52 protein-coding genes and 2 pseudogenes (2 of these 54 running past the window's edge) are annotated in these 57,671 nt (G+C 54.2%); 13 read left to right on the top strand and 41 right to left on the bottom strand.

Annotated elements, in window-relative coordinates:
- Both KQ659_RS05545 and bshA read left to right on the top strand, forming a co-directional pair.
- On the top strand, nucleotides 1-185 hold the final stretch of the coding sequence (locus KQ659_RS05545) for a glycoside hydrolase family 3 N-terminal domain-containing protein (protein ID WP_226929852.1). Its footprint begins 2,839 nt before the window's first position; only the last 185 of its 3,024 coding nucleotides appear in the window; its start codon lies beyond the left edge, outside the window; it ends in the stop codon at nucleotides 183-185.
- Between the two features lie 1,148 nt (nucleotides 186-1,333).
- The gene (gene bshA, locus KQ659_RS05540) at nucleotides 1,334-2,470 is read left to right on the top strand and encodes an N-acetyl-alpha-D-glucosaminyl L-malate synthase BshA (protein WP_216689889.1); all 1,137 of its coding nucleotides are present in this window, start codon (nucleotides 1,334-1,336) and stop codon (nucleotides 2,468-2,470) included.
- Nucleotides 2,471-2,540: 70 nt separating this feature from the next.
- Here bshA and KQ659_RS05535 read toward each other — a convergent pair whose 3' ends face one another.
- The gene (locus KQ659_RS05535; protein ID WP_216689891.1) at nucleotides 2,541-3,077 is read right to left on the bottom strand and encodes a DUF7935 family protein; all 537 of its coding nucleotides are present in this window, start codon (nucleotides 3,075-3,077) and stop codon (nucleotides 2,541-2,543) included.
- Nucleotides 3,078-3,338: 261 nt separating this feature from the next.
- Here KQ659_RS05535 and KQ659_RS05530 point away from each other — a divergent pair, with 261 nt between their 5' ends.
- Nucleotides 3,339-3,686, top strand: a complete 348-nt coding sequence (locus KQ659_RS05530; RefSeq protein ID WP_168675019.1) for a HesB/IscA family protein — start codon at nucleotides 3,339-3,341, stop codon at nucleotides 3,684-3,686.
- 294 nt (nucleotides 3,687-3,980) lie between these two features.
- On the opposite strand, the gene KQ659_RS05525 is transcribed toward KQ659_RS05530, so the two are convergent.
- Entirely contained in the window at nucleotides 3,981-4,505 is a 525-nt protein-coding gene (locus tag KQ659_RS05525) for a DUF421 domain-containing protein (RefSeq protein WP_216689893.1), read from the bottom strand.
- 190 nt (nucleotides 4,506-4,695) lie between these two features.
- Here KQ659_RS05525 and KQ659_RS05520 point away from each other — a divergent pair, with 190 nt between their 5' ends.
- Nucleotides 4,696-6,894, top strand: a complete 2,199-nt coding sequence (locus KQ659_RS05520) for a penicillin acylase family protein (protein WP_216690750.1) — start codon at nucleotides 4,696-4,698, stop codon at nucleotides 6,892-6,894.
- A gap of 84 nt (nucleotides 6,895-6,978) precedes the next feature.
- Complete coding sequence (locus tag KQ659_RS05515; RefSeq protein WP_216689895.1) at nucleotides 6,979-7,167, top strand: hypothetical protein; 189 nt, start codon at nucleotides 6,979-6,981, stop codon at nucleotides 7,165-7,167.
- A 69-nt stretch (nucleotides 7,168-7,236) separates the two neighbouring features.
- On the opposite strand, the gene KQ659_RS05510 is transcribed toward KQ659_RS05515, so the two are convergent.
- From KQ659_RS05510 to KQ659_RS05475, 8 genes are all read right to left on the bottom strand, one after another.
- On the bottom strand, nucleotides 7,237-7,743 hold the full coding sequence (locus tag KQ659_RS05510) for a cupin domain-containing protein (RefSeq protein WP_216689897.1): 507 nt from the start codon (nucleotides 7,741-7,743) through the stop codon (nucleotides 7,237-7,239).
- A 65-nt stretch (nucleotides 7,744-7,808) separates the two neighbouring features.
- The gene (locus tag KQ659_RS05505) at nucleotides 7,809-8,693 is read right to left on the bottom strand and encodes a ChaN family lipoprotein (protein ID WP_226915640.1); all 885 of its coding nucleotides are present in this window, start codon (nucleotides 8,691-8,693) and stop codon (nucleotides 7,809-7,811) included.
- 124 nt (nucleotides 8,694-8,817) lie between these two features.
- Entirely contained in the window at nucleotides 8,818-10,212 is a 1,395-nt protein-coding gene (locus KQ659_RS05500; protein ID WP_216689899.1) for an ABC transporter permease, read from the bottom strand.
- Nucleotides 10,213-10,221: 9 nt separating this feature from the next.
- The gene (locus KQ659_RS05495) at nucleotides 10,222-11,175 is read right to left on the bottom strand and encodes an ABC transporter ATP-binding protein (RefSeq protein ID WP_216689901.1); all 954 of its coding nucleotides are present in this window, start codon (nucleotides 11,173-11,175) and stop codon (nucleotides 10,222-10,224) included.
- Nucleotides 11,176-11,325: 150 nt separating this feature from the next.
- Nucleotides 11,326-11,967, bottom strand: a complete 642-nt coding sequence (locus KQ659_RS05490; RefSeq protein ID WP_216689903.1) for a hypothetical protein — start codon at nucleotides 11,965-11,967, stop codon at nucleotides 11,326-11,328.
- Between the two features lie 21 nt (nucleotides 11,968-11,988).
- Complete coding sequence (locus tag KQ659_RS05485) at nucleotides 11,989-12,495, bottom strand: RNA polymerase sigma factor (RefSeq protein WP_216689905.1); 507 nt, start codon at nucleotides 12,493-12,495, stop codon at nucleotides 11,989-11,991.
- A gap of 357 nt (nucleotides 12,496-12,852) precedes the next feature.
- Nucleotides 12,853-13,998, bottom strand: coding sequence for a molecular chaperone DnaJ (dnaJ, locus tag KQ659_RS05480; RefSeq protein ID WP_216689907.1), 1,146 nt, complete (start codon nucleotides 13,996-13,998; stop codon nucleotides 12,853-12,855).
- 146 nt (nucleotides 13,999-14,144) lie between these two features.
- Nucleotides 14,145-14,717 carry a nucleotide exchange factor GrpE gene (locus KQ659_RS05475; RefSeq protein ID WP_216689909.1) on the bottom strand — a complete coding sequence of 191 codons (573 nt, stop codon included), beginning with the start codon at nucleotides 14,715-14,717 and terminating at the stop codon, nucleotides 14,145-14,147.
- A 203-nt stretch (nucleotides 14,718-14,920) separates the two neighbouring features.
- On the opposite strand from KQ659_RS05475, the gene KQ659_RS05470 reads away from it, so the two are divergent.
- The gene (locus KQ659_RS05470; RefSeq protein ID WP_216689911.1) at nucleotides 14,921-15,550 is read left to right on the top strand and encodes a GIY-YIG nuclease family protein; all 630 of its coding nucleotides are present in this window, start codon (nucleotides 14,921-14,923) and stop codon (nucleotides 15,548-15,550) included.
- A gap of 6 nt (nucleotides 15,551-15,556) precedes the next feature.
- Here the strand turns inward: KQ659_RS05470 and obgE are convergent, their stop codons facing one another.
- From obgE to rffA, 6 genes are all read right to left on the bottom strand, one after another.
- Entirely contained in the window at nucleotides 15,557-16,546 is a 990-nt protein-coding gene (gene obgE, locus KQ659_RS05465; RefSeq protein WP_216689913.1) for a GTPase ObgE, read from the bottom strand.
- 131 nt (nucleotides 16,547-16,677) lie between these two features.
- Entirely contained in the window at nucleotides 16,678-17,301 is a 624-nt protein-coding gene (locus KQ659_RS05460) for an adenylate kinase (RefSeq protein WP_216689915.1), read from the bottom strand.
- Between the two features lie 75 nt (nucleotides 17,302-17,376).
- Complete coding sequence (locus KQ659_RS05455) at nucleotides 17,377-17,916, bottom strand: phosphoribosyltransferase (protein WP_216689916.1); 540 nt, start codon at nucleotides 17,914-17,916, stop codon at nucleotides 17,377-17,379.
- Between the two features lie 158 nt (nucleotides 17,917-18,074).
- Entirely contained in the window at nucleotides 18,075-20,339 is a 2,265-nt protein-coding gene (locus tag KQ659_RS05450) for a sodium-translocating pyrophosphatase (RefSeq protein WP_216689918.1), read from the bottom strand.
- Nucleotides 20,340-21,237: 898 nt separating this feature from the next.
- Entirely contained in the window at nucleotides 21,238-22,653 is a 1,416-nt protein-coding gene (locus KQ659_RS05445; protein ID WP_216689919.1) for a glycosyltransferase family 39 protein, read from the bottom strand.
- 131 nt (nucleotides 22,654-22,784) lie between these two features.
- Nucleotides 22,785-23,927 carry a dTDP-4-amino-4,6-dideoxygalactose transaminase gene (gene rffA, locus KQ659_RS05440; RefSeq protein WP_216689921.1) on the bottom strand — a complete coding sequence of 381 codons (1,143 nt, stop codon included), beginning with the start codon at nucleotides 23,925-23,927 and terminating at the stop codon, nucleotides 22,785-22,787.
- Nucleotides 23,928-24,096: 169 nt separating this feature from the next.
- Between rffA and KQ659_RS05435 the strand changes: the two genes are divergently transcribed.
- Nucleotides 24,097-25,209, top strand: a complete 1,113-nt coding sequence (locus tag KQ659_RS05435; RefSeq protein ID WP_216689923.1) for an IS4 family transposase — start codon at nucleotides 24,097-24,099, stop codon at nucleotides 25,207-25,209.
- Here KQ659_RS05435 and KQ659_RS05430 read toward each other — a convergent pair.
- From KQ659_RS05430 to KQ659_RS05410, 5 genes are all read right to left on the bottom strand, one after another.
- On the bottom strand, nucleotides 25,189-26,073 hold the full coding sequence (locus tag KQ659_RS05430; RefSeq protein ID WP_216689925.1) for an IS3 family transposase: 885 nt from the start codon (nucleotides 26,071-26,073) through the stop codon (nucleotides 25,189-25,191). The two genes, KQ659_RS05435 and KQ659_RS05430, sit on opposite strands and share 21 nt — an antisense overlap.
- Nucleotides 26,070-26,354 (bottom strand): transposase, encoded by a 285-nt coding sequence (locus tag KQ659_RS05425; protein WP_216689926.1) that lies wholly within the window; start codon nucleotides 26,352-26,354, stop codon nucleotides 26,070-26,072. Before KQ659_RS05425 ends, KQ659_RS05430 begins: the two co-directional genes overlap by 4 nt.
- Nucleotides 26,355-26,473: 119 nt before the next feature.
- Entirely contained in the window at nucleotides 26,474-27,196 is a 723-nt protein-coding gene (locus tag KQ659_RS05420; RefSeq protein WP_216689928.1) for a GNAT family N-acetyltransferase, read from the bottom strand.
- Entirely contained in the window at nucleotides 27,193-28,149 is a 957-nt protein-coding gene (locus tag KQ659_RS05415; RefSeq protein ID WP_216689929.1) for a glycosyltransferase family 2 protein, read from the bottom strand. Before KQ659_RS05415 ends, KQ659_RS05420 begins: the two co-directional genes overlap by 4 nt.
- Nucleotides 28,150-28,421: 272 nt before the next feature.
- Entirely contained in the window at nucleotides 28,422-29,336 is a 915-nt protein-coding gene (locus KQ659_RS05410; RefSeq protein WP_216689931.1) for an aminopeptidase, read from the bottom strand.
- A gap of 216 nt (nucleotides 29,337-29,552) precedes the next feature.
- Between KQ659_RS05410 and KQ659_RS05405 the strand changes: the two genes are divergently transcribed.
- Nucleotides 29,553-30,710: a tetratricopeptide repeat protein gene (locus tag KQ659_RS05405; RefSeq protein ID WP_226929850.1), complete on the top strand. Its 1,158-nt coding sequence runs from the start codon at nucleotides 29,553-29,555 to the stop codon at nucleotides 30,708-30,710.
- Nucleotides 30,711-30,720: 10 nt separating this feature from the next.
- Nucleotides 30,721-32,082: a hypothetical protein gene (locus KQ659_RS05400; protein ID WP_216689935.1), complete on the top strand. Its 1,362-nt coding sequence runs from the start codon at nucleotides 30,721-30,723 to the stop codon at nucleotides 32,080-32,082.
- A gap of 8 nt (nucleotides 32,083-32,090) precedes the next feature.
- Here the strand turns inward: KQ659_RS05400 and KQ659_RS05395 are convergent, their stop codons facing one another.
- The 5 genes from KQ659_RS05395 to KQ659_RS05375 all read right to left on the bottom strand — a co-directional run bounded on the left by KQ659_RS05395 (nucleotide 32,091) and on the right by KQ659_RS05375 (nucleotide 37,303).
- Nucleotides 32,091-33,161, bottom strand: coding sequence for a glycosyltransferase family 4 protein (locus tag KQ659_RS05395; protein ID WP_216689937.1), 1,071 nt, complete (start codon nucleotides 33,159-33,161; stop codon nucleotides 32,091-32,093).
- Nucleotides 33,162-33,178: 17 nt separating this feature from the next.
- A complete protein-coding gene (locus tag KQ659_RS05390) occupies nucleotides 33,179-34,219 on the bottom strand; it encodes an IS630 family transposase (RefSeq protein WP_216689938.1) in 1,041 nt (346 codons plus the stop codon).
- A gap of 98 nt (nucleotides 34,220-34,317) precedes the next feature.
- The gene (locus KQ659_RS05385; protein WP_216689940.1) at nucleotides 34,318-35,466 is read right to left on the bottom strand and encodes a glycosyltransferase family 4 protein; all 1,149 of its coding nucleotides are present in this window, start codon (nucleotides 35,464-35,466) and stop codon (nucleotides 34,318-34,320) included.
- On the bottom strand, nucleotides 35,459-36,712 hold the full coding sequence (locus KQ659_RS05380; RefSeq protein WP_216689942.1) for a glycosyltransferase: 1,254 nt from the start codon (nucleotides 36,710-36,712) through the stop codon (nucleotides 35,459-35,461). Before KQ659_RS05380 ends, KQ659_RS05385 begins: the two co-directional genes overlap by 8 nt.
- Nucleotides 36,713-36,730: 18 nt before the next feature.
- Nucleotides 36,731-37,303: a glycosyltransferase family 61 protein gene (locus KQ659_RS05375; RefSeq protein WP_226929849.1), complete on the bottom strand. Its 573-nt coding sequence runs from the start codon at nucleotides 37,301-37,303 to the stop codon at nucleotides 36,731-36,733.
- Here KQ659_RS05375 and KQ659_RS05370 point away from each other — a divergent pair.
- Nucleotides 37,278-38,478 (top strand): annotated as a pseudogene (locus KQ659_RS05370) (ISLre2-like element ISRsl1 family transposase). The gene KQ659_RS05375 and the pseudogene KQ659_RS05370 overlap by 26 nt on opposite strands.
- 12 nt (nucleotides 38,479-38,490) lie before the next feature.
- Nucleotides 38,491-38,655 carry a transposase family protein gene (locus tag KQ659_RS22045; protein WP_226929848.1) on the top strand — a complete coding sequence of 55 codons (165 nt, stop codon included), beginning with the start codon at nucleotides 38,491-38,493 and terminating at the stop codon, nucleotides 38,653-38,655.
- Between the two features lie 78 nt (nucleotides 38,656-38,733).
- Here the strand turns inward: KQ659_RS22045 and KQ659_RS05360 are convergent, their stop codons facing one another.
- The 6 genes from KQ659_RS05360 to KQ659_RS05335 form a co-directional block, all read right to left on the bottom strand.
- Nucleotides 38,734-39,975: a glycosyltransferase family 61 protein gene (locus tag KQ659_RS05360; protein WP_216689948.1), complete on the bottom strand. Its 1,242-nt coding sequence runs from the start codon at nucleotides 39,973-39,975 to the stop codon at nucleotides 38,734-38,736.
- A 285-nt stretch (nucleotides 39,976-40,260) separates the two neighbouring features.
- Nucleotides 40,261-41,118, bottom strand: coding sequence for a glycosyltransferase family 2 protein (locus KQ659_RS05355; RefSeq protein WP_216689950.1), 858 nt, complete (start codon nucleotides 41,116-41,118; stop codon nucleotides 40,261-40,263).
- A 132-nt stretch (nucleotides 41,119-41,250) separates the two neighbouring features.
- Nucleotides 41,251-42,150 (bottom strand): glycosyltransferase family 2 protein, encoded by a 900-nt coding sequence (locus KQ659_RS05350; protein WP_216689952.1) that lies wholly within the window; start codon nucleotides 42,148-42,150, stop codon nucleotides 41,251-41,253.
- Nucleotides 42,151-42,156: 6 nt separating this feature from the next.
- Nucleotides 42,157-43,443 carry a glycosyltransferase gene (locus KQ659_RS05345; protein ID WP_216689954.1) on the bottom strand — a complete coding sequence of 429 codons (1,287 nt, stop codon included), beginning with the start codon at nucleotides 43,441-43,443 and terminating at the stop codon, nucleotides 42,157-42,159.
- 23 nt (nucleotides 43,444-43,466) lie between these two features.
- Nucleotides 43,467-44,666, bottom strand: a complete 1,200-nt coding sequence (locus KQ659_RS05340; RefSeq protein WP_216689956.1) for a glycosyltransferase family 4 protein — start codon at nucleotides 44,664-44,666, stop codon at nucleotides 43,467-43,469.
- A gap of 102 nt (nucleotides 44,667-44,768) precedes the next feature.
- Nucleotides 44,769-46,541 (bottom strand): ABC transporter ATP-binding protein, encoded by a 1,773-nt coding sequence (locus KQ659_RS05335; protein WP_216689958.1) that lies wholly within the window; start codon nucleotides 46,539-46,541, stop codon nucleotides 44,769-44,771.
- A gap of 340 nt (nucleotides 46,542-46,881) precedes the next feature.
- On the opposite strand from KQ659_RS05335, the gene KQ659_RS05330 reads away from it, so the two are divergent.
- Nucleotides 46,882-47,292 carry a DDE-type integrase/transposase/recombinase gene (locus KQ659_RS05330; RefSeq protein WP_332875080.1) on the top strand — a complete coding sequence of 137 codons (411 nt, stop codon included), beginning with the start codon at nucleotides 46,882-46,884 and terminating at the stop codon, nucleotides 47,290-47,292.
- Between the two features lie 58 nt (nucleotides 47,293-47,350).
- Here the strand turns inward: KQ659_RS05330 and KQ659_RS05325 are convergent, their stop codons facing one another.
- From KQ659_RS05325 to KQ659_RS05305, 5 genes are all read right to left on the bottom strand, one after another.
- Nucleotides 47,351-48,271 (bottom strand): glycosyltransferase, encoded by a 921-nt coding sequence (locus KQ659_RS05325; RefSeq protein WP_216689962.1) that lies wholly within the window; start codon nucleotides 48,269-48,271, stop codon nucleotides 47,351-47,353.
- A 30-nt stretch (nucleotides 48,272-48,301) separates the two neighbouring features.
- Nucleotides 48,302-48,877 (bottom strand): acyltransferase, encoded by a 576-nt coding sequence (locus KQ659_RS05320; RefSeq protein ID WP_216689964.1) that lies wholly within the window; start codon nucleotides 48,875-48,877, stop codon nucleotides 48,302-48,304.
- Nucleotides 48,878-48,921: 44 nt separating this feature from the next.
- Nucleotides 48,922-49,332, bottom strand: coding sequence for a sugar 3,4-ketoisomerase (locus tag KQ659_RS05315; RefSeq protein ID WP_216689965.1), 411 nt, complete (start codon nucleotides 49,330-49,332; stop codon nucleotides 48,922-48,924).
- Nucleotides 49,333-49,876: 544 nt separating this feature from the next.
- The gene (locus KQ659_RS05310; RefSeq protein WP_216689966.1) at nucleotides 49,877-50,977 is read right to left on the bottom strand and encodes a DegT/DnrJ/EryC1/StrS family aminotransferase; all 1,101 of its coding nucleotides are present in this window, start codon (nucleotides 50,975-50,977) and stop codon (nucleotides 49,877-49,879) included.
- Between the two features lie 90 nt (nucleotides 50,978-51,067).
- Complete coding sequence (locus KQ659_RS05305; protein WP_216689967.1) at nucleotides 51,068-52,027, bottom strand: glycosyltransferase family 8 protein; 960 nt, start codon at nucleotides 52,025-52,027, stop codon at nucleotides 51,068-51,070.
- A 412-nt stretch (nucleotides 52,028-52,439) separates the two neighbouring features.
- On the opposite strand from KQ659_RS05305, the pseudogene KQ659_RS05300 reads away from it, so the two are divergent.
- Nucleotides 52,440-53,638 (top strand): annotated as a pseudogene (locus KQ659_RS05300) (ISLre2-like element ISRsl1 family transposase).
- Nucleotides 53,639-53,662: 24 nt separating this feature from the next.
- Here KQ659_RS05300 and KQ659_RS05295 read toward each other — a convergent pair.
- The 4 genes from KQ659_RS05295 to KQ659_RS05280 form a co-directional block, all read right to left on the bottom strand.
- Nucleotides 53,663-54,859: an acyltransferase family protein gene (locus KQ659_RS05295; protein ID WP_216689968.1), complete on the bottom strand. Its 1,197-nt coding sequence runs from the start codon at nucleotides 54,857-54,859 to the stop codon at nucleotides 53,663-53,665.
- A gap of 16 nt (nucleotides 54,860-54,875) precedes the next feature.
- Nucleotides 54,876-55,097, bottom strand: a complete 222-nt coding sequence (locus KQ659_RS05290) for a hypothetical protein (RefSeq protein WP_216689969.1) — start codon at nucleotides 55,095-55,097, stop codon at nucleotides 54,876-54,878.
- 355 nt (nucleotides 55,098-55,452) lie between these two features.
- Nucleotides 55,453-56,904: a hypothetical protein gene (locus tag KQ659_RS05285; protein WP_216689970.1), complete on the bottom strand. Its 1,452-nt coding sequence runs from the start codon at nucleotides 56,902-56,904 to the stop codon at nucleotides 55,453-55,455.
- A 57-nt stretch (nucleotides 56,905-56,961) separates the two neighbouring features.
- Nucleotides 56,962-57,671: the 3' portion of an IS701 family transposase gene (locus KQ659_RS05280; RefSeq protein WP_216689971.1), read on the bottom strand. Its footprint extends 358 nt past the window's final position; 710 of the gene's 1,068 nt are visible here — the last part of the coding sequence; the start codon falls outside the window, past its right edge; the stop codon is at nucleotides 56,962-56,964.

Genomic DNA, 57,671 nt, shown 5'->3' with positions numbered 1-57,671 from the left:
CCTGCGTGTGGATGGACCCGGACAATAACATCCTCTACATCTTCCTCTCCAACCGCGTGTACCCCGACGCGGGCAATAACAAGCTGCGTCAGTACAACATTCGCACTCGCATTCAGGAGGTTATTTATAAGGCTATGGCGGCGGAAAGCGCGAAGAAGCTGCCGGCTACGGCCAGCCAGAAATAAGGGCTTCTGCTCCACTGGAAGCATCAAGGAAATATAGAATTCAGGGAAGCCAATGAATTAGCTAACAGTAGCTCTACGCAGCAGCTTTAAGTTACTTTCCTTTTCGAATGCAGGAGCAGAATCAATATTGGTATTTCCTCATTGGTGGCCAGTCCGATGACATTACCGGAATAGTGGGCAATTTCTAAGCCTATGGCTCACACTGTGGCGAAGTATTAGCTAATGCGCTACAGGCTGCCGCAGAAAATGATTTTCTGAATCCTCAAGCTACGGAAGCGGCTCGGTTGGATAACTTGGAAGATTTCGAAGAGCCGGACAATTTGATTCAGTTGTCTGGCTCGGTAATGACGGGCTCTAAAAATTGTTCTTACCCTATTGACCCAGAAGAGCATGTTTTTATTCCACCCACAGGCATAGAAGCTGTTTAGAGAGTCCCCGAACGGTGATGCTTCGCTGCGCTCTGCATCACCGTTCGGGGACTCTCTAAACAGCTTCTATGATTCGATTCATTCTCAGAATGGAATCATTAGCTTTCTACAGGAAAATCAGGCTAACATTCTTGATGATGGCTTCATCGAATGTGCTGTTTACTTCGAGCAGGGTGAAACGAAACTTACGTTTGATGAACATAAGAAAATACTGCTTTTCACTAAAGATGAGCCAGTGTTTAATGAGTTCGGCAAGAAGATGATGGATTTAGGGTTCACTGATGTTACGCAGCCGGGGTTCAGTCAGACTACCGAACTCCACAACTTTGAGTACGGCTTTTATCATTGGCATTACAGGCCAGCTGACAGTTTGGCAAGCAGCGGATTATGATTGCTGCTACTTGATACAAATTACCAATTCGTCAAAAAATGGGGTGAGGATTACGCGGAATCCTTTATGGATTGACGCACGCGTCAACGTTGCCCCATCATAAACGCACAGCTTCCTACCGCTTCAGTTGCAGCTTGATGGAGCAAACTATACTGTAGGCAGTCAAGCCATCAATTAGCTGGAATGCGCACTCCTACGGATGCATCAGTTTTACCGTATAAGGTAGCCGGAGTAAGTAAAATTACACCCCGTACGTCAATCACCACACCTAGCAGCTGGCGCAACAATGCGCCTCTTATCTGGTTCGCTAAGCGCAACAGCATTATCTCATGAACATCGGCATCGTTTGTTATCCCACCTTTGGCGGCTCCGGCGTAGTGGCCACGGAATTGGGCAAGGCCCTGGCCCAACGCGGCCACCGCGTGCATTTTATTACTTACAGCCAGCCGGTGCGGCTCGACTTCTTCAACGAGAACCTCTTCTACCACGAGGTGTATGTGCCGGCGTACCCGCTGTTCCAGTTTCCGCCCTACGAGCTGGCCCTGACCAGCAAGATGGTTGACATTGTGCAGAACGAGAAGCTGGATGTGCTACACGTCCACTACGCCATTCCGCACGCTTCGGCGGCTTTCATGGCCAAACAGATTCTGCGTGCCCGGGGCATCCAGATTCCGGTAGTGACCACGCTGCACGGCACCGACATTACGCTGGTGGGCAAAGACCCCAGCTTCGAGCCCGTGGTGACGTTCAGCATCAATCAGAGCGACGGGGTGACATCGGTATCGGCCGATTTGCGGCGCGAAACCTACGAGTATTTCGCCGTCGAGAAGGAAATTACCGTCATCCCCAACTTCATCGACCTGCACCGTTTTAAGAAGCAGGAAAAAAGCCACTTCCGGGCCGCCATTGCCCCCGAGGGCGAAAAGCTGCTCATCCACACCAGTAACTTCCGCACCGTGAAGCGCGTCGAGGATGTGCTGCGCATCTTCTGCGGCGTGCGCGCCCAGATACCGGCCAAGCTGCTATTAGTGGGCGACGGCCCCGACCGCAGCCGCATGGAGAAGCTGGCCCGCGACCTCGACTGCCACCGCGACCTGCGCTTCCTCGGCAAGCTAGAAGCCGTGGAGGAAGTGCTGAGCGTGGGCGACCTGTTCCTGATGCCGTCCGAAAACGAGAGCTTCGGCCTGGCCGCTCTCGAGGCGATGGCCTGCGAAGTGCCCGTGGTGAGTACAAATGCCGGCGGCATTCCCGAGTTGAACGTGCACGGCGTAACGGGCATGATTAGCGAAATCGGCGACGTGCCCGACATGGTAAGAAACGCCCTTTTCGTGCTCGATGACACAAACCTGCCCCGCTTCAAAGCCGCCGCCCGCGCCCGCGCCGAGGAGTTCGCTGTCGATAACATCGTGCCGCTGTATGAGGAGTGCTACCGCAAGGCTCTTGAGGAAGTGAGCGTGACAGCGTAGGGCTTGTAGCACGTGCTTTAGCTTGTGCATGGTGGCGCTACCATGCACAAGCTAAAGCACGTGCTACAAGTTAAAACAGCCCGGCCGCCTCGTTCTTCACCACGGCCAGCGCCTGCGCCGTAGGCTCGGCCCCGTCCATCATCAGGCCTTCAAGGATGCGCTTTGCCAGCTCAGTGCCACGGGCTTGGGCCGGGTTCTGAATGCCGTGGAAGGCGCGGTTTACCATTGTGAGCACGTTTTCTTTGGCTTCCTTCACCAGCGTCCAGGCATCGGCCGAGAGATAGAGCTGCTGCGAGAGGTTGTGCTCGTATTCGGCCCGGATTTCCTGCTGCAGCAGCCGGTGAAACTCGGGCGCGGTAATGCCCCCGCTGCTCAGGCGCACGAGGATGTTGTTGGGCGAGATACGCTCCAGAAATAGCACGATGCGCTCGTAGGCCTGCAGGCGCAGCGGCAGCGTGGTTTTGTTGCTTTCGAGGCGAAGCTCGATGAGGCGACGCTGCTGCTCCTTCTCCAGAAACTGCTGAAACAGCATATAAATGACTCCGGCCACGATGATGGCGGGCAGGGTAATCTTGAGGATGTCGAAGAAATAGGTAGTTGAATCCATTGGAATTATTTAAGGTTTTGAACGTCATGCGGAGCTTGTCGAAACATCTCTGCCGCAGTAGTAATCAACGACGATTGCAACGAAGCGGTAGAGATGCTTCGACAAGCTCCGCATGACGTGCTAGGTGCATAAATAGCCCACAAAACTACGCCGTGAACCGCCGGGCCCCAACCGCTGTTTCCCCTGCTGCGGCCGTACCAACGGCAACGCCGGCTCCGGCCGTATCTTTGTTCCCAACTTCCCGCTAAATCAATTTTTATTATGGCTGCTGTTGCCACCCTCGCCCCCATTACCCTCACCGACCGCGCTGTAGTGGAGGTGAAAAACATCATTCAGGAGAAGAATGTGCCCGCCGACTACGGCCTGCGCATCGGCGTGCAGGGCGGCGGCTGCTCGGGCATGAGCTACCTGCTGGGCTTCGACAAAGCCAAAGATGCCGACGAAACCTACGACCTCGACGGCCTGAAGCTCATCATGGATAAAAAGCACGCCATGTACGTGCTGGGCATGGAAGTCGACTTCCAGGATGGCCTCAACGCCCGTGGCTTCGTTTTCAACAACCCTCAGGCCAAAAGCACCTGCGGCTGCGGCTCGTCATTTTCGGCCTAAGCAACCAGCCGGTCCGGTTGAACCCGGGTTGGCTTGCTAACCCAAGGATGCGAGCGATTGAATGTCAATCGCTCGCATCCTTGGGTTATTTTATTTTAGTTATTGAAGCTGATTAGGAAGTACCCGAGAATAGAAAAACGTCATTCCGAGCGCAGCCGAGGAATCTCGCGTGAATAGTTGAACGACACCCAAACAACCCCGAGCGAGATTCCTCGGCTGCGCTCGGAATGACGTTCTGTTATTGCTGAAATCCCTAAGCAGCTTCAGATTACAATCAATTATCTACCCGAAATATTATTGGGGTATACCAGGCACATTGCCCAGCGACGACCCTTCGGCCGATGAGGCTTTGGATAGTGCGTTCAGGGTGCCGTCGTTTTCCAGGACTACGGCGGCGGCATCGGCCAGCGACGCAATGCCGCGCTCGCGCAGACTGGCCAGTACTTCACCTTCCGTAATGCGTTCGGCGCGCATGGCATCGGGCAAGTAGTGGCCGGTGTACACCAGCAGCGTGGGGTCGGATTTTACCAGCCGGCTCACCGCTTTGAAGCGCACCGACAGCCAGGTGATGCCGAACTGCAGGCCAATGAGCAGGGCGAAAGCCAGCAGCCCGTCGGCCAGGGCTACGCCCTTGCTGAGCAGCACCGTGACCAGCGTGGAGCACAGGGCTACGGTCACAATCAGGTCGAAGGCATTCATCTTCGACAGCGGGCGCTTGCCCGAGGCGCGCAGCATCAAAATCAGCCCTACGTATGCCAGCAGACCAATAATGAGCGTGCGGACCAAACTGGTCCAGCTGGTAAAAAACAGGTTTTCCATGGAAAGCTGACGGCGAAAGTAGCTGCCGCGTTAGTTGGCGGGGGGCAGCCATGGGCTTCCCAGTGGGTTGCGGTGCGCGGGCTCTGGTGCCATAACGCGTCGGAGCCGGGCAAATCGCCGTACTTTGACCACTACTGCCCCTGGCTGCCGATGGCCGCAATGGCTTCATCCTTACTTTTTGCTTTCTATGATGCGCTTTCTGTTTGTGCTGAGCCTGTGCGCCGGCCTTTGCTTGCCTGGACTGGCTCAACGCTTTACCCCCGCCGAAGTGGCGCACTGGCAGCAGCAGGCGCGGCAGGTGCGCATCACGCGCGACAGCTACGGTGTGCCGCACATTTACGGCAAGACCGATGCCGACGCGGTTTTCGGCCTGCTTTACGCGCAGTGCGAGGATGATTTTGCCCGCGTCGAAACCAACTACCTCGATGCCATTGGTCGGCTGGCCGAAGTGGAGGGCGAAGCCCAGCTTTACCACGACCTGCGTGCCCGCATGTTTCTTGACAGCACCCAGGCCCTCAGCATCTATAAAAAGAGCCCAGCCGATATGAAGCTGCTGCTCGATGCCTTCGCGGCCGGCACCAACTACTACCTGGCCACCCATCCCACCGTGCGGCCCCGGCTGCTGCGCCGCTTCCAGCCCTGGATGCCGCTCATGTTCAGCGAGGGCAGCATTGGGGGCAATATCAGCGTGGTATCGCTGGAGCGGCTGAAGGCTTTTTACAGCCAGAAGAAATCGAGCTCCTGGATTGATACCGATTTTGGCCGCACCGACCGCGAGCCGGTGGGCTCCAACGGCTTTGCCATTGCGCCCGCCAAAAGCGCCAACGGCCACGCCCTGCTGCTCATCAACCCGCATACCTCGTTTTACTTCCGCTCCGAAGTGCAGATGGTGAGCCAGCAGGGCCTGAACGCCTACGGGGCCGTGACCTGGGGCCAGTTCTTTATTTATCAGGGATTTAATGAGCACTGTGGCTGGATGCACACGTCCAGCCAGGCCGATTCGATGGACGAGTACCTCGAAACGATTGAGGAAAAAGACGGCAAGGCGTTTTACAAATACGATGGCAAGCTGCGCGCCGTGACTGCGCAGAAAGTGGCGCTGCCCTACAAATCGGGTGATAAGATGCTGCGCAAAACTTTCACCATCTTCCGCACCCACCACGGCCCTATTGTGGGGCAGAAATCGGACGGGCAGTGGGTGGCGGTGCGCATGATGAACGCGCCGCTGGCCGCTTTGCAGCAGTCGTACCTGCGCACCAAGGCCACCGATTACGCCAGTTTTCAGCAGGTGATGAAGCTGAACGGGAACGCCTCTAACAACACGGTTTTTGCCGATACCAAGGGCAGTATTGCCTACTGGCACGGCAATTTCATGCCCCGGCGCAACCCGAAATTCGATTGGAGCCAGCCGGTAGACGGCAGCACGTCGGCCACCGAATGGCAGGGCTTCCACCCGGTGAGCGAGCTAGTGCAGGTGCACAACCCGGCCAGCGGCTTCATCCAGAACTGTAATTCCACGCCCTTCACCGTGAGCGGCCCCAGCAGCCCGGCCGCCGCAAAATATCCCAAATACGAAGCCCCCGACGCCGAAAACTACCGCGGCCTGAACGCCGTGCGCGTGCTCAGCAGCAAAGCCGTGGTCAGCCTCGACACGCTCATTACGGCGGCCGACGACCCGCACCTCACCGCTTTCGATGATATGCTGCCGCCACTGCTGGCTGCCTACCAGCCCACTTCGGCCGAAAAAGCCGCCGCGCCCGCCGTGGCCGAAGCCATTGCCACCCTCCGCGCCTGGGACCACAGCTACGCCCAAACTTCAGTGGCCCAAACGGTGGCCATCTACTGGGCCGAGCGGCTGCTGGCCAAAGCCCGCGCCCGCGTACCCGAGGCCCAGCCGCAGCTCGACTACATCAGCTTCGTGCGTTTCGCGCTGGCCAATACTTCGCCATCGGAAAAAATCACGACCCTCTCCGAAACCCTCGACGACCTGACGCGCGATTTCGGCACCTGGAAAATGCCCTGGGGCGAGGTGAACCGCTACCAGCGCCTCACCGGCCGCATCGAGGAAACCTACGACGACCAGCAGCCCAGCCAGCCGGTGGCCTTCACATCGTCGGCCTGGGGCTCACTGGCGGCGTTTGGTGCGCGCACGTATCCTGGTACGAAAAAACGCTACGGCAACGTGGGAAATAGCTTTGTGGCGGTGGTGGAATTTGGCCCGCGCATCACGGCACGCTCAGTGGTGACCGGAGGCCAGAGCAGCCGCCCCGGCACGCCGCACTTTACCGACCAGGCCGATTTATACTGCAACGGCCGTTTTAAAGAGGTGCGCTTCTACCCCGAAGACGTGCAGGCCCACGCCGAAAAAACCTATCGCCCCGGCGAGTAAGCGGCGTTTGTGCCAGGAAAGCGCGTTACGCCTCGACCAACGCAGCCCGACGTTCCGAAAAAATCATTTAACCCCCTACTGATAATGGACATCAAGTATCTCTCCGACGACAAAGGCAAAATCACCGGCGTGTTCATCACCATTGAGGAGTGGGAGCGGCTGCAAAAGCAGTACAACATCAGCGAAACTGCCCCGGCCGACTCCGGCACTAAGCTGCAACAGTCGCTGGCCGAGGCGATGAAAAAGGTGAAACCCAGCGATGATGAAGCGTAGCCAGGCTTTTTCCTGAACAGCAAAAAAGCCCGGCAATACCGAGCTTTTTTGTTGGTACCACAACGGCTTCTAGCGGCCGAAGTCGTCTTGCACGCGCACGATGTCGTATTCGTCCGAAGGATTGTTCGCGTCGGTATGCTGCCAGATTTCGGCTAATACGCCCCAATCCTTCAAGCCCACGAGGCGGTGGCGCTCACCCTGCCGCAGAATAATCCGCTCGCCCACCTGCAGGTTTTTCACTTCGCCCTGCTCATCAGAATCGCTGACGGCCACGCCCACCGGCCCCTGCACCACCTGCCAGATTTCGGCGCGGCGGTGGTGGTACTGCCAGCTCAGCCGCTGGTGCGGGGCCACTACCAGAATTTTGGGACTCAGTCGGCCCGAAATCCGCAAGCTATCCACCAACAAGCCATCGAAATAGGTATTGGCAAATTCCTGCGCCTGGGCCTCGTCAATCACAAAAAAACCACCCCACGGGCGCGTTGGGTCTTCTTTGGCAATAGTGAAGCCTTGCTGCCGAAGCTGCGCGGCCACTTGCTGGAACAGGGCGCTTTTTTGGGTATCGGTATGAGGCATGAGCATTGGCGCTGGAGTGAAAGCAAATATATCTACTTATCCATTACGGTTATGCATTGATTTGCTCAATATGTTTTGCTGGCATCGCCCGGCACCACTACCACGAAATCGGCCACGTTCACCTGCTCTTTATCCAGGGTCTTCAACTCCTCCTGCGTCACTACGCTGATGGTGCGGACGCGCAGCTTGGGCGCATACTGCCTCAACCAGGCCACAATGCCGTCGTGGTGGTCGGAGTGGTAGCTGCCATTGAAGTGAAGCAGGGTTTCGCCGGGCTGGCAGCTGGTTTCGATGAAATGGGCCATTGTCGCATCCTTCAGTGCCTGGGCTTGAATGATATTTTGGGCGCCGCCGCCGTGGGCGCTGCCGGCACCGCCGAACATAGCAGCCATGTTCTTGTAGCCGGGCAGGTCGTAATCCACTTTCAGGGGCAGCGGGGCGAGTAGGGCACGGTCGGCAGCGGGCAGCTTGTCGAGAGCGGTAAGGCTGCGCTGGGCCACGGTTTTGGCGAAGGGGCGCGGGGCGTTGGTGCCAATGACGGCGAGGTGATTCTCGCGGGCAAATTGCAGCAGCGGGCGGTAGTCGGTATCATAGTTGGGCCACGGGCGGGCCTGGCGCTCGAAAGCGGTATCGGCCAGGGTGCCGGCAGCGTACTGGGCCACCAGGGGCTGCACGTCGCGCTCAAACATTTCCATTCCCAGCACCAAATCACCGGGCTTTTTCAGCTTTAGCAAGTCCTTGGCTACTTGCAGTTCCAGCCAATGCGCCAAGGCGTCGTTGTGCTGTTCGCCGAAGAGGACCACATCGGCCTGGGCCAGCTCAGTCAGCATCTGGTCGTAGTCGGCGGGCTGGCCGGCCGCAGTGAAGAGGCGATAGGCCGGCCGGTCACTGGTGAAAGCGACACTGGCGAATGCAAGGCAGAAAAGGATAAACAGGCGGAGGGTCATCATAGTAAAAAGAACGTCATGCTGAGCTTGTCGAAGCATCTCTACTAATAGTAAATGAATTACTCGGGCAGTAGAGACGCTTCGACAAGCTCAGCATGACGTTCAAAGTTCGTCAAACAATGCTGGTTTATCCCTTATAAAACATCCACTTGCCCAACTCTTTGTACGTCACTTTCTTGCCGTACATCAGAATACCCACGCGGTAGATGCGGGCCGCCACCCATACCGTACCGATGAAACCGAGAATGAGCAGGAAGATGGACAGCGCCAGCTGCCACGCCGGCACGCCAAACGGCAGCCGAATCACCATGGCAATGGGCGAAGTCAGCGGGAATATCGACATCCAGAAAGCCACCGGCCCGTCGGGATTGCGCAGAATGACCGACACGCCCACGATATAGCTCAGGATGAGCGGCATCGTAATCGGAAACATGAACTGCTGGGTATCGGTCTGGTCGTCCACGGCCGCGCCCACGGCCCCGAACAACGCCCCATAAAGCAGGTAGCCGCCCAGGAAATAGACGATGAAACCGAAGAGAATAGTACCTAGCGGCAGGTTGGCTATTGTGTTGAAGAAGGCGAAACGGCCGGCCGAATTGGTGGCCTGGTCCTTCTGCTTATCCATCCCCTTGTCGAAAGTTGCCACCGCCGATTCCGGCTCGTCGGCAGCGCTGGCAGCGGCCGCGCCGGGCGCTGTTGGCGCAACGGCTACCTCCGTTTTGGGCTTGTCCTTGCCCATCAGCATGGGAAGCACCACCGAGCTCACGCCGAACGAAAGCACACCCCACAGCAGAAACTGCGTGAGGCCCACCGCCGCGATGCCCACAATCTTACCCATCATCAAATCAAACGGCTTCACCGACGACAGCATCACTTCCATGATGCGGCTCGACTTCTCCTCCCCCACCCCGCGCATAATCTGCACGCCGTAGATGAAGATGAACAGGTAGATGGCCAGCGCCAGCGCATAGGCCATGCCCGAAGTAGCCAGCGCGTTGCTATCGGCCTCCTTCCCGGTTTCGTCCAGACTCACGGCCTGCAACACCACCTTCGAGCGCAGCCGGTCAAGCTGCTCCTGCGAGAGGCCGGATTTCTTCATTTTCAAATCCGAAAATGCCTTATCGAGCGCATTTTTTACAGCAAGCTCCTTCTTGAGGCTGATGTTGCCCTTGCCGAAGAACTGCACGCCGGTGGGATTCTCCACGTCAAGGCCGGCGGGCAGTACCACCAGGCCATCGTGTTTGGCCTTCAGGAAGCCTTTTTTAGCCTCGGCCAGCGTGCCGGTGGCCGTTTCGAAGCGCAGTTGTGGAGTGCTCACCAAGTGGCTGGCGATGTTTAGGCCGCTGTCGTCGCGCACCTCCACCACGTCCGTGGTATCGTTGTCGGAACTGGCTACTTTGGCGATGATGAAACCGAATGCCGCCAGCAGCAGCGGCACAGCCAGCGTGAGAACGATGAAAGACTTTTTGCGAACCCGCGTGAGGTATTCGCGTTGGGCAATGAGGAAAAATTTTGAGGCCATGATGATGGATTAAAGCAGCGCGTTAGCGGTTTCGAGGAGGGTTTCGGGCATGGTTTCGCGCACGCGCCGGATGAATATCTCGTTGATGCTCGGAATTTTCTCCCGGAAAGCGGCTACTTCAATGCCTGCCGAACCGATGAGGTAGCGCAGCAGGTCGTTGGGCCGCACGCCCTCCTGCAGTTGCACTTGCAGGTAGAAATGGTTATTTTCCCGCTTTTTCTGCTCAATCACCCTGAAATCGGGGCTCGACAGCATGGGATGCCCTGTGCCCTCCACCTCGTAGGTATTGGTTTTAAACTGGTTGCGAATCACACCAATCGGCCCGTCCAGCACCTTGCGCGAGCGGTTGATGAGGGCAATGTTGTCGCACATCTCCTCCACCGATTCCATGCGGTGCGTCGAGAAAATAATGGTCGCGCCCTGGTTCCGCAGCTCCAGAATTTCGTCCTTAATCAGGTTGGCGTTAATCGGGTCGAAGCCCGAGAACGGCTCATCGAGAATAATGAGTTTGGGCTCGTGCAGCACCGTGGCAATAAACTGCACCTTCTGCTGCATACCCTTGCTCAGGTCCTCCACGTTCTTCCCGGCCCACTCTTTTATCTCGAACCGATTCAGCCACTGCTTGATGCGTACCGTGGCGTCTTCGCGGCTCAGGCCGCGCAGGCGGGCCAGATAGAGCAGCTGCTCGCCCACTTTCATCTTTTTATACAGGCCGCGCTCCTCGGGCAGGTAGCCAATCTGGGCAATATGGCTCGGGTTCAACCGCTCGCCACGAAAGCGGATTTCGCCCTCATCGGCCCCCGTAATCTGGGTGATGATGCGGATGAGCGAGGTTTTACCCGCTCCGTTGGGACCGAGCAGGCCGAAAATGTTGCCTTCGGAAATTTCAAGGCTCACCCCGTCGAGGGCAACGTGGTTGGCGTAGGCCTTGTGCACGTTGAGGACTTCCAGTATAGGTTTCACAGAAAAAAAGGTTAGTTGGCGGGTTAAATGTAGAAGAATGTAGCTGAGCAAATGTGTTGGCCACCCGGCCCATTTGCCAGCAGTTGGGCGCCAAGCGGGTTCTGGGGCTCCCCAAACGGTGAATAACGGGGATGAACGGGCCGGCCTGGGCTAGCTGGCCGCTTCTATTTCGGCTTCGCTCAACTCATGCAGACTGGCTTCGAGGCGGTCCAGATGCTGGCCATATACCCGTTGCAGGTACCAGCGGATGTACTTTGTCAAGGGCCAATACAACGCCAGACTTACCACAATCTCCAGGCCTAAAGCCAGCATCAGCCGCGACTGCGGAATAGACACCACGCCATTCTTGGGTTCTAGCAGTCCGGCAGTCAGCCCCACCAGCCCCGCCACCGGAATCAGTACCATCGTAAACCGGTAATAGAAGCGCATCAGGCTCCGCAGCCCACTCGTAACGCGCACAAGGTGCGTACGCAAGTCGCCCTCGGGCTTGGTGATACCGCGCAGCAAGCCCATCTTCCGATAAAAGTAGTAGATGCACAGCAGCGCTACCAAAGCCAGCAGGCACCCCATTGTTCGCAGCCAGGCAAATGGGGAAAAGACAATAAACCCCAGCGACACTACCAGAAAACCGGCATTGATTAACAGGTCTTTACGGGCATTATGTTGCAGCTGCCCCAAACTATCCCCCGACCGCTGGGCCAGTAGCCGGGCCACTTCGGCGGCATCGAAAGCAGCCGGTTCGTTGTCCGGCTCAGGCCGCTGCCATTGGCGGCGCAGGTCATCAAGTTCCATAGGATGGTACCGGTTTAATGGTTAGCAGGGGACTAATTGCTGCCGCAGCTTTTCCTGCACGCGGTGCATTTTCACACGCACATTGTTTTGAGTAATGCCAAGAATATCAGCTATTTCATCATAGGACCGGTCTTCAAGGTAGAGCAGCACAAACGCCTTGTCTACTTCGGATAAGCGGCCAATAGCCCGGTAAAGGGCGGCGCGGTCGTCGGCATCGGGCCCGCTATCGGGGGCCTGGGCCACGGCCAGCGCTTCGGCATCGAGGCCCACCGGCGCGGGATGGCGGGTGCGCTGGCGCAGGTTTGAGATGGCCACGTTCAGCGCAATACGGTAGAGCCAGGTGCTGAGCTTGGCATTGGGCTGGGGCACGTAGCGCGGCCACGCCCGCCACAGCTGCAGCACTATTTCCTGAAACAGGTCCTGGCGGTCATCGGTATCCTGGCAGTACAGGCGGGCCACGCGTCGCAGCAAAGGCTGGTACTCGTGCAGCACGGCAACAAAATCAGCAGACGGGGTGGCGGTGGCCATGCGGCGGGTAATGGTTTCAGGAAGTTTATCGCCGGGATAACGGTAGCATTACATCGGGCTAACATTTTTTAGCCCGCAGAAGGCGCAGAGGCTTTCGCAGATAACGCAGAGGCACAATAAACCCTGCCGAAGGTAGTTCGGCAGGGTTTCGGATGACGGCTCTATCTTTAGCCCAAGCGCGTTTGGTATGTCCCCCAGCCAGACCGGGTTTTCTTGAAAAAGAAGAAACCCCGGACTGTTAGCGCAGCCGGGGTTTCAGAAGTGGGGGGGGTATAGGGGACCCTTTACTTCTCTCTAGTTATGAGTAAGGAACGTCATGCCTCGCTACGCTCTGCATGACGTTCAAAAGGCGCGAGATTACGCGAAATACTCCTTTACTTTCTCGAAGAAGCCTTTCTCGTTCTTGCCGGGGTGGGGCGTGAAGTTGTCCGAGTCGCGCAGCTTCTCCAGCAGCTCACGCTCCTGGTTGCTCACGTTTTTAGGCGTCCACACGTTCAGGTGGATAAGCTGGTCGCCGCGGCCGTAGCCGTTCAGGTCTTTGATGCCTTTGCCACGCAGGCGCAGAATTTTGCCCGGCTGGGTGCCGGGGTCCACCTTAATTTTTACCTTGCCCTCGATGGTGGGCACTTCCAGACTCGCGCCCAGCGCCGCATCCACAAACGAGATGTATTGCTCGAACATGATGTTGTTACCATCGCGCTTCAGGAACTCGTGCGGCTCCTCCTCAATCTGAATGAGCAGGTCGCCGGGCACGCCGCCGCGCTCGGGGAAGTTGCCTTTGCCGTTCATGCTCAGCTGCATGTCGTTGGCCACGCCGGCGGGGATATTGATGGGAATCACTTCCTCGTGCAGTTGGCGACCTTCGCCCTTGCACACGTCGCAGGTGCTCACAATGGTTTTGCCTTCGCCGTTGCAGGTGGGGCAGGTGCTGCTGCTCACCATCTGGCCGAGCATGGTGTTCACCACGCGTTTGATCTGGCCCTGGCCCTGGCAGGTAGGGCAGGTTTTCATATCGGTGCCATTTTTGGCCCCGGTGCCGCTGCACGGCTGGCAGGCCACGTAGCGCTTCACCTTGATTTTCTTCTCGACCCCGTTGGCGATTTCCTCTAAATCAAGCTTCAGCTTGATGCGCAGGTTTGAGCCCTTCTTCTGGCGTCGGCCGCCGCCCTGGCGGCCGCCCCCAAAGAAGCCTTCGAAGCCACCGCCACCGCCGAAAATATCGCCGAACTGCGAGAAGATATCCTCCATGTTCTGCGGGCCACCGCCACCGCCGCCGCCCATACCTTGATGGCCATACCGGTCGTAGCGCGCGCGCTTGTCGGCGTTGCTGAGAACTTCGTACGCCTCGGCCGCCTCCTTGAATTTGTCCTCGGCCGTGGGGTCGTCGGGGTTCTTGTCAGGGTGGAATTTGATTGCCATCTTCCGATAAGCCGACTTAATAACGTCGCCTTCCGCCGTTTTGGTAATGCCTAATACCTCGTAATAATCGCGCTTCGTAGCCATCTTTTTTATGTTTGAACGTCATGCAGAGCGCAGCGAAGCATCTTGCTGGCAGTCACCAACTCAATCGTTCAACGAAGCGGGCAAGATGCTTCGCTGCGCTCTGCATGACGTTCTTCTATTTTTTCAACTCAATTCAAACCCTAAAACTACTGCCCAAGCACCACTTTGGCGTGGCGAATAACCTTGTCGCCCAAATAATAGCCTTGCTCCACAACGTCCACGATTTTCCCTTTCAGGTCATCGCTCGGCGCAGGAATCTGGGTGATGGCCTCGTGCAGCTCGGCATCGAAGTCGCCGCCCTGTGCTTCCATGGCGGTCAAACCCTTTTGCTGCAAGGTTTTGTTCAGCTTGCTCTGAATAATTTCGATGCTCTCACGCACGGCATTGGCATCGGTGGTAGCCTGGGTGGCGTTGCGGGCGCGCTCAAAGTCGTCGAGCACGGGCAGCAAGGCCACCATCAACTCCTGATTGGCGGTTTTGAACAGGTCGATGCGCTCCTTGCTGGTGCGGCGCTTGTAGTTCTCAAACTCGGCGGCGAGGCGCAGGTACTTGTCTTTGATTTCGGCCAGCTCAGCGTCGGTGCGGGAGGCCTCGGGCTGGGGCGCGCCGGTGGCGGTCATGTCCGGGTCGGTGCTTTCGCCATCGGCCATTTCGCCAGCTACGTGGGTGGGGTCGGCGGTCAGGTTGTCGTCCTCGGGGAGGTTATGCTCGTTAGCCATTTGCGGAAATATTCGTCGAAAGGGGTTTTTCACGGGGTTAGCCGGTTAGTCAGACTTCGGGCGCAAGGAGTGGGCCAAAGGGGCGCGGGCTGCCATAGTGGCATTAGCAGTAGCTTTACTTTTGCACTTCTAAAGCAGCCAATAATCTAATGAATCAGTTAAGCCAACAGATAATAGCCCACCAATTAAATCAATTCTCCCAAATGACTCCTCAATTGAGCGTCGTTTATGTTTTAACAAACCCAGCAATGCCAGGGATGGTCAAAATTGGACGCACGAGTCATGACGATGCGAAAACTCGCATTGACCAATTATATACAACTGGTGTCCCTGTTCCCTTTAAACTGGAGTTTGTTTGCAAGGTACCGAACTCGGAGGAGGTTGAGAAAGCACTGCATCTAGCTTTTGCTCCTCATCGTGTCAACCCTAAACGAGAGTTTTTTTCCATTGAGGCAACACAGGCCATCGCAATACTGAAATTGCTTCATGTCCATGATTCAACTGCTGAAGTAGAAAGTCAACCTACAATACTCGAAAAATCTGAAGTCGATGCCGGTATTCAACTTAGCAAAAAGAAGAAACCTAATCTAAATTTCGATGAGATGCAGATTGCCATTGGCTCGCTTCTAACATGCAAGTCCAATGAAGCAACCGTAGTTGTAACGACTTCCAAAAAAGTGAACCTGAATGGCGAAGAAATGTCATTAACGGCAGCTACACGCAAAGTTCTTGGAAATCAATACAACGTTGCCCCTTGCCCATATTGGCTTTTTAACGGTGAATCTCTCAGTATTATTTATGATAATACATATGGTGAAGATGACGATGAATAACTAACTCTACTCATGCAGCGCCTTCCAAATCATGTCCTTCAACGGCGTGATATTCTTATTCGTGAGGCTGGAAATGAAGATGGCGGGCACCTCGGCCGGGAGCGTCTGGCGGATTTCGGCCTCCAATTCCTCGTCAATCATGTCGGATTTGGTGATGGCCAGCAGGCGCTTCTTGTCCAGCAGGTCGGGATTGAACTGCTCCAACTCGCCGATTAGCACCTTGTATTCGGCATCGATATCGGGCGAGTCGCAGCTTATCATGAAGAGCAGCATGGAGTTGCGCTCGATGTGGCGCAGGAAGCGTGTGCCAAGGCCCTTGCCCTCGGCCGCGCCCTCGATGATGCCGGGAATGTCGGCCATCACGAACGATTTGTAGTCGCGGTAAGCCACCACGCCCAAATTAGGTACCAGGGTAGTGAAGGCGTAATCAGCAATTTTGGGCTTGGCGGCCGACACTACGGAGAGCAGCGTACTCTTGCCTGCGTTGGGGAAGCCTACGAGGCCCACATCGGCCAGCAGCTTCAGCTCCAGGATGATGATGGCCTCGATGGCCGGCTCACCGGGCTGCGCGTACTCCGGGGCCTGGTTAATGGAGTTCTTGAAGTGGTCGTTGCCCCAGCCGCCGCGCCCGCCGGGCACGAGGACGAGCCGCTGGCCGTGCTCCGTGATTTCCAGCAGTTGGGTGCCGTCGGGGTCGCGGGCCACGGTGCCGAGGGGCACTTGCAGCACGATATCAGCTCCCTGCGCGCCGCTGCGCAGGTTTTCGCCTCCGCCGTCGCCGTCTTTGGCGAATACGTGGCGCTGGTACTGCAGGTGCAGCAGCGTCCAGAGCTGCGAGTTGCCTTCGAGGATGATGTGGCCGCCGCGGCCGCCGTCGCCGCCATCGGGGCCGCCGTTGGGCAGGCCCTTGGCCCGGAAAAAGTGGTGCGAGCCGGCACCGCCTTTGCCCGAACGGCAGATGAGTTTGACGTAGTCGATGAAGTTATTGGAGGCCACTGGATTGAGTTATGGGTTATGGGTTAAAAGTTATGAGTTGGATTTTGGGGTAACGAAATGAGTTATGAACTCCGGGCTATGCGCCCGAAACTCATAACTCATAACTTTTAACTCATAACTGGCGCAGCCTGCTACGCCTTTACTTCTTTAGTCGCTGCCGTCGGGGTTTCGGGGGCAGCCACTTTATTCTTGTCAATCAGCCCGCAGATTTGGCCGAAAATATCGTCAATCGGACCAATGCCGTTCAGGGCGTGGAATTTGTTTTGGGCGGCGTAGTAGCCGGCTACCTGGGCGGTTTCGGTGTTGTACACCGTCACGCGGCGGCGGATTTTGGTTTCGTCCTGGTCGTCGGGGCGGTTGCTGGTTTTGCCGCGTTCCAGCAGGCGCGTCACCAGTTCTTCCTCCTGCACTTCGAGCGCAATCATGCAGCCAATGTGCGTGTTATGCTCGGTCATGAGGCGGTCGAGGCTTTCGGCCTGGGCCACGGTGCGCGGGAAGCCATCGAAGATGAACCCGCCGACCTGCGGATTATTTTTCAACGCACTGCCAATCATCCCGATAACCACAGAATCGGGCACGAGCAGACCTTCGTCCATGAGCTTTTTAGCTTGTAGACCAAGGTCGGTACCCTGCGCAATCTGGGCGCGTAGCAGGTCGCCGGTGCTCAGGTGCACGAGGTTGTAATGGGTGATGAGTTTCTGGCTCTGGGTTCCTTTGCCGGCGCCGGGAGGGCCGAACAGCACGATATTCAACATGTAGAAGACGCGTTGCGCGAGGGAGGTGATTTAGGTGGGTTTGGGCAAGTTACTCAATCGGAGGCAGAAACGTTGCTACACAGCTACGTATACATCGGCCAGATTGCGGCCTAAGCCGTCGTAGTCAAGGCCGTAGCCGACCACAAAGTCGTTGGGGATTTCCTGAGCCACGTAGCGCACCGACAGGTCGTGCCGCAGGCTGGCGGGCTTGAAAAACAGCGCCGCAATCTCGACCGAAGCCGGGCCTTTTTCCAACAGTGTGGGCAGCAGGTGGTGCATGGTAGTGCCCGTGTCCACAATATCCTCCACGATGATGAGGTGGCGGCCCTGCACTTCTTCGCGCAGACCCAGAATTTCCTGCACCACACCGGTACTATCGGTACCCTCATAAGAGGCCACGCGAATGAAGACAATCTCGCATTCGCCCACGAAGCGCTTCAGCAAATCGGAAGCAAACATGAACCCGCCGGTGAGCACGACCACGAATAAGGGCTTTTGCCCGGCATAGTCGGCACTGAGGCGCGCGCCCAGGCCGGCCACGACTTCATCCAACTGAGCAGCCGATAGATACGGCCGAAATTCCTTATTATGGATGGTGATGTGGGAGTGGCCCATGCGGCGCGGGAGGGGTGTAATGAGGATGCAAAGCTACAGCCGGAATCGGCCGCCACGTCAACCTTACCCCCCTCCCGCATTTCCGGAGAGCGCCGTACCCGGCAGGGAACATGCCCCGCAGTGGTTCCGTGAGATTGACGCGGCGGATGAAACCGCCCCTACTCTATTGTCCGCAACGCCGTGTAAATCACGCGGGCCGCAGCTGGCACAAAGGCTTCGGCGTAGCGAACGTGGGGCTGCAGAGTGGCTTCGATACGCTGCTTTTCCATCTGCACGGGGGCCATGCCGCGCTCGCCGCCTTTTTCGGCAATGTGCGGCGCGATAACCAGCGACACGATGCTCATCAGCTTAATGAGGATGTTCATGCTCGGGCCGGAAGTATCCTTGAAGGGGTCGCCCACGGTGTCGCCGGTGACGGAGGCTTTGTGCGCGTCGGAGCCTTTGTATTGCATCACGCCGTCCACCATCACGCCTTTCTCGAAGGATTTTTTGGCGTTGTCCCACGCCCCACCAGCGTTGCTCTGGAACATGGCCATGAGCACGCCGCTCACCGTGACGCCGGCCAGCAGGCCGCCCAGCACCTCGGGCGACGACGCATTTGAGAACAAGCCCCGGCAACCAAACCCCACGATAATGGGCGTGAGCAGGGCGATAGCGCCCGGTAAAATCATCTCCCGGATAGCCGCCTGGGTCGAAATGGCCACGCATTTCTCATACTCTGGCCGGCCGGTGCCTTCCATAATACCCGGAATTTCACGGAACTGGCGGCGCACTTCCTGCACCATGGCCATGGCGGCCCGGCCCACGGCGGCAATGGCCAGCGAGGAAAAAATGAACGGAATCATGGCCCCGATGAACATGCCGGCCAGCACGGGCGCTTTGCTGATATCGATGGACGTAATGTTGGCGGTGCCCATGAAAGCGGCGAACAGGGCCAGCGAAGTAAGCGCGGCCGAGGCAATAGCAAAGCCCTTACCGGTGGCGGCGGTGGTGTTGCCCACGGCATCCAGAATATCGGTACGCTCGCGTACTTCCTTGGGCAGCTCGCACATTTCGGCGATGCCGCCGGCGTTGTCGGCAATGGGGCCGAATGCGTCGATAGCCAGCTGCATGGCGGTGGTGGCCATCATGCCGGCAGCAGCAATGGCCACGCCGTAGAGGCCCGCCGCTTCGTAGCTAAGCACGATGCCGGCCGCCAGTACCAGAATGGGCAGCACCGTTGATTCCATGCCCACGGCCAACCCGCCGATGACGGTAGTGGCGTGGCCCGTGCTACTTTGCTGAATGATGCTATTGACCGGCCGCTTGCCCATGGCCGTGTAATACTCAGTGATGATGCTCATCAGCGTGCCCACCACGAGGCCCACCAGCACGGCGTAAAAGACGTGCATGGCATCGAAGCTGATGCCGCGAATGGTGAAATTACCGGTCGGCAAAATCCACATAATCAAGCCATAGGCACCGGCTGCTGACACGACCACCGAGATGTAGTTACCGGTATTGAGCGCACCCTGCACGTTGCCACCTTCCTTCACCCGCACGCAGAGAATGCCAATGAGCGAGGCGATGATGCCCATGCCCGCAATGGCCATCGGCAGGAAGATGGGCGAGAGGCCACCGAACTGGTCATTGGTCACGGTTACTTCGCGCCCCAGTACCATAGTAGCCAGAATAGTAGCCACGTAGGAGCCAAACAAGTCGGCTCCCATGCCGGCCACGTCGCCCACGTTGTCGCCAACGTTGTCGGCAATGGTGGCGGGGTTGCGGGGGTCGTCCTCCGGAATGCCGGCTTCGACTTTGCCCACGAGGTCGGCGCCCACATCAGCCGCCTTGGTGTAGATGCCGCCGCCCACGCGGGCAAACAGGGCAATGCTTTCGGCCCCGAGCGAGAAGCCGGTGAGAACTTCGAGGGCTTTTTCCATCTCCTGCCCATTAGCCATGCCACTGGGCACAAACATTTTATAGAACACAATAAACAGCGAGCCCAAACCCAGCACGGCCAAGCCGGCTACTCCCATACCCATCACCGAGCCGCCCGAGAACGACACGTTGAGCGCGGTACTGAGGCTGGTTTTGGCCGCCTGCGCCGTACGCACGTTGGCTTTGGTAGCGATTTTCATCCCGATGAAACCGGCCAGTGCCGAGAACACCCCGCCAATTAAAAAAGCAATGACGATGACGGGGCTGGAATTGCCGCTCGTACTACCCAGGTAGAAAAGAAAGGCCCCGGCAATCAGCCCAAATAGGGCCAGCACCTTGTATTCGGCCTTAAGAAAGGCGATGGCCCCATCGGCAATGTAGCCGGCAATGGTGGTCATGCGCGCGTCACCAGCATCTTGTTTCGTCACCCAGCCGGCACGCAGCCAGGTATAGAGCAAGGCAAAAACACCCAATAAGGGCACAGCGTAGAGGAATGGCGTCATAAAAAGCGAATGGGTGGGAAAATGTGATTTGAGCGGTTTTCGGTTCGCAAAATAGCGGAAATACTACCGAATCCAACCTTTTCTAACTGGAGCGGTTTCGAAGTCAGTGTACAATACTTAGCGTGGTCGTGTGGGCTGACACCTGGCCGCGCAGATGGCCACTGAACTCGTGCTCACCGCCCTGGAAAAAGCCTTGACCCTGCGCCAGCCCGTGCCGGGTCTCATTATCCACGCCGACCGGGGCAGCCAGTACGCCAGCACGACCTGCCGTGCACGCATCCCCCAAGCTGGGGCCGTGCTTCAGCCGGACCGGCAATCCCTACGACAACGCCCAAGCCGAAACTGGCTGGATTACTCTGAAAACCGAATTACTACCCGCCAGCAACCCGTTTGCCATCCTCGAGGTGGCCCTAGCTCTTGCGCCTGCCGCCGAGCTAAGGCACGCCGCTGACGCAGTTCGGCCGCCGTCCGTGGTTGGGTCCAGTTCGGCACTGCGGGCAACGGCCACGAGCGTGAGGGCCTCCCTCTGCTACTTGTAGATCAGTTCGGGATTGATATTGAGGGCGCGGGCGGCGGCTTAGTCCAGCGGCTTTGCTCAGCCAAGCGTAATACTTCGGCCTGGAAGGCGGCATCATAACGCAGGCGTTTAACGGGTTGGAGGCTGCCTTTCATAACGTTCGAAAGATAAGCCCTCTATTCTGTCCGGATTTACCCGACCACCTCAGACTATCGCCTGTTCTACCGCTTCCATCACCTGCTCATCCGTTAGGAAAGAAAGTCGCCAACCAAGTAGCTTTCCTCCACTTGGCTTGTGCCAACAACGTCTGGCGACACTCCCCTGTTTTTCGGACAAACTTTACCCAGCAGCCAGCAGCGAAGTCTTCTGCTTCCAGTGGCATCAGGCTATCTTTCCTTTAAGCCGATTGAACAGCCATACGAATGGCGTACCGGCTAAACTCAATATAGCAGCATCAGCCTGAAGCAGGTAGCGCATTTCGAGCTGGCGCAAGCCAATGCAAATAAAAAGGTACATAAAGACGAAAAAGAACATAACAGGCCAGCTATTCCGATTCTGACGCAGAAGAAATGCTCCCCAAATACATAGCAATAAAATAAGTGTCCGGTAGCCAAATAGCAGGCCCACAAGCCGGCTGCTACCAGCATTCATCAGCTGGTTCTTAAAAAACGCTTTTTTCAGGTTTAGCAAAGGTACCTCCGTCCAATACCGCAGCAAGTGTCGCTGCTTATACGAGTTGTTGAGTAACTTAAATCCGCTGGCTAGCTCAGCATTGCAATTCGCAGGGCTGTCATAGCGCTTCATATAGCGCCAATTGTAGAAGCCAGTACCACATTGCCGGGCCCGCGCAAAAAGCTGGTGCGCCTGTTCCCCCTCCGCACTGTCTTTGAAAACCCGTTGTGGAAAGACTGGAAGAGGCGCTTTACCGGCAATGCCATCCAGATAGGCGTCAGCGTCCGGACTCCACCCGTACACCCACGCACGGGCGGTATTCACATCCTCGGCATACCGGTCGTAGCCTGCCGTAGTGGGCTTGAGCAATATGAAACGATGCTGAAAAACATAATTACGGACCGGCCAGCCCACATAAAGCAACAGGAAGCCCATTACGGCCATCGTGCTCAGCCGAATGACGCTCCCCGACCCCTTATTAGCTGAATATATCCAGATAAAGACCGGTACCAACAGTGCCCCCAGGTACTCCCTCACTAGCAGCCCGGCCCCAACCAGCAGACCAGCGATGAGCGCATTACGGGCGCTGACCGGGCGCGTGGCCAACCACCAGAATGTTAGGATAGTTACAAAAGTAGCCAGAGCTTCCGAACCTGAAACCGTAAGCCACACTACCACAAATGGATAGCAAGCGTATAGTGCTGCTGATATCCAGGCTGCCCGAATATCATGCGTCAGTGCACGGGCAGTTGCATAAATCAGGTAGATGGCCACCGTATCGAGCAGGCACTGGCTGAATGCCACCGCCTGATATACGTGCTGCTCCCCAAAAATCAGGTAGTGGCTACCCCAGAAGAAAGGATAGCCCGGCAGGCGCCCAAAGGCAGCTTCCGGATTTAGTTGATTGAAACTATACACCCCGTGCTGCCACAGGTTTAGGAAGCTCCGCGTAAAAGAATCGGTATCGCCGTTAATAAATGGGCTGCTACCTCTGTAATAAATACCTGCCCCAACCCACAGAAATAGTAGTCTTAATACCAGTCCTCCCGTCAGCAACAGCGGTAACACCGCATTAGCGAAGCTAAAAGGGGAACGAACAGAATTCATTTCAGCGCGTGCGGACATAGTAGCAATTAATAAATACTGCTTTAAGAATAGCAACGGCCCAACGTTGGCCTAAAGACTGCTGAAATGGCGCATCTTGACGTCTTCCGCCCCAGCGCTCGCCTGACGACCAAATCCCAAAAAAGATAGATTTATGAGCCCGTCTGCTTATAGAACGATAAAATGGCATCCATAATCCGGGTTTGCTGCGCGGTGCTCAACTCATAGTAAAGCGGCAGGCGAATCAGGCAGTCGGTATAATGGTCTGCCCAGGGCAGCACCCGGCCATCATGATTTTCGAAATAGAATGGGCTGGTATGGAGCGACAAATAATGAAACACCGGATTAATATTCTGTGATTTCATGTATTCGATTAGCGCGGTACGCTCCGCTAAGCTACGGCACACCAAGTAGAACATATGCCCGTTTTTGGTTGCGAAATCCGGTACATAGGGCATTTCTACCCCAATAGCTACCAAGGGCTCCAGTGCACGATAGTAGCGCTCCCAGATTGCTACGCGTTTAGTCTGAATATCGCGCAAATTCTCAAGCTGCGCCCACAGGAATGCTGCGATTATATCCGAAGGCAAAAACGACGAGCCATGGTCAACCCATCCGTATTTGTCTACTTCACCACGAAAAAAAGATGACCGGTTTGTCCCTTTTTCTCTAATTATTTCGGCACGGGCAGCGAACCGCTCGTCATTAATGGCCAGCATTCCTCCCTCGCCCGAAATGATATTTTTGGTTTCATGAAACGAAAAAGCAGCTAAATGGCCAATCGTGCCCAAAGCCTTTCCCTTATAGTAGCTGTCAATCGCCTGGGCGGCATCTTCTACCACAAACAGATTATGCCGATTAGCAATCTCCATTATGGGGTCCATATCACATGCTATGCCAGCATAATGAACGGGTACAATAGCGCGCGTACGAGCAGTAATGAGTGATTCTAATCGGGCAGGGTCCAGATTAGGATTTTCGGCGGTACTATCGGCAAAGACGATGTGTGCCCCCCGCAATACAAAAGCATTGGAAGTCGACACAAACGTGTAAGATGGCATAATCACCTCATCCCCGGGTTTGATGTCGAGCAGCAGAGCTGCCATTTCCAGAGCATCAGTACAGGATGTAGTCAGCAGAACTTTTTTAAAACCCAGCTGCTGCTCAAAAAACTGGTGGCACCGCTTGGTAAACATGCCATCACCAGAAATTTTGCCGGATAGCACAGCCTCTTCGATATAACGGGTTTCGTTGCCTGAGAGGTAAGGTTTGTTAAAGGGAATACTAGAATCCATAGATTAAGGGCTGAGACACAAAGATAGTCGAATTGTACTACTCCCCAAAAACTGGACACTTTAGCGGGGCTTGTTAAGTAATATTGTACTCTACCCTACTAAAAATCGGGCATAAAAACGGGAAGGTTCGACCTTTGTAGTTCCTCAACTGCCAAAAGCACCCCTTCCCGTGAAGCATTGCCTCGTTGCCAAAATTACGACCCTTTTGCATTCGGCCCCGCTGGTGCGGAACCTGGCCCGCAAGAAGTTCATTGCCCGCTTCGTGCTGGGTCTCTTCAAAAGTCGAAACGTACAATTTTGCGAAGTGGCGCAGCATCTCAACGACGGCGCAAAACTGGCCTCGAACGAGACGCGCATCCAGGACTTTTTTCGCGAGGTCGACCTGGATTACCTGGCCCTGGCTGTGCTGCTGGTGGGCCTGCTGCCGGGCACGGGCAAGCTGCGCCTGTGCCTGGACCGCACGGAGTGGGACTTCGGCAAGTGCCAGGTAAACATTCTGCTCGTCACGGTGGGCCGCGGCGACTGCCACTGGCCGCTGTACTGGGAATTACTCGACAACCGCAGCGGTAATTCCAATGCGGCTGACCGCGCCGCGCTGCTGGATTTTTGCCTCCGGGTACTGGGCCCCGACCGGGTGGGGTTGGTGGTGGGCGACCGGGAATTTGTGGGCCATGCGTGGTTCAAGTACCTCAAAGACAAGGGTATTTTCTTCGTCATGCGCCTGCCCAAGCACCACTTGCTCACCGACCGCCACGGCCGCCGTCACGCCGTGGCCGACTGGGGCCTGCACCCGGGCCAGTGCCGCCAACTGGCCGCGTGCCAGGTCGACGGGGTCTGGGGCGGGGCGCAGGTCACGGCCCTGACCGGGGGCGAGTACCTGTTCCTTTTCGGCACGGCCAACGTCGCTTTTTTGGGCCAGTTCTACCGCAAGCGCTGGACCATCGAAGCCTGTTTTCAGAACCTGAAAGGGCGCGGCTTTGCCTTGCGCGGGACGCATTTGCAGTGCCGCGGCAAGCTCAAAAAACTCGTTGGCCTCGTGAGCCTGGCCTACGCGCTGTGTGTCAGCGTGGGCACCTGGCTCCACGAAAAGGTGCAACCCATCAAAACCAAAAACAACGGCTACAAACGCGCCAGTTTCAGCCGCCACGGCCTCAACGCTCTGCGGCAATACACGCGGCCCGGCCGCAGCACTGACCCGGCCTTCATTGCTAACATGAACGCCGTGTTTCGATGGATTATTTGCCAACTAACTCTTTATCAATTAACTAAAATGGTAGGGTAGAGTAGTAATATTGTTATGATTGAATGTTGTGTTGGTTTGGTAGACGTGGGCGGGCGTTTGGCCCCCGAGACTTTGATGGGGTCGGCGATGATTGTAGTAGGCAAAGTACGCGGTTAATTGCTGGTGCAGGTGCTGGCCGTCATCGGCCGGGATAAGATAGATATGTTCCCATTTGACCGTGCGCCAGAGGCGTTCGATGAAGGCATTGTCGGTGGCGCGGCCGCGGCCGTCGCGGCTGATGCGGCAGCCGGCGTCCAGCAAAGCTTGTTCGTAGGCGAGGCTGGTGAACTGGCTGCCCTGGTCGGAGTTGAAGATGTAGGGAGCCGGAGCATGGCGCAACGCATCACCCAGGGCTTGCAGGCAAAAGCCCACGTCGAGCGTGTTGGAGAGCTGCCAGCTGAGCACGTAGCGCGAGTGCCAGTCGAGCACGGCGGCCAGATAGAGAAAGCCCTTGGCCATGGGCACGTACGTGATGTCGGTACTCCATACCTCCTTCGGGGCGGTGGCCGGGCGGTCCCGCAGTAGGTACGGGTAGGGCGTAACGCCTTGACCAGGAATGGACAAGCGCGGTTTGGGATAAATCGGCTCGTGGCCCATCAGGCGCACGAGGCGGCGCACGCGCTTGGCATTGACGGCGTGGCCGGCCAGGCGCAGGTGGTCGCGCAGGCCGAGCACTCCTTTGAAGTTGTGGTCGGTAAACTCCTCATCGAGCAGGCGCATGAGCTCCAGGTTGTAAGCACTTTCTCCGCAGGGCTGGTAGTAGAAGCTGCTGCGGGCCAGGCCTAGGGCCTGGCAGCGAGCGGCGACCGAGCTACCGGCCGGGTCCGAGGCCTGAACCAGGACCCGTTGTTGGGCCGTGCTCATCGGGGTAGCGTTTTTTTTAGCAGCGCGTTTTCCATTTGCAACCGACCGATGGCCGCGTAGAGGGGCTCGACGTCGGGTAAGGGCATGCCGGCCGCAGGCGCTTCGGTGAAAACCTGGGTGGCCTGCTCACGCAGTTGCAGCTTCCAACGGGTGATTTGAGCGGTAGCCAATTGGTAGTGAGCGGCCAGCTCGGCCAATGGCTGGCGCTCGGTGAGGGCGGCTAGCGCCACCTCCGCTTTGAACTCGGCCGTATAGCGACGGCGGGTGCGTTTTGGGGTCATAATCGAGCTAAGCTAGCCCGCTTAACCTGTCCAGCTTTTGGGGAGTACTACAACAGTCTATTATGCGCAGGCGGCATATGGCCTCACTCGTAACTTAAAAGCTTTTTCAAAAAGTACTGCTATGGGAGCCAGATATGGTAAATATGAACTATAGAGTCGGTGCGAAAGCCACAGCGCTCGTAGAAACGACAGGCCCCTGAATTGGTAACCTGAGTTACAACCTGCAAAACCTCAACTCCCCAAGCATGTGAACGCTGATGAGCCGCGTCTATTAGCCGAGTGCCTATCTCTTGCCCTCTTGTCCGCTCATCCACAGCCAAAAGCCCAATATCAGCTCGAGTATTCTTAACGTTTAATGTTATCATGCCCAGTTCTTCGCCGGACCGGTCTGCTCGGTAGACCAATACTTCACGTGCAAGCTTGCCATTAACAGAGTTTTCAATCCAGCGAGTGTAGAGCCTCAAAAACACATCGGGAGCAAATCTAGCGTCATTTTGATAACGTGAGTGGTGACCACTCTGCAAAGCCAGCGATACAAGCTGCGCAGAAAGCTCAACGGCCACTTCAATACCTTGACCTAACTGCTGTGTTACGCCCGCCTTGACAGGCATAGCATAGGTAACCTTTTGGTCAGCCAGATATGCTCCAATAGCAAGGGCAGTATGAGCAGCAGTGACATCTGTTGGGTCTGCTGCCCAATACAAGAGATGGAAGCCTTGTAAGCGAGCTTCCCCAATCAGCTCGTTTACTGTCACTAATGTTGAATCGGTAGGTTGTAGCCGCCCCACCTTATATCCCAGGAATTCCGTATCCCAAGGTAATAACTCTAAAACAGAACTCATACTTCTTGTTGCGCTATAGCATTTCCGATGAAATCGTCGACCACATAAATAGGTCGGTTTTTGACTCCTTCAAACGTTTTACCCAAATACAGGCCAATAATTCCCATAATCAAGATTATTAGCCCTGAAAAAAACCAAATAGACACTATAAGGCTAGCGTAACCAAGCACCTGAATTTTGCCTTCAATAGCCTGCCATAGCATATAGATAGTGCCAATGAATGAGGTGGCCGATATCAGCAGGCCAAATTTCACTGTAAGCCGCAAAGGCTTATCAGAATAAGCCAGTATAATATCCAATGCCAAATTAACTAACCGCTTGATATTATAGCTGCTTGTTCCTTCAGGCCGCTCAGCATGCTCAACATCGAGGGTAGAAACACGAAAGCCTACCCACCGGGCCATAGCAGGGAAATAACGCGTACTTTCGCGCAATTCACAAATGGCATTAATCACTTTTCGATTATAAATACCGAAATTGGCGATGGCGCTATCCTGCGGTGTACCAGTCAAATAGCTTAGTATGTTGTAAAACAGATAAGAAAAAAGCTTTTTGAACGCCCCATCCTGCCTTTCAAATCGGCGCGCCAGCACTATATCGAATCCCTCCTGCGCTTTGGCGAGCAGTGCTGGTATCTCTTCGGGCCGGTCCTGCAGGTCGCAGTCCATTACTATTATCCACTCGCCCTGGCTATAATCAAGGCCGGCTGTAATAGCGCGGTGCTGCCCAAAGTTGCGACTGAGCCGTAACCCTCGCACGCGAGAGTCAAGATGCACTTGTGTTTGTATTTCCTCCCATGATTTATCCGGACTACGGTCATCAACTAATATAATCTCAAAATTAGTTGTGAGAGGTGTTACACTACGAATAATGCGAGCTACCAACTCCGGTATCATGGTATCTGTCCTATATACCGGACTTACTATGGAAAAAATGGGGGGAGGGATGTCCATTTAAAAATTAATTTGAACTATTAAACATGATGCGGAAAAATTGCTTAGATTGTCGCGAGCCGGTCAAAAAACGAACAGAACTCTAACCTCGCTCCAGGCACTTTCTTTGGATTGCTATCGACAGCATATAAGCATTTTTCCCGCATCAGCACTATTAAAGAGTAATAAGCGACAAGCTCAGTAAAACCCTGAAACCATGAAGCTGTTCAGGACGCCTCCAGAATAGCTTCGTATGTACGCAATTTTGGGTAATATGCAACTACTACATCATTTTAAAGCTTATCCATGAGCACCTGATAGAGCGCCAGCATACTTTCGATGTCATTCTTGAATACCAGCTCATCGGGCGAGTGCACATGGTCTTCAGGGGCGCCGACGAAGCACCAGTCCCAGGGCGCAGCGGCGTGTTGCAGTTCCTTGGCATCGGAGCCTCCGCTGCCTTCTACCTCCAGCTGGTGGGGGATGCCCGAATCGGCCGCGATGGCCCGGATACGGTCCACGTACGCCCGGCGCGGAATGAGCGAGTCGCGCAGCGAGATGGCACAGCCCTGACCGGCGTGCACGCCCTCAGTTACCCAGGTGATATCAGAAATCAGGGCCTGGCGCACGCCGTAGGTTTCGTAAATGTATTTGGCGAGATAGGCCACAGAGCCGCCGCCGTGCTCTTCCCAGCACGAAAAGGCAATAATGCCGTGCTCCAGCGTTTCGCACAGGCGCAGGGCGTTCCACACGCCGAGGCGGTTATCGAGGTAGCAGCTTTGCACGGTGGTGGCCGTTTCGCGGAAGTCGCAGTAGAAGGTGAGCTCCGTGCCCCGGTCAATATCGCGGTGGAACGCGTAACCCAGTTCCCCGGTTTCTTCGTCAACGGTTAATGTACAGTCTACTTCTCCTTGCGAATCCTTTCCTACCAGGCGGTAACCTGCTTCGGCCTGCGGGCCTCCAATTCGTACCAATTGCCGGCCGTAGCGCACCGTGAAGCCGATGCTGTCGAGGTGGGCAAAAACGGCCGTACGGGGCTTCCCGAACACCAGCAGAATGCAGTCCTGGAACCGCTCATCGGCGATAATCCGGGGCTGGTGCAACCAGGCAGCCTGCTGCTGCCGGACGTAATCAAGCACAAATTTGGTGAGTGCAGCCTCGTTGCCGGCGGGGGCCGGCAGGCGGCAAAGCGAGTGGAGCAGGTGCATAAGCAAGAGGAAATACGGCCAAAGCTAAGGCAAACTCCGTACTTTAGCAGGCCCATTTCCTCTACTTCCCAATTCGTGCTGGAAGAACAACGGTTTGGGGCTGCTATCTACTCTCATTCTATGCTGCGTTCGCTGTTTTGTGTCTGCTTGGGGCTGCTCATGCTACCATTCCTGGGCAGGGCCCAAACGCTTGATACAATCCGCACCCCGCCCCCGATGAAAACGGTGGCGCTCGATTCGGTGGGCGTGATGCCCTCGGCCATTGATACCAAAGGCTGGCTCCTGCTGGATAAGGATATTCAGACGGAGCTGGATGGCGCGGTCGATAACATTTACAATTTCAAGTTCGACAAGGCCGAGAAGCAATTCCGCTCCCTGCGCCGCCGCTACCCAAACCACCCCATGGCGTATTTTATGCTGGGGCTGAGCACCTGGTGGAAAATTCGCCCTACCAACTTCCAGAGCACGCAGTACGACAAGCCCTTTTTCGCTTACATGGACACGGCCGTCACCAAGGCCCAGGCGCTCTATGATGCGGATAATCACAACTACGAAGCCAGCTTCTTCCTCTCTGCCTCCTATGGATTTTCGGCCCGACTGCACGGCGAGCGCCACGATTGGCGCAAAGCCACCGTTGATGCCCGCCGCTCCCTCAACTATCTTAGAAAGAGTCAGGAAGCGAATGATTTGAGTCCGGAATTCCAATTCGGGCAGGCACTATTCAACTACTATTCGGTCTGGATTGGCGATAATTACACCCTGCTCAAGCCGGTGCTACTATTTTTCCCGAAGGGTGATAAAAAACTAGGACTGCAACAGTTGCGTAGCGTGGCCGCCAATGGCTTTTATACTGCTACCGAGGCCCGGGTATTTCTAATGGGCATCCTCAAGAACGAGGAGAACAATGCCGAAGAAGCCATGCCCGTGGCAAAATACTTAGCCAACCGGTTTCCGGACAACGGGTATTTCCAGCGGTTCTACGCCTTTATGGCGTATGACCAGGGCGAATTCCCGGATTGCGAGCGGGTGAGCCGCCAGATTCTGGACAAGATTAACAAGGGCATGCCGGGTTACGAAGGCATTAGCGGCCGCTACGCCAGCTACTTCCTGGGTTACCTAATGCAAAATCGCTACCGCGACATCGCCAAGGCCAAGGACTATTACCAACGGTGCATCGTGTTTTCCGAAAGCACAGGCGAGACTGCCGGCGGATTTTATTTATTTGCCAATGCCAACCTGGCTCGCATCGCAGTAAAGGAAAAGGACCTAACGGCAGCCAAGCGCTACTACGCGGTAGTGGCCGACAAAGCCGACCATAAGTCGGAACAATACAAAGAGGCTAAAATGTGGTTGAAAAAGAACGGCAAGGCCTAGCCAGCGTATTATGGAGCTAAAGGATTTATATATTACCCCATTTTATCTGGCTCTCATTTATGGGATTGCCTACGGTGTGCGTGGTTCGGTGACGAATGTGTATACCAAAAAGTACTTTATTCCAGCTCTGACGGTTAAAATCGTGGGGGCTATTGTCCTTGGTATATTGTATTATACGATATACGGCGGCGATACCAATAACTATTACAATCAGGCCGGCATCATTTACCATGCATTTGGCGATTCATTTGCAGTGGGCCTAGAGTTGGTTACCACCTCCGGCGATATAACTCCGGCTATTAGTAAGTATGTTTCACGGATGCAGTGGTTTGGGCACGGTAGCAACGAGTATTTCGTTGTTCGGGTCGCGGCTGTATTTGCCCTGCTCAGCTTTTATACTTATACGGTCATTGCTGTCCTGTTTGCCGCCGTTACGTTCAGCGGCATGTGGGTGATGTATATGACATTTGCTAAAATACGGCCACAGGTATACAAGGAATTAGCTATTGCTGTTTTCTTCCTGCCTTCTGTGTTTTTCTGGGGTTCGGGGCTATTGAAGGACTCGCTCTGTCTGGGCGCATTGGGCTGGCTTTTCTATTGCTTCTACCGTGGAGCTATTGAGCGTAAGAACATCATCCGCTGTCTGGTGCTGGGCGTGATGATGAGTGCGGTTATTCTGTCAATGAAGACGTACATTCTGTTGGCTTTCATGCCCCCGGCACTATTGTGGGTATTCAACGAGAGCACCCGCAACATAAAGAGCGCGGCTGTGCGCTGGGTAGCCAAGCCCTTATTCCTGGGCGTTGGAGGGATAGTGGCTCTGTTTGCCATGTCGCAGCTGGCCGCTGCTGATGCTCGATTCAACCTTGATAAAATCGGCGAGCAGAGTAAAATCACCGCCGACTACCTTCAGCAAGTTAGTAAATCAGAACAGGGTTCGGGTTACAACATTGGGGAGCAGGACGGTACCCTCAGCGGTATGGCTAAACTTGCACCTCAAGCCATTGTGGTTTCGTTGTTCCGACCATTCCTGTGGGAAGCCCGCAACCCGACCATGCTGCTGTCGGCCCTGGAGGCCTCATACTTTATACTGCTCACGGTGCGCATCTTTTGGCGCGTGGGGTTCTTTAAAACTCTCAGCGCGATAAGCAGTGTGCCTGTACTTACCATGTGCTTTGTGTTCAGCCTGATTTTTGCAATTTCTGTTGGGATTTCAAGTGGCAATTTTGGTACGCTCGTACGCTATAAGATTCCACTTATGCCCTTCTATCTGAGTGGATTGTATATCCTGCAAAGTATCACAGTGCCACAGGCTGCCGCTAGGGCCGGGCAGCGGCGCATGGCCGGGGTACCCCGTCTGGCGGGGGCCTAGGCGCAGGATTAGCTGAAAAGATTCAGGAAATTGGGGGTATTGGTACGCACCGAGTAGCGTTGCTCAATGGTGGTGCGGGCGGCCGCGCCCAAGTGCTGGCGCAGGCTGGCATCAGCCAGGAGCTGGCGCAGGCTGGCCTCCCAATCAGCAGGAGTAGCGCAAACGAAGCCGTTGTGGCCATGTTGCACCACTTCGGTATTCATCCCAACCGGCGATACTAGCGCGGGTACACCCAAAGCCATGTATTGCAGGGCTTTAAATGCGCACTTACCCTTGGCCCACGGGTCGTCCTCAAGTGGCATCAGGCCGACGTGAAAGCCCAGCAGGTCGGCTATTTCTGTGTCTTTACGCCAAGGCAGGTACACTAATGATTTCAGCGGGAAGGCCGGCGGCTGGTTGGAGATGACCCGGAATTCAAAATCCAGTCCTTCGGCTTCTAACTTGGCCAGCACCGGCACTACCTGGTCGAGGTACTTAAGGGTAGAGTGCGTGCCGGTCCAGCCAATGACGAGGCGGCCGGGCGCGGCTTGGTCGCGCACCTGGTTGTGCAGATGCACCGTGTCGATGGTTGTAGGGTTAACGACGGCTCGGGGGTTGAACTGCCGGGCATAATTGGCTAAGTAGCTATTACCGCAGCTGTTTTTATACGCCCAGCGACTGATAGCGGACACCTTGTGGTGCCACTTCATGCCGGCCGCTATTTTATTAGCCTCGGAAGTATTAGCAAGCCAGATGGCATCGTCGAAATCGTAGATAATTTTTTTACCCAGTACTTCACTAATAATCCACTCAAATACGGGTGGCCCCACGGGCGCAGCCTCGCGGTGCACAAACACAAAATCGTAGCGCGGCACGCGTAACAGCAGCGCCAGCCGCCGGGCAAAACCACCCAGAATGCCCAAAGCCTTGGCCCCGGCGCGGCCCGGCTGGTACAGGATGTTCCAGGTGCCCACCGAGATAAACGGGGCCAGCTGGTAGGTGTGCCCGGCGGCCGTCAGGATATCCAGGTACTGCTCGAAGCGAAAACGCTGGGAGGGTGCCCGGCCGGGCGGATAAGGCACGAGAAATAAGATGCGCATAAGGGAAATTATACTTGTTACGAAGTGAATTGCGCGGCGATAATATAAAATTTCCGGGTTAGTAAGGACGCGAGGTCTTGACCGAACTCGGGGAGCCGGGTGAAGAAGTCAAGCACGGCGGTGCGGAACTGGCCTTTGGTGCGGTAGAAGGTGGTGTTGATAATCTTCTGGCGCAGGTACTTCCAGAAGCACTCAATCAGGTTCAGATTGGGCGAATAGGGGGGCAGAAACACCTGGCAGATGGGCTTTTCGGCCAGCCAGGCCCGCAGCTCCTTGTTTTTGTAGTAGCGGGCGTTGTCACAAACGACGTAAATGCGGGCCTTGTCGGGGTGGGCCGCCAGCAGTTGCTCGTACAAGCGCCGGGTGCTTTGGGCATTGACGCAACTGGTCTCATCGAGCAGCACCTGCGTCGGGGCATAGGCATTGAGGGCGGCGTTGAGATTGACCCGCTCGCGGCCGCTGACCGTGAGCAGGGGCCATTCTTTGCCGGCTTCGCACCAGGCGCGGGTGCAGCGTGTGTTGTGGGTGGGATGGGCCGCATCGGCGTAATAGAGCACCGCCTCGCCCCGCTCGACGTGGGTTTCGAGCACGGCCAACTCGTCGAGAAAGGCGGCCTGCGCTTCGGCATCGGCCAGGCAGGGCACGAGCGTGATGAGCTTGTAGGTGAAGCCCAGCCGGTGCAGCAGGTCGGTCAGGCCTGAGACGGAGTAGGGAATGCCGTAGGTGCGCTGCAGCCAGGCTTGCAGGCCTTTGCAGTCGGTGTAGAGCTGCGTGTTGACTTGCTGGCACAAGTGGGCCAGCTGGGCGCTGGTCAACAGACCCCAATAGCCGGGCTGCTCCGATTTGAGATACCCCACCAAGCCCAGCAGCTGGTACGATTGGGCATAGCGGTAAACGGTGGCCTGGTCCAGGCCCAGGTCTTCGGCCACGGCGACCACGGCCCGACCCCGGTCGAGCATGAGCAGGGCCGTCACCGGCACGTACCCGGCTTTGCCCCGGCAAGCGCGTTGCGCCTGCCGCAACAACTGTCGCTCAGTCTTGAGAAGCCGAATCGTCATGGCACAATTTTAAGACTTTATTCGTATTCCTGTTCGCAATGAATGTAACTACGCGTTTGGTGCAATGCAACTATATTTCACTTCGCATTTGTCATATTTCAGGAGCGCGTTAGCACCTGCTGGTAGCATGCGGCTAGCAACTCATAAGTATGGGCAGGGGCAAATTTCTGCCTCACAAAAGCACGACTAGCTACCGAAAGTTGCTGCCGCAATTCTTCATTGCCAGCTAGAGTTACCATCGCGTCGGCCATGGCCGACACATCGCGGTTAGGCACCAGCAGGCCCGATTTTCCGTTTTCGAACAGCTCGGCCGGGCCGCCGCAATCGGTGGCAATCAACGGCACGCCGTAGTACAGCGCATCAAGGCAGGTGAGGGAAAACGATTCGGCCTCAGAGAAGTTCAGCACGATGTCGTGCGCTTTTATGGCAGCTTCCGTGTTGGCGGCGAAACCGTCAAAATGCACGGCTTCGGCCAGGCCGGCTGCATTCGAAGCTCCTTCCAACTCCTGCCGGAATTTCTGATTTTTTGCCATTCCCATGTCGCCGCCCACAAAGTGCAGGTGCAGATTGGGGTTGCGGGCATGGGCGAACTTAAATGCTTCCAACGCAAAGTTCTGGCCCTTCCCCTGGATATAGTTGCTGAGATAGAGCAGCCGAACGGGCACACCATCTCTGGCTGCTACCGCGTACGGAGATAACTCTTCGCCACGCGCCGGTAAGGGGTCGTACACAGTACGGACCTTGGCATTATCGGGCGCGAAGTACACGCGCACGGCTTCCGACACGCACAGCACCTGCTGGGCGGCATGCTCAGCCAGCCAGCGCCAGGTACGGGCCAGTGGCTGCGGCAAGGTCTGAGGCAAAAAGCGCACGTGGGTGAGTACCTGCAACTGCCCAAGACTAAAAAGCCGCGCCACATAACCCGTGAGATTATAGAAATCGTTGAGATGTACCAGGCGTGCCCCCTGCTTTTGAGCCAGCCGATGAAGCCGCCAGCCATTGAGCAGCAACAACGGCACATACTGTAGCAAATCGGCCTTGCGCCGACTAATTTCCACGAACGGCAGTTCGTGTACCGCGTAGCCATCGGCTTCCAGCACGGCCCGGCCGGTGCTGCCGGTGGGCAACACATACTCAAAGCGCATACCCGGCCGCAACGGGCCGGTGGCGTGGCGCATGGCATTGAGTGCGCCAGTCACGGCGCGGGAGTTATCGACGACGAGCACCAGCGGAGAGTGCTTATCCACGGCTCACCTCCTCTACCAATTGCACCCACTGCCCAAAAATACGCTCGCGCGTGAACTCCTGCATACGCTCGCGGGCCAGCCGGCCCAGGCGCTGTCGCTCGGAGGCATCGGCGAGTAGCGCGGCCATGGCCTCAGTCCACACGGCCTGGTCGGCAGCGAGCGTGGCGGGCTGCGTAAGCATGGGCAACAACATACCAAATGCTCCGCGCTCGGCGTGGCGTAGGGGAGTGGCGGGAGCCCCGGTAGCGGGAGCCAACATTTCGCGGGGCCCGGTAGGACAGTCGGTACTTAGCACCGGCAGGCCGCAAATCATGGCCTCGCCCAAAGCCATCGGGAAGCCTTCCCAGGAGGAAGGAAACACGAAGGCTGTGGCGGGTCGCAGGTACTTGAAAGGGTTTTGCTGCATACCCAGAAAATAAACATCGTAGTCGGGGGTAAGCTGGGCCATGCTTTCCCAGGCAATGTACACGCGCAGGCCCAGCTCGCGGGCACGTGCCGTAAGCATCTCGCGCAGCTCCCCGTCGCCCACAAAAACAAGCTTGGCTGGCTGCCGCCGTAGCAACGCCGCAAAAGAGTCGAGCAGCGGGGCTTGATTTTTTTGCAGAGTCAGCCGTCCCGAAGTCACTAGTACCGGTGCGGCAGCATACACCGCTGCCTCGGCCGCCGACAAAGGCTCGTGACTTTTCGCTTCAATCTGAGCTACTTCAAAAAAATTATTGATGGTCAGCAGTTTGCTCGGCTTCACCCCAAACCCTTCGATGAGTTCCGGAATAATATCGCGGCTCACCGTCACGATACGGTCGGCCCGGTTGTAAAGCAGCGGTATCAGCACGTTTTTACGCAGCCAGCCCACTGGCCCCCGAATGTTGGCATCATGCAGCTTCGAGCCGTGCACACAAAGTATCGTTTTGCCTGGGCCGCCGCTCAGCAGGTTTACATAGTCGGCCCCTTCGAGGTGACTGATGACCACGGCTGGCTGCAGCCGCTCGCGCAGTTGGCGCAGGCCGCTGATGCGCCGCCGGAAGTTTTGGATTTTGGCCAGTGTGCCCCCTCCCCCGCTCACGTCTAGGCTCACCACCGGGTTGCCGCTGGGGTACAGGTCGCCGCCTTCCAGGTTGAATACGGCTTCGGTTATAGCATATTGCTTGGCCAATTCCACGCTATGGTCGTGAAATACACGTTGCGCCCCCCCCAGCCCCAGGTTTGGAATGAGTAATAGAATTTTAGTGGAGAACGTTGTTGTCATAGCAGAATGCCTCAATAGTTAGTGTTGCAGCAGCGCTGCTAGGCGCTGGCGGAACCCGGTCGGGTCTACGCGGAAACCGCCCGAAAATTGCTGAGAGCCTGGCAGACCAATCAGGCCATCGCAATGATAACCCAACTGATTGGCCAACATTATATTGTGAAAGGGGAAATATGTCGCGGGCGGATAAATCTCCAGTAGCCCCAAGGGACGGCCACCCCTGAAAATGATGTTAGCCAAGCCCGCCCCATGAATACCCACCACGTAGCGGGCCTGTCCCACAGCCTGAATTTGCTCCGGCAAAGTTAATTCATCAAAGTCCAACACTTCGAAGCCCATCTTCTGGCAAATACCCGCTATTTCCGCATTATTCTCGATAAAGCGCAGCCGCTTGGGGCTGTGGGTGATAAATAGCCGCCGGTTATATGAGCCAGTACCAATCCGGTCTTCAGGCCGCACCATCTCCAGAATGCGGCGGTAGTAGTGTGGTGTATGGGTCAGTGGCTTGCAAAAATAGGTGCGGTGGGGTGCAACCCAAATTGTCGCTAAATTCGGATTAACTTGTGTCATGACAACAGCACCTACCACCGCCATGAGCAAGGCTGAATATCTGGCATTGGCCGAGCAAAAATACGACGATTTGCAGGCGCTTGCGACCCAGCCAACGTTTTACGGTTACGAGAAATCCTTTGAAGCCATCTGGATGGATTTAGGCCGTCAAGTGTTGGAGCGCAACGTCGGCGTTGTGCCGGCTGACCGCCGAAAAAAAAAAGATGACGACCCGCTTTGGTCAGATTCACATAGCGAACAATCAGGCATTTAGCCATCATCCGAACGGGTTTGGCATCAGCCCCTACCTACAGGAGAAACTGGTTTTTTTGGGGCAATTCGAGGTCTATCAACAGGCCGCCGCGTTGGTCGAAATGTTGCTGGGCCTATCCGTGGGGGCCAGCCAAATTGACCGCCTGACGCACTTTTACGGCGGGGCCATCGCCGACGATATAGACCTGGCCGCCGCCGATGCCGCCGCCGTGGGGGTCGTCTACGCGCAGGCGGACGGGGCCATGCTGCTGACTGACGAAGGCTACAAAGAAGTGAAACTGGGCCGTATTTTTGCGGCTACAGCCCTGCAAACGAGCGCCGTAGAGGAGCGGGGCGGGCACATTGCCTCATCCGTTTTTGTGGGCCATCGAGGGAATGCGGCGGCGTTTGGGGTCAAATTTGCGACGCAAATCGCCCCCTACAACGGCCGGGCGCGCGACCTGGTTTTTATCAGCGACGGGGCGCTGTGGCTGCGTCAGCTGATGGAAAAAACGTGTCCGCAGGCAACGCTGATTTTGGACCTCTACCACGCCATGGAACACATTGGCCAAGCCGGAAAGGCGGGTCTTGGGACCGGACAAGCGGCTGCCGACTGGTTTGATATACAACGCAAATTAATATTAGACAGTAAGTTATACGAAGTATTGACAAACCTCCAGCAGTTGAAAATAGCCCCTGCCTTGCGCCATTCCGTCGGTGCGTACCTGCAATCAAACCGCGACCGGATGGATTATAAATCGTACCGCGAACGCGGGTTGTTGATTGGCTCGGGGGCCATCGAATCCGCTCACCGCACGGTGATGCAACGGCGCTTAAAGCGGGCGGGGCAACGCTGGAGCAACAACGGCGCACAGCGGGTCTTGACCCTGCGCGTTTGCGCGATGAGTAATCGGTGGCACTTGGTACGACAACGCATTGAACCCTGCAACCCACTCAGGCAGGAATAGCGACAATTTGGGTTGTACCCAGCAAAAGAGCGAATTAAGGTGGAACATTCCATTGGCGGCTTAAAAAGATATCGCATTTTGAGCGATAGAATCAGACTGCACCATAACCAACTGTATGATGATGTATTAGAGGTCTGTGCTGGCCTCTGGAATTTTCACTTAGTACCTGATTTATAGATCGCAACAAGTCTAAAAAACAGAACCAAGCATTCCCGGCCACGTCCACAAGCAAACCTTGTTATAGTTATACCCGAATCAGCGTTGTAGCAACACCTCCAAACGCTGCCGTAATTCGTCGGTATCTACCCGAAATCCGCCCGAAAAAGCCTGCGTTCCCGGTTGTCCAATCAGTCCGTCGTACTGAAAGCCGAGTTGATTTGCCACTAAAATGTAGTGAAAAGGAAAATGAGTGGCCGGTGGGTAAATTTCCAATAATCCCATCGGCTGTCCGCCCCGAAACAGCATGTTTGCTAACCCGGCACCGTGAATACCCACCACGTAGCGGGCCTGCCGCATGATACGAATTTGCTGCGGCAGCGTCAATTCATCAAAATCAAGCGTCTCAAAACCAAGCTCTTGGCACACATTCGCAACCTCGGCGTTATTCTCCACAAAACGTAGCCGCTTGGGGCTGCGCATGATAAAAATGCGTCGGTCTTGACTGCTGGTTTCCTGCCGGTCTGCGGGACGAACCATGTCCAGAATACGCGAGTAAAACTGCGGCGTGTGTGTCAGTGGCTTACAGAAATAAGTTCGGTGACTACGAATGTATTGCGTGTCCTGTACTACCCAACGCCGGTCGCGCAAATACGGGTGGCTCAGAAAATACTGAAAATAGGCCCGGTCGTAAAGTTTTTTACTAATTAAAATCGGTACACTCGGCAATAATTTCAGCTTTTCTTCCAGAAAAAAAAGCTTGGCCAATACGTCGTTGTAGAAATGATAATAATTTTCTTCTCCCGTGTCGCGCAACGATATCAATTCCGCGTATTCTTCGAGCGGCGCGTTACAGAGCCTCTTTATTTTACCAGCGGGCTTGGGCAAATACGGAACCCGGCTAAATCCCAACGAAGGGTAAATCAACTTGTTTTCGAGCGACATAGCCCACCCGTAATGTGGCTCGATAATGCACGGCTTATCATAAATTAACAAATATTCGTCCTGCGTCCAGTCGATATTATCCTGCTCAAATTGCTGCCGCAGACGCGCGTCAAGATGGGTCGTTTCGGGCGTATAAATTCGAAAGGGATAATCGTCGCGCCGGATAATAAAATCCGCTTGTTGAAAAGGCTGTTCTGGGAATCGTATTTTATCAATTGTTTTTATTCTGGCCTTATTTACTGCCAGTTGCACCTGCCGCAGCAAAACGAGCGGCAGTAGTTTCTTTAATGTCTTTTTTATGCTCTCCCGCATGGCTGATAGGCAAATTACGTTGATGACAACCTTGTCGGTGCCAGTTACAATCTGATGGAGTGCAACCCAAATTGTCGCTTCCACCCTTCGGCAATGGTGCCGGATTTACGTTGTTATCGGCCCAGGCACCAACGGTGGCCCATTCAGCGCTACGCGCAGGGCTGACAATACGACAATTTGGGTTGCACCCATCTGATGTTATGCAGGTGGGGCGATTGGCGCGGGGCTGTGCCCCGTGCCAAAGTGCCGCAGGCTTCCAGTCTGCAATCGTTGAACGGTTCAGTGCAACTATTTCGGTCGGAGGTACGGGTTGAAAACCCGCAGCACTAAGTCACAGAGCATAGCCCCGCGCCAACCGCGAGACAACAGCTACAATAAATGCTTCACGGAAGCCAGAAACCGCCGCCGCCACAGTACGGTAGGGTCGGCTCTCAATGCTTTGGCCAGGTAACGCAATGTGTCGAAGCGGCGACTTTTGGCCAGCGCCAGCGTCAGGGTGATGAAGGTGTAGCGGTTGGCCACGAAGTACGCCACCTGGCCAGCGTAGCGCCGCCGGAAAGCCGCGTTGGCGACCATCAGGTTAGCGAAAAGCTCGTCGCGCTGCCGTACTGCTTCCGGGGCCACGGTGTTGAGGCTGCGGCCGGCGTGCTCGCGCAGGCAAAAAGTGCATTCGCTGATGCTGTGGAAAGTGTACTCGCTGGCCAGGCGCAGCCACAGTTCCCAGTCTTCGGCAGAAGCCAGGCGGCGGTCTTCCTCGAAGGGGTTGGCCAGGGCGATATCGCGACGCACGAACACCGTGTTGCAGGCCAGGTGGTTGTTATCAATCAGGGCCTCGTTGGTAGGGCGGCTAAAATCGTTTTCGCGGGCCAGTACGTGGCCGTCGGCTCCAATAATCTCATAGCCGGTGTGTACTACTTCCACCTCGCCGTGCCTGGCCAGGTACTCGCACACGGCCAGCAAGTGGCGCGGGTACATCTCGTCGTCGGAATCAAAGAAATTAACGTAGGTGCCGCGCGCGCGCTGAGCACCGTAATTGCGGGCAGCCCCGCGCTCGCCGTTTTCTTTGTAGTAATATGCAAGGCGTGGGTCGGCAATCGTTGCTACTACTTCGGCGGTGTTGTCCCAACTGCCGTCATCGACTATTATCAGTTCAAAGTTTTGGTACTCCTGCCTCAAGATGGTTAGCACGGTTTCCCGAACAATGTCTGCCCGGTTGTAGCAAGGCACAACAATTGAGAAAAAAGGCACTGAGGGGGCGGAAGTATCCACTATCAATCTAATAAAGGTGACTTAAACTTGGAGCTAACAGGCGCAACATAATATATTGCTCAACAGCACAAATAAAATGAGAATATAAAATCAAAGCGGTTGGCCCCGTAGCAGCTTACCGTATTGCTGCAACATTTGCTGGCGATGTTCAGATGCACCTCTCATTAACAGGAAATTAGCCATTTTTGTCAGGTAGTAGACCTTTGTAGTAGCCCATCCGTATTCACGCACAAGAAAGGTATCTTCGTTTTGCAGAATCATATTTCCTTGATTCAGACGCTTTTCTTTCTTTGTGCTTTGTGAGAAATGGTGCATTACCCGGGCCTGGGGCACGTATTTTATATTATAGCCAAGCTTACGTACGGTATAGCTCCACTGCAAATCCTCGGCATACATAAAGAAATCATCGGCTAGTTGACCTCCAGGCATTTTATCAATTACGCCTCGTTTGAGATGATAGTAGGTACCCCACACCCAATCAGGATACAATGGCTCATCATGGGAAAAAAAGGCCCCTTGCAATATTCGGCCCCGCTGTTCGGCCGACATAAATTTTTGTAGGCGCAGTAGTTCCACCAATTGTAAGTTGATGGATGGGAATCGGCCACAGGAATGTTGTATCCGTCCGTCTGGATATTCCAGCCGAGCCGTAGTCAGGCCTAGTTTTGCATCTGCCATAAGCTCCTGATAGGTCAGTGTCACAGCATCATTCAAACAAGCGGCGTCGCTATTAAAAAGCAGAATAGTTTCGCCGATAGCGTGACGTATACCGAGATTATTCCCTTTCGCAAAACCTGAGTTATCCGGATTGCGCACCAGTTTAATGGTTGGAAACCGCTGTGCAAATAGACCGGGGTCGCACTCCGTGGAGGCATTATCAACCACAATAATCTCATAGCTAACCCCATGGGTATGCCTGATAATAGATTCGACGGCTTCGCTGGTAAGCTGAAAGGTATTGTAATTGATAATGATTATTGAAACCTGCATAGTAGACTACTTGGTAGCGGCTAACACTTTCGTGTAAAGCTGCTCGTGAGACGCTATAAATTGCTCCATGTCAAATCTGCAACGGATAAGCAAAGCAGCCTTGCCGTGCTGCGCCAGCAGGCTTGGATTGTTAACGTACTGCTCCATATGGTGGAGCAAGCTTGAAACGCGGGGAGTAGAATCCTCTTCCATCTCAATAAGAAAGCCTCCTGGTTCATTATCCGCTGGCGTAATGATTTCCGGAATGCCACATAAATCACTGGCGATAACTGGCACCTGATGCTCAAAAAACTCGACTATACTCAATGGCAGGCCTTCAGAGAAGCTGGATGGAACCAAACCAACGTCGCAAACCGACATATAGTAATGAGGGTCATCAACACTGCCCACGAAGATGATATCTGGATGCTGGCTGCCTAGCTCGGCTTTTATTTCGTCGATGCACGACCCTTCGCCCATGCAGAGCCATACCAAGTGGCGCTGCGGGTACCGGCGCTTCAGCTCCAGGTAAGCAGCCAGGGCAAAGCGCCAGCCCTTCTGCTCGGTGCCACGGGCAATCATGCCGAACACCAGCGCGTCGGCGGGAATACCCAACGCTAGTCGGACAGCGGACGCGTCAGGTAGCGGCTGCTGGTGGCGTACGACGCCGTTATAAATCGTCGTGACGGGCGTACGGAGCCGCTCCGCCGGAGCCGCCGGGCGCTTGGCCTTCAGGCTTTCGTACTCGGCTTTGTGGTCGGTGGCCAGCACTTTTTCCCCGTAGGCTCTCAGTTGCGCCGAGTCATCGTGAGTGTTGCCTTCCCTCAATACCCGGGCGGTGTATTCTGATACAGCCACAATGGCCTTAGCCTTGTTGGCGTACGGGTAAAAAGAGGTATCACCGACCTTCAGCAACATGGTGTAGCCGTTGTGGTCGGTAATGACGACAGGCACCGACAGGAAGCGGGCAACTTTTGTGAGCCGAGAATGCGCTACTAATATCTCGTGCCCATGCACCAGGTCAATCTTATGCCGGATGAGCACATAGAAGAAAATCAGTGTCTTGCAGGCCTCGTGAAAACCGGCGTAGCCCGTCAGGCGCTTGAACAGGCCGTTCATCTTCCACAGTACCCGATTCAGCACGGGGAAAACGGTCATGTCGAGCAGCCTGACTTTTGGGCTGAGATACGATTCTATCATGCCGGCATCCACGAGCTGCTCACCATGGTTGAAATAAAACACTTCGTGCTGCTCGGCCATGCCCGAAGCCAATGTGAGCGCAACGATGTGCGAGCCCGCTTTCTGCAAATTCAAGGTGGTATATAGAACTCTCATCCTTAGGCAGCAGTAGAATGAGATGCACCAACAGCTGTTTGAAAAGCTTCTTCGTACTGCGCGGCGCAAGCAGGCATTGTAAACCGTTGACTGGCTTCAAGCGCATTGTTCTTATGGGCCGCGTAAAGAGATGGCTCAAGGTAATACTGGCGCATGGCGGCGGTTAACATAGCCAGGCTGGGTATGTATGTAGCTGCGTCTACATCGATAAGTATTCCCGTGGGACCGCTCGTGGGTTCTAATAGCTCTGGAATACCTCCCACTCGGGTAGCAATAGACGGTTTGCCACTAACCATGTATTCAATAATTGCCAGCGGTAGCGCTTCGGCCCGGAAATAGGTTGGGAGTAATCCTACATCAAACCCAGCCATGTAAAAATCAGGATTTGGCACCTGCCCAGTAAAAAGAATATCAGTATCGGCAGCGCATTCAGCTTGTAGCTGCTTTAAATAGTCGCTGCCGCCAACCAGCACCAGCCGAACTGGCCGTTCCTGGGCTAATGCCCGCACAGTACGAAAGGCCTGCACGGCATATTCCCATCCCTTTTCGGCAATCCCGCGTGCCACCATACCAAACACAAATGCCTCTGGCGAAATACCCAATGCCCGGCGAACATCGGCTGCCACGTAAGGCTTGGTCACCACGCCATTGTAAACCGTTTGGATGGGTGGCAGGTCTGAAAAAGCATGTTCCAAATTGAGCTGGCAGTAGTTTGATACGGTCAGAATACGCTGTGCACTACGCAATACCGGCAGAAAATCGCAGCGGCCTTCAAACAGGAATTTGTTGTATTCGCCGTGCTCAGTAATCACCATTGGAAGGCCCAGTCGTTGGATGACCGGTGCACAAATTGCATCCGAAAACGTGGCGTGGCTGCTCACCAATTCAATGCGGTGCTGTTGCAGGCAAGCTGCCAGGTAGGCTTCCTGCCGCTGGCGATAGAATATGGCCGGCCGGCCCAAGCGCTGTTGCAACGCATTGACTTTATAAGCCCAAAAGGAGGTAAGCGGATTATCAGCCATTGATAATACCTTCACTTCCGGTGGCAGCAGACGAGCCACTAGTTCATGGTCAATCAACTCCGCCCGCTGATTGAACACAAACACGGTGTGGCCCCGGCGGTGCAGCTCGGCGGCCAGGTTCATCGCCAGCACCTCCCCCCCTCCTACTTGCAACGACCACGTGGAAATCAGTATTCTCATTGTTTGGGCTTTTCTTCTCTCATTAGCCACCGGCCGTTTTGTCTGGGTGCTGAACCAGTGTTTTTCCGGCAATGGTTCCCACCGCTAGCCGCCGGGGGATACTTATACGTGTTTGGCGACCAGCTCATCGTATGTATGAACGGCGGCTATGCGCCCGTTCTTCAACTCGTAAATCCGGTCACACTGCCGCAGTGTGGTAATGCGGTGAGCAATGATAAGAATCGTAATGTCAGTACTTGAAAGCTTATTAATAGCCTCATTCACCTCTCGCTCGGTCTGATTATCCAAAGCACTAGTGGCTTCGTCCATCACCAATATCTGCGTTTGCTTATACATAGCCCGGGCTATGCCGATTCGCTGCCGCTGACCGCCAGATAGTTTTGCCCCACGTTCCCCAGCGAGCGTATCGAGACCTTGCGGCAGTGATTTAACAAAATCTGCCAGCGAAGCCTGCTCCAGTGCGTAAGCCAAACGTTGCTCATCGGGGTGCTCCTCCCCCAGCACAATATTATCACGCAGTGAGCTCTCCATCAGAAACGTGTCCTGCTTAACATAGCCTACTAGCCGGTGCCAGGCCTCGGTATATTCGGCAGTGAGAGGTACTCCATCCACTTTGATATCTCCTCCTTGCTGACTATAAAAACGCAGCAACAAATTCATAAGGGTTGTTTTGCCAGAACCGGAACTACCGATGAAGCCTATTTTTTCCCCTTTTTTTATCGTGAAATTCACATCCTGCAACACCACCTTGTCAGTTCCTGGAAAGGCAAAAGAAACGTGACTGAACTCAATCGCATGGTCAAAGTCGATGGTAGGACTCTGCGGTACTTTGTGGGTTTGCCACTCTGCTTCGCGGAATGCCTCTAATGCTTCCATGGTGTAGAAATTCTGCTTTATGGTCACCAAGGCCGAAAGAACCCGATTGACCGAAGGCATAAGGCGGTAAGCAGCAGCGGCAAACAGCCCCACAAGCGTCACCAGGTTTGCGGTATTGCCTGACAACAAAAGTGAATACAGAAATATGGTGACGATGGCCAGTATAGCGACCATCTCGATAACCCGCAGAGGCAACATGTTGTACAAATAGGCTTTTGCCTCCATTCCTTGAATGAGCCGCTGATTTTCGAAAATGCGGTCACGAAATCGACCTAGCTTATTTGCTAACTTCAACTCCACAAAACCTGAGAATGTATCCATCACCATCGAATAGGCTTTGGGACGATTCTTATCGAGTTGATGCCCCAATTCCTGCGACCGGTTTTTAAGAAGCCGGTACATAAGGCCCGTAGTAGGTACTAGCGTCACTACCAGAATCACGAAGAGAATGGGCTGGTATATCAAAATACCCACCACAACAATAAAAACAATTATTACTTCGGAAAGAAGCACAAAAATCTGTCGCGTGATGCCATTCACATAGGATGTCGGTATTACCAACGCTTCGTTAGCCACCCGCGCAGTACCTATTTCCTGAAACTTCCAAAAAGGGAGTGTCGTGTATTTTTCAAATTGGTTATCAACAATTTTCAGGGCCACATCAGCTATAAACCGTACTTGCGCGTAACTAATCCAACTCGTAAATATGTTTTTTAACAGAAAAAAACTAAATATGAACAAGATGGCAAAAACCAGAAAGGCCTTTTCCGTATGAAAATTCATTGTGGTATAGAGCCACGAAGCCCACTTTGACTTCTGCACCGAGCCGGGCTCTGAAGCCAGCATTACTACGGGCACTAAAGATGCCAACCCAAACACATCGAGCAGCGAAGCAATAATCTGAAGCACGAACATCAGTATTGCCCGGCTTTTCTCTGCTGGCGACAAGTAGTGCAGCAGGCTTCTAATTGAAACCGCTACTATATTTCCTTTGAACATTTGATGCTATAACTGTAAGAATATCATGGCGGCGCCTCTTATTCATCCCCTTGACTACCTACAAAGGTAAGGAACGAATAGGTGGCTCACTCTGAAAAAGCACCAATCCGCATTTTCAGAGCGCACCAAACGGTTAAAAATAAGTCGTTTTATTAAGCTATGGCCCAGCATTTTCACTGTATGTGGTACGCCAGTAGACATGTAATAGTTATAAGCGTTTGTTAGGCATTGCACATAATTGGTAGAAAAAAGAAATCAGCCAAGTTACTTCCTTTTCCTCATCCGACCTAAGATGTGCGAAACGGACCTGACTGATTTCCAGTGGTAAGTTATTTAAGAAATCCTGCCCGATACGCGCCGCCGCAAGCACTCACTGCACCTGGCCGCGCAGATGCCCACCGAACTCGTGCTCCACGCGCTGGAACAAGCCCTGACGTTGCGCCAGCCCGCACCCGGGCTTATCGTCCACGCCGACCATGGGAGCCAATACACCAGCGCCGCCTGCCGCGCCCGCACTGTCCAGGCGGACGGGCTGCCCAGCTTCAGCCAGCCCGGCAACCCCTTCGACAATGCCCAGGCCGAAGCCGGCTGGAGCACGCTCAAAACTGATTTACTGCCCGGCGGCAGCCCCTTTGCTTCGCTGGAAGAGGCCCGGCTGGAAGTGGCCCATTACCTCGACGCCTACTTCAACCTGGACCGTCGGCACTCCGTCTGGGCTACCGCTTACCCCACCAATTTGAACACGACCTGAAAACCAACCTACCTTAGTTCATTGTCTGTTTTACCTAGACCAACCCATACAGTCCACATTACCGCCGCCCCAGCAGTCGCTGCAGCTTGGTTACCTGCTGACCGGTCACGCCCAGTTTGGCCAACATATATAGTCCCCAGCTTTTCAGCGAGTGGTCGTCCTGCCAGCGCACGCGCAGCCAATACGCGGCTTGCGGGCTACCAATCTGGTATAGCAGTTCTGAGCGAAGGCGCATCTGGACAATGATGGCGGCATCAGCCTCGGGGCTAAAACCGCGTTGTTTGTCGAGTAGCGCCAAAGAACCTTCCTCCATCTGTCGCATGCGTGTATTAAAAGCCGCATTAGCATGACGCCGGTAGCGGGCGCTGACTTTAGGTGAGTAAAGAAATTTGTACTCTTTTGCCAACCGCAGCCACATGTCCCAGTCCTCAAAGGGTAACGTCTCGTCGTACAGCCCCACTTTATCGTAACACGAGCGCCGTACAAGCGTACCCATTGCAGCAATAACACAGGACTTCAACAAAACGATATATACCTCCTCCGGATGGGGAATAGCAAAGTCATCCGGTTGTGGAATAGTCTGCCCTTCGCTATTCATGAACTCAATTGCACTGGTTATCACTCCGATTTCGGGTGGAGAATTAAGCAATATAGGCACTTGAACAGCCAGTTTATCAGGCAAGTACACATCATCAGAGCCGATGATGCAAATGAACTCACCTTTCGATTGCGTCACAATATCATTACACACTCGACAAACCCCTAGGTTCGTACTATGCCGGATAAGCCGGCCATTTACTTCTGGATGAACTGCTAACCAAGTATCGGCTACCGTTACTGAATCGTCGGACGAGGCATCATCAACAATGAGTAGTTCTACGCACTGATAGGTTTGCAAGCGAATACTCTCAAGGGTTTCCCGCAGATATGAAGCATTATTGTAAGAGGCAACGCCAACTGTAACTAAGGGCAAATCCATAAGGTGGGTTTATTAATCTATGTACACTAATTAATCTTTAGGCTGCAAGCCGCGGTCCGTTTCGCAGTAGGTACGCTGGCCATCGGCAGAACGCCAGCAACCAGGTCCGTCAGCTAACAGCTTTTCGCCGGTTTCGTCCACCCACCCGTGCTGCCGGGCAGGGTTGCCGTATATCAGTGCATAATCTGGCACGTCGCGGGTAACTACCGCACCAATGCCAACTAATGCATACCGGCCTACTGTTGTACCGGCCAAAATGGTGCTATTAGCCCCCAGTGAAGCCCCTTTACGCACCAAAACGGGCCTTAAGGTATAGTCCCGGTTTTTGCTTCTTGGATGAATATCATTAGTAAATACCACGTTAGGGCCAACAAACACGTCGTCTTCCAAAGTGGTGCCATTCCACAGGTAAATACCGCACTTTAACGTCACATTGTTACCTAACACCACTCCCGATTCGGCAAAGCAATGGTCACAAATATTACAGTTTTGCCCTACCCGAACGCCCGCCAACAAGTGCACAAAAGCCCAGATGGTAGTGCCTTCGCCAACGGCAGTCGTTTCTACCAGCGAGGAAGGGTGAACAAAATAATTTTGAGTATTCATAGTTGACCTTAATTGTTATTTGGCTATTGAATTCATTTCAAAATCTAAAGCATATTATTTTCAACTAGCTTCGCGTATTCGTAGTAGCTGCGGATATAATCTGATTCCGCGTATTCCATGGAGGCCAGGCACAGCAACACGGCATCCGGGCCAAATTTTATTTCGCGCCAGCACATACGAGGAATATAGAGCACCTTGTCAGGGTTGTCGAGAACAAAGGAATGACGTAATCGGTCAGGCGTTTCAACCGTCATTTCAAGGACACCGCTTAATGCGACGATGAGCTGCTCCAACTCGTAATGTGCATGGTGTCCACGGACTTTATTAGACGGAACTCCGAAGGTCCAGTAAGCACGTTTTATCGAAAACGGCAAATTATCACCCTCAGCAACTACTAGTTGTCCAATATCGGTTGAACCAATGTTAGATAAAGTTATAATATGAGGTTTAGACATCAGAAAATTTTAAATTTGTGTACTTACGAGCATTAAAATCGATTAAATTTCTTTAGAATCAGAAATACACCTATAAGTTAGTAAAAACGAAAAAAAGAGCTACTCCACCGAACTCTTATAAATATTTAGCTTCAAGCTTTGCAGGAACAAATAGCATAAGCAGGTGCTTATACATTCGCTTTTCGACTACTTCATACATTATGACAGCGGAGAGTAGATTCACAAGCAATACCAATGGCATTACCCATATAGCATCCCGTGGCAAAAGCCCTCTTGCCCAAACTGTATCGAGGGTGACCAGGATAACTAGTTGCATGATGTAAAAACTATAGCTAATTCGGGTGCAACCCAAATTGTCGCTTCCACCCTTCGGCAATGGTGCCGGATTTACCTTGTTATCGGCCCAGGCACCAACGGTGGCCCATTCAGCGTTACGCGCAGGGCTGGCAATGCGACAATTTGGGTTGCACCCGCTAATTCGCCCAAGATATCCCATCCATGCAGACCCCAATCAACGCAGAAGAATTGTTTGAGGGCCATATGCCTATAACACACTGCGAATACTTGCGGCCACAGTTGCCACATGCTCTTCAGTCATTCCTGGCCACATAGGCAAGCTTAAGCTGGTATCTGCCAGTTCTTCTGCAATGGGATAAGTGCCTTTGGCAATGCCCATGTGCGCGTAGGCCTGTTGTAAATGCGGAGGGACCGGGTAATGAATGAGTGTACCAACCCCCGATGTAATAAGATGCTGTTGAAGCGCATCACGCCGGGAGGTCCGCACTACGTAGAGGTGAAAGACGTGGGTGCTGCCTTGTGCAGTAACGGGTAATTGCAAATCGTCAATGCCTCCTAGTTGCTCGTCATACCAGCGGGCTACTTGTTGGCGCTGACGAGTCCATTCGGGCAGATGTTTCAGTTTTACCATTAAGGCTGCGGCCTGCAGCTCATCCAGTCGGGAGTTGTAGCCGATGACTTCATTATAATATTTCTGCTGGGACCCATAGTTGCGCAGCGTCTGAATTTTTTGGGCCAGGGCTTCGTCGTTAGTGGTAATAGCGCCGGCATCACCCAGGGCTCCCAGATTTTTTCCAGGATAAAAGCTGGTTCCATTGGCGTGGCCAAAGCTGCCCGTCAGGCCTCCATGAGCAGTGGCTCCCTGTGCCTGGGCATTGTCCTCAATTACGAGCAGATTGTGCCGCCGAGCAATTTCCATAATCTGTGTCATCTCACAAGCCTGCCCATATAAATGAACTGGCATGATAGCTCGGGTGCGTGCCGTAATGGCCGCCTCAATCCGGCGAGGGTCAATGTTGTAAGTAGTCGGGTCCGGCTCTACCGGTACAGGCGTGGCACCGACATACGAGACGGCCAACCAAGTGGCAATATAGGTATTGGATGGCACGATTACTTCATCGCCGGGACCAATACCCAGTGCCACTAACGACATATGCAGCGCATCAAGACCGTTTGCAACTCCAATGCAGTAGCGGGCACCAGAAAAAGCGCCGTAAGCAGCTTCGAAATCCCGCACGTGCTGGCCAAGTACATACCATTGCGAATCATAGACAGTTGCTATGGCCGCCAGGACTTCTTCCCGGATGGGAGCGTGCTGGGGCGTAAAGGAAAGAAAGGGAATCTTCATGTTTTATAAAAACCGCGAGCAGGTCAGCCAGGAGTCAAAATAATTAGTACGCTTTGGGTAAAAAATGGGTTAGTTACTTTTCACATTTTGCTACCGTCCTAGCGCAGCCTTTAGCTTCCGCCATGCTTGGCCCACCTCCGGGTAGTTGAAGTACGTTTCCAAAGCCCTGCTATACAACAGGTTCACCATGCCTTGCCGGGTAATCGTTTTCATAATGAATTGCCCGGCTTTGGCGCTGGGTGACTGCCAAAGGTACTCCGAATACAGAAAGCGGAGCTTATTTTCGCAGGCGCGGTGCCAGGGCTTATTGCGGCCATTGTAATGAATGATAATTTTATCGGCCAGAAACTTTCGGTATTCTCGCTTTGGAAGGTCATGTGGAATGTATGCTTTCATGAGGTTGTAGCGACTATCAAGCCGATGCCAACCCCCATTGAACACTACATTCAGTGCATCCTGGTCGTGGTACAACAACTTTTCGGCCTGGGTAATAATCACCTGTATTGCCTGCTCGGTAATCAATTGGTCACGCCACTTAGGCATATCCATGAGCAGCATACCCGAGTTGAAATAATCCTCGAGCCGGTTTATTCCAATTTCAGCGCGTAGGGGTACCTCTGCCTCCATCACGGCCCCAACGACAGCCTCGCCAAGGTCGGTTTCACATACCTCCCGTAAACTGCCAATTACGAGCATGTCTACGTCGAGGTACAGCAGCCGTTCAATATCTTGGGGTATCAAACGCGGAAAAAACAGGCGATAATAAGCCGCTAATGTTATGTAGGCTTCCGGCTCGTCAGGGCCAGGTACCGGGAAGCCATACATCACCTCCGGGCTAATATCATAAAAATGCATGTCGCCCCCTTGCTGCCGGGCATAGGCCACCAGGTTTGCTTTTTCAGCCGCTGGCACATCAGTAGCAATGGCATGCACCTGGATTGGGCAATCCTGGTTGTTGCGAAAAACAGATGTCAGCAGTACATACACGGGCGTAACGTACCCTTCATCGAAGGCTATTGCCACATGTATGACAGTTGCTTTTTTTTGCATAAACGAAACCTAAGTGAGAATACACCGCAACGAAGCGAATGTCTGGCTGCAGTGTATTATTCAGAGATATAAAAGACAAAGTTACGCATCTAATAGGGTGTAATTCAAAACTACGCGCTGCCACCGCCAAGCAGAAATTCGGGCTGGTGTCTGATGCCCTCAGTGGAGCCCAGAGGCAAGGGCCGATGACTCATGAAAAGGGCAGCGCGTAGTTTTGAATTACACCCCATCTAATATGGACCGCTTTATGGTTGTGTCGAATTCGGGAGGTGCAACCCAAATTGTCGCATTGCCAACCCTGCGCGTAACGCTGAATGGACCACCGTTGGTGCCTGGGCCGATAACAAGGTAAATCCGGCACTATTGCCGAAGGGTGAAAGCAACAATTTGGGTTGCACCCTTAACTTGTGTCATGACAACAGCACCTACCCCCACCATGAGCAAGGCTGAATATCTGGCATTGGCCGAGTAAAAATACGACGATTTGCAGGCGCTTGCGATCCAGCCGACGTTTTACGGTTACGAGAAATCCTTTGAAGCCATCTGGATGGATTTGGGCCGTCAAGTGTTGGAGCGCAACGTCGGCGTTGTGCCGGCTGACCGCCGTAAAAAAAGATAACGACCCGCTTTGGTCAGATTCATATAGCGAACAATCAGGCATTTAGCCATCATCCGAACGGGTTTGGCATCAGCCCCTACCTACAGGAGAAACTGGTTTTTTTGGGGCAATTCGAGGTCTATCAACAGGCCGCCGCGTTGGTCGAAATGTTGCTGGGCCTATCCGTGGGGGCCAGCCAAATTGACCGCCTGACGCACTTTTACGGCGGGGCCATCGCCGACGCTATAGACCTGGCCGCCGACGATGCCGCCGCCGTGGGGGTCGTCTACGCGCAGGCGGACGGGGCCATGCTGCTGACTGACGAAGGCTACAAAGAAGTGAAACTGGGCCGCATATTTGCGGCTACAGCCCTGCAAACGAGCGCCGTAGAGGAGCGGGGCGGGCACATTGCCTCATCCGTTTTTGTGGACCATCTAGGGAATGCGGCGGCGTTTGGGATCAAATTAGCGACGCAACTCGCCCCCTACAACGGCCGGGGGCGCGACCTGGTTTTTATCAGCGACGGGGCGCTGTGGCTGCGTCAGCTGATGAAAAAAACGTGTCCGCAGGCAACGCTGATTTTGGACCTCTACCACGCCATGGAACACATTGGCCAAGCCGGAAAGGCGGGTCTTGGGACCGGACAAGCGGCTGCCGACTGGTTTGATATACAACGCAAATTACTATTAGATAGTAAGTTAGACGAATTATTGACAAACCTCCAGCAGTTGAAAATAGCCCCTGCCTTGCGCCATTCCGTCGGTGCGTACCTGCAATCAAACCGCGACCGGATGGATTATAAATCGTACCGCGAACGCGGGTTGTTGATTGGCTCGGGGGCCATCGAATCCGCTCACCGCACGGTGATGCAACGGCGCTTAAAGCGGGCGGGGCAACGCTGGAGCAACAACGGCGCACAGCGGGTCTTGACCCTGCGCGTTTGCGCGATGAGTAATCGGTGGCACTTGGTACGACAACACATTGAACCCTGCAACCCACTCAGGCAGGCATAGCGACAATTTGGGTTGCACCCCAAGTTAATCCGAATTTAGCGACAATTTGGGTTGCACCCTTAGTAGTAGATGCATCGGGTGCTCGACAAACCGGTAAAGCAGAATGGCAACTAGATTGATAATGATAAATTTGCCTAAAATATTGTGCGTGATGTAATCATTCAGCAGGAAGTCAAGAACGCCCACATGGATGAGGTAGAAAGAATACGAGCTTTTTCCCAACAAGTCGAACAGTGGGGTTTCCAGAATACGTCTCATCCAGTTCTGTTCGTGAAGCAGCCCCCACAAGAACAGCACGATGCCACCGGGCAGAATAGCATTCCTAACTAAAAACGAACTGTAGTTGTCCATATGCCATACGGCAGTTGCGTAGGGCGTATTACGTTCAAAAAAGCAAATGGCACCCATACAGAGGGCCATCCAGATAATACCCAAGACAGTAATAAGTCCTCCTTTTTTTTCTTGCACGGGATACTTGCGCAGGTACAATGCCATGCCCATACCAGCCAAGAACTCCAGGCACCGCCCAAAGAAAGTCCAGTCAAGCATGAATTTGACAGAGCCAAAAAAGCCAAGCAATTGCCCGGGGAAATTACTGCCTACTGCGACCAGCAATATGCCAATCCCGAAGAGCATAACTGGGTAAAACACTAGCCGCCACCGATTCCGCCTCAGCCCCAGCAGCAGAAATGGCGCGCTCAGGTAGAAACATTCCTCCACCGTCAACGACCAGCCCTGGCCTGCCATCGTGAACCGATAACGGTCGAAAAAACCACGCAGGAAGGTGAGGTTCAAAAAGACAACCAAGAACTTATCTTTTAAATTATAAAACTTCCACAAGCGTGAGGGGTCGTACCCAGCATTTATAATTGTCCCAATCAGAGTCGCGATGGTTACCAGAAAGTACATAGGGTAAATTCGGGCCACCCGATTTTGCAAATACCGCCGGGCCCATTTCCAACTCAACTCAATATTCTGCTCGTAGCGAACGGTAATTAGGAATCCGCTCAGCACAAAGAATACGGAAACCCCAATGGATAGCGCGCTAAAAAAGTGGAAGAGGCCGTCGTGAAATAGGCTTTTGGGACCAACGCTGTTAAAGGGATTATCATGCGACAGAAACACCATGTATGCGGCTATTGCCCGCACGCCGGTCAGAACAGGAAAATACTGGCCTTTCAAGGCAGTTCCTGGCACTTGTCTTTCAGTAGTAGTATTCATTAGTATTCATTGATGCTTATTTGTTCTGATTCGGACCGCTCACTGCCCGCACTACATATAGCGGCCGCTTTCGGGCAGCGTCCAGTCCGCGCCACACGTATTCACCAATCCCCCCCAGCGCCACCATCTGGAAAGCCGATACGAAAAGCAGCACCACAATGAGCGTAGTCCAGCCGGCGGGCTCGTTAGGATTGGCAATTTTGAGAGCGATAATATGGAGGCCGTAGAACAAGGCCACTCTACACTACTATTTTTTCGAAGCCTCTCGCGGCCTCTCATTCAACTTCGATTTTCAGCCTTTAGAGGCTTTTTCGGAATGAACCGAAGGCGAACACAAACTGAATAAAAGTGGCTTCAGACGCTGTTGGGACACTTACAAATTTTTAGTAGGGTAGAGTGGAACAAGGCCACAGCTCCTAAGATGAGGCCCAACACTGAAATGGCGCAAATGAGTACAAAGGAGAAGGTTAACAGCTAATCAACCAGCAACTTGATTATTTCAGGAAGGGTCTACCGCGACTCGCCAATATTGTACTTGCAGCGGATGTACGTGATGCTGACACAAGTAAACTAGCCACACCAGTGTTTACCACTCACACGAAAATAAGAAATTGCTGTCGATGTATAGCCCAAGAAAAGGCAAAGCAAATGGTAACAAATCCAGCATAAGCCCCGAAAGCTATTCCAATAGTCAGCCAATTCTGCTCTCGCCATCTGCCTAACACGGCACGCCACTCGAAGCATAGCACTGCGTATAAGAGCAGATGAGCAGGCAGCAAAAAGCGGTTCTCAGTAGCAACTATACATCCTATAATACAAGGCAGGAGCCACGCCAATAATGATATCGTTTGAATAAGATTTATAGCCCTTAGCCTCGTACGGCATCTCCAGAGTATCAATAACACCCCAAACCACATCGAATAATTGACTGTTGGCATTAGCCACGTAAACTGTTGTATGGGCTGGCGGATATAAGGCGTGTTATGGTGTTGGTCCAACCCATTGAATAGCCGCGATAGGTAGATGGTCCCGGCTGTAATTGGGTGGTATATAATCACATTTAGGTATTCGGCAAAGCTTTTAAATATGGCATCTTTAATACCGGTCTGTTGGTAACCTGCCTCTCTTAACAATTGCTCCGCCCTTGGGTCTCGATAAATGACCAATGCATTGCGTGCGCCAGGCGCACTACCAAAAGCGGTTTCAACTTTTTGCATCTTCAAGCCCCATCCCAGCTGTAATAGAGTAAGATTACTACTTTCCTTTGCTGCGATTTGTGCCAGTACTAAGGGAGTATTACGACCAAAATTAATGCGATTTATTTGCCACTGCGGCAGCAAGGGCAAAGCCATGCCAATTGTTAACAGTAGTATATTGCGCAGACGGATACCCCAGCCGATTGTTTTATGGGTGGGGCATCCCGCAAGCAGTAGCATGGGTGGTATACTGACAAGAAAAAATGGTCGAAAATTAAGAGCGGCTCCCAGTAATATCCCCGCAAACAATAGATTCCAAGGACGTAGCTGACTACTTATCAGTAACAACAGTGCTCCGCTAAAAGCGAGCATAGCCGGAAAATCAGAGAGTGTATAATTAAAGTAACCTCCCCAGAAAAACAAGCCAAGTGCAGCGAAAAACATACGTCTTCTGGGTGAAAATATGCTTCCGGGTCGGACAGCGTTATAAAGAGCGGGAAGTACCCAGCCAAAAAGTAAAGCAGCCTGTAACGACCCTAACAAAATGCTCATTAGGGAAGGTGTCATTCCTCCGTGAGCTACTACTATTCTGGGTACCATCAAGATTAGTGGAAAGAGGTAACCCCGTAGACTTGAATCAAAGCTAAGTAGTGAAAAATGACCAGTATCGTTAAAGTGAGATGCAAGGTACCAATATCCGTACGCATCAAAATCATATGGAATTGGCCCCTGGTAACCAAACAAAAGCAGTCCAGTAAAAACGAGGATAAAAACTCCTATTACACAGCGCAAATACAGACGGAATGCAGTAGACACTGAGGGCATTATGAAAGGGGATTCGGCAATCATTATGATTATAAGTAAAAATTTAAAAGGGCACTATACTAGTAGTCTAACAACCTGATGTTACGCAGCCAATTTGGTCAACATGTAGTGCATGGCTTTGAGTCCGCGCAAATAAAGTTGGGCTTTGAGGCGAAAATGGCCGATGCCTAATTGCCGGGTTATCTTCTCTAACTTGATGTAAGCCAGGATAGAAGAGAAGAAATGATTGGCCTGCGTTCCGATGGTTTTCGTGGGCGACTTGCCCATCGACGTGTTTTGCTTGAGCGATTTGTGATACTCCTCAATTTTCCACCTTTTCTGATAGATTATCGTCACTTGTTCCCAGGTCAAACTTGTATCGCTGCTCACCAGATATAACACCCTCTGCGAGCCGTCCTTGTTGGTAAAGACTTGCCGGACCACGAGCACCGCCTCCGCGACGCCCCGCAGCCAGACGCGCAGGGGCTGCCCCTCGGGGAAAACCAGCGTATCAAGGGCCTGAAACTCGCCGTTGCCGCGCCCCACTTCGCTCCGGGCTACGGTGCGCGAGGTGGGTAGGGCAAAAATAAAATCGTGGCCCAGTTCGCGCACCTGGTTCATGTTCTCGGCCGAGGCGTACCAGCTGTCGGCCAGCAGGTAGCGATAGGCCACTTGTTGTTGGGGCCACCCCGGTAGGGCCACGCGCAACATGGCGCGGAGCATTTCATTCTTCGTTAGCGGGCTTTTCTGGCTCACTTTCTGCGTTTTAGGGTCCGTTACGGCCTGTGTTTTTTCGACCAGCTCCACGGCAA

The organism is Hymenobacter siberiensis (assembly GCF_018967865.2).
In the GTDB taxonomy this organism is placed as follows: domain Bacteria; phylum Bacteroidota; class Bacteroidia; order Cytophagales; family Hymenobacteraceae; genus Hymenobacter; species Hymenobacter siberiensis.
This window is presented reverse-complemented; position numbering and strand designations above follow the sequence as displayed.

What these genes read in the sequence shown, in the direction of transcription:
- bshA (WP_216689889.1), top strand. Translation starts at nt 1,334, where the DNA reads ATGAACATCGGCATCGTTTGTTATCCCACCTTTGGCGGCTCCGGCGTA.
- KQ659_RS05535 (WP_216689891.1), bottom strand. Translation starts at nt 3,077, where the DNA reads ATGGATTCAACTACCTATTTCTTCGACATCCTCAAGATTACCCTGCCC.
- KQ659_RS05530 (WP_168675019.1), top strand. Translation starts at nt 3,339, where the DNA reads ATGGCTGCTGTTGCCACCCTCGCCCCCATTACCCTCACCGACCGCGCT.
- KQ659_RS05525 (WP_216689893.1), bottom strand. Translation starts at nt 4,505, where the DNA reads ATGGAAAACCTGTTTTTTACCAGCTGGACCAGTTTGGTCCGCACGCTC.
- KQ659_RS05520 (WP_216690750.1), top strand. Translation starts at nt 4,696, where the DNA reads ATGCGCTTTCTGTTTGTGCTGAGCCTGTGCGCCGGCCTTTGCTTGCCT.
- KQ659_RS05515 (WP_216689895.1), top strand. Translation starts at nt 6,979, where the DNA reads ATGGACATCAAGTATCTCTCCGACGACAAAGGCAAAATCACCGGCGTG.
- KQ659_RS05510 (WP_216689897.1), bottom strand. Translation starts at nt 7,743, where the DNA reads ATGCCTCATACCGATACCCAAAAAAGCGCCCTGTTCCAGCAAGTGGCC.
- KQ659_RS05505 (WP_226915640.1), bottom strand. Translation starts at nt 8,693, where the DNA reads ATGATGACCCTCCGCCTGTTTATCCTTTTCTGCCTTGCATTCGCCAGT.
- KQ659_RS05500 (WP_216689899.1), bottom strand. Translation starts at nt 10,212, where the DNA reads ATGGCCTCAAAATTTTTCCTCATTGCCCAACGCGAATACCTCACGCGG.
- KQ659_RS05490 (WP_216689903.1), bottom strand. Translation starts at nt 11,967, where the DNA reads ATGGAACTTGATGACCTGCGCCGCCAATGGCAGCGGCCTGAGCCGGAC.
- KQ659_RS05485 (WP_216689905.1), bottom strand. Translation starts at nt 12,495, where the DNA reads ATGGCCACCGCCACCCCGTCTGCTGATTTTGTTGCCGTGCTGCACGAG.
- dnaJ (WP_216689907.1), bottom strand. Translation starts at nt 13,998, where the DNA reads ATGGCTACGAAGCGCGATTATTACGAGGTATTAGGCATTACCAAAACG.
- KQ659_RS05475 (WP_216689909.1), bottom strand. Translation starts at nt 14,717, where the DNA reads ATGGCTAACGAGCATAACCTCCCCGAGGACGACAACCTGACCGCCGAC.
- KQ659_RS05470 (WP_216689911.1), top strand. Translation starts at nt 14,921, where the DNA reads ATGACTCCTCAATTGAGCGTCGTTTATGTTTTAACAAACCCAGCAATG.
- KQ659_RS05460 (WP_216689915.1), bottom strand. Translation starts at nt 17,301, where the DNA reads ATGTTGAATATCGTGCTGTTCGGCCCTCCCGGCGCCGGCAAAGGAACC.
- KQ659_RS05455 (WP_216689916.1), bottom strand. Translation starts at nt 17,916, where the DNA reads ATGGGCCACTCCCACATCACCATCCATAATAAGGAATTTCGGCCGTAT.
- KQ659_RS05450 (WP_216689918.1), bottom strand. Translation starts at nt 20,339, where the DNA reads ATGACGCCATTCCTCTACGCTGTGCCCTTATTGGGTGTTTTTGCCTTG.
- KQ659_RS05445 (WP_216689919.1), bottom strand. Translation starts at nt 22,653, where the DNA reads ATGTCCGCACGCGCTGAAATGAATTCTGTTCGTTCCCCTTTTAGCTTC.
- rffA (WP_216689921.1), bottom strand. Translation starts at nt 23,927, where the DNA reads ATGGATTCTAGTATTCCCTTTAACAAACCTTACCTCTCAGGCAACGAA.
- KQ659_RS05430 (WP_216689925.1), bottom strand. Translation starts at nt 26,073, where the DNA reads ATGAGCACGGCCCAACAACGGGTCCTGGTTCAGGCCTCGGACCCGGCC.
- KQ659_RS05425 (WP_216689926.1), bottom strand. Translation starts at nt 26,354, where the DNA reads ATGACCCCAAAACGCACCCGCCGTCGCTATACGGCCGAGTTCAAAGCG.
- KQ659_RS05420 (WP_216689928.1), bottom strand. Translation starts at nt 27,196, where the DNA reads ATGAGTTCTGTTTTAGAGTTATTACCTTGGGATACGGAATTCCTGGGA.
- KQ659_RS05415 (WP_216689929.1), bottom strand. Translation starts at nt 28,149, where the DNA reads ATGGACATCCCTCCCCCCATTTTTTCCATAGTAAGTCCGGTATATAGG.
- KQ659_RS05410 (WP_216689931.1), bottom strand. Translation starts at nt 29,336, where the DNA reads ATGCACCTGCTCCACTCGCTTTGCCGCCTGCCGGCCCCCGCCGGCAAC.
- KQ659_RS05405 (WP_226929850.1), top strand. Translation starts at nt 29,553, where the DNA reads ATGAAAACGGTGGCGCTCGATTCGGTGGGCGTGATGCCCTCGGCCATT.
- KQ659_RS05400 (WP_216689935.1), top strand. Translation starts at nt 30,721, where the DNA reads ATGGAGCTAAAGGATTTATATATTACCCCATTTTATCTGGCTCTCATT.
- KQ659_RS05395 (WP_216689937.1), bottom strand. Translation starts at nt 33,161, where the DNA reads ATGCGCATCTTATTTCTCGTGCCTTATCCGCCCGGCCGGGCACCCTCC.
- KQ659_RS05390 (WP_216689938.1), bottom strand. Translation starts at nt 34,219, where the DNA reads ATGACGATTCGGCTTCTCAAGACTGAGCGACAGTTGTTGCGGCAGGCG.
- KQ659_RS05380 (WP_216689942.1), bottom strand. Translation starts at nt 36,712, where the DNA reads ATGACAACAACGTTCTCCACTAAAATTCTATTACTCATTCCAAACCTG.
- KQ659_RS05375 (WP_226929849.1), bottom strand. Translation starts at nt 37,303, where the DNA reads ATGGCGGTGGTAGGTGCTGTTGTCATGACACAAGTTAATCCGAATTTA.
- KQ659_RS05350 (WP_216689952.1), bottom strand. Translation starts at nt 42,150, where the DNA reads ATGCAGGTTTCAATAATCATTATCAATTACAATACCTTTCAGCTTACC.
- KQ659_RS05340 (WP_216689956.1), bottom strand. Translation starts at nt 44,666, where the DNA reads ATGAGAATACTGATTTCCACGTGGTCGTTGCAAGTAGGAGGGGGGGAG.
- KQ659_RS05335 (WP_216689958.1), bottom strand. Translation starts at nt 46,541, where the DNA reads ATGTTCAAAGGAAATATAGTAGCGGTTTCAATTAGAAGCCTGCTGCAC.
- KQ659_RS05325 (WP_216689962.1), bottom strand. Translation starts at nt 48,271, where the DNA reads ATGGATTTGCCCTTAGTTACAGTTGGCGTTGCCTCTTACAATAATGCT.
- KQ659_RS05320 (WP_216689964.1), bottom strand. Translation starts at nt 48,877, where the DNA reads ATGAATACTCAAAATTATTTTGTTCACCCTTCCTCGCTGGTAGAAACG.
- KQ659_RS05315 (WP_216689965.1), bottom strand. Translation starts at nt 49,332, where the DNA reads ATGTCTAAACCTCATATTATAACTTTATCTAACATTGGTTCAACCGAT.
- KQ659_RS05310 (WP_216689966.1), bottom strand. Translation starts at nt 50,977, where the DNA reads ATGAAGATTCCCTTTCTTTCCTTTACGCCCCAGCACGCTCCCATCCGG.
- KQ659_RS05305 (WP_216689967.1), bottom strand. Translation starts at nt 52,027, where the DNA reads ATGCAAAAAAAAGCAACTGTCATACATGTGGCAATAGCCTTCGATGAA.
- KQ659_RS05295 (WP_216689968.1), bottom strand. Translation starts at nt 54,859, where the DNA reads ATGAATACTACTACTGAAAGACAAGTGCCAGGAACTGCCTTGAAAGGC.
- KQ659_RS05285 (WP_216689970.1), bottom strand. Translation starts at nt 56,904, where the DNA reads ATGATTGCCGAATCCCCTTTCATAATGCCCTCAGTGTCTACTGCATTC.